This window comes from Mesorhizobium sp. M2E.F.Ca.ET.219.01.1.1 (genome assembly GCF_004016445.2).
Lineage (GTDB): Bacteria > Pseudomonadota > Alphaproteobacteria > Rhizobiales > Rhizobiaceae > Mesorhizobium.
This window is the reverse complement of the sequence record NZ_SADT02000003.1, coordinates 476481-534151: the sequence shown is the minus strand read 5'-3', so window position 1 is coordinate 534151 and position 57671 is coordinate 476481. Positions and strand designations below refer to the sequence as shown.

Annotated in this window: 45 protein-coding genes and 4 pseudogenes (1 of these 49 only partly in view); 16 read left to right on the top strand and 33 right to left on the bottom strand. The window is 58.8% G+C overall.

The genetic code is table 11. The annotated features are described in order from the left end of the window. Window positions 1-137: 137 nt before the first annotated feature. From EN862_RS19825 to EN862_RS19810, 4 genes and pseudogenes are all read right to left on the bottom strand, one after another. Window positions 138-1382, bottom strand: a complete 1245-nt coding sequence (locus EN862_RS19825; protein WP_167506950.1) for a HAMP domain-containing sensor histidine kinase — start codon at window positions 1380-1382, stop codon at window positions 138-140. A gap of 80 nt (window positions 1383-1462) precedes the next feature. After that, the gene (locus tag EN862_RS19820) at window positions 1463-2122 is read right to left on the bottom strand and encodes a response regulator transcription factor (RefSeq protein ID WP_126097376.1); all 660 of its coding nucleotides are present in this window, start codon (window positions 2120-2122) and stop codon (window positions 1463-1465) included. A gap of 619 nt (window positions 2123-2741) precedes the next feature. Further along, window positions 2742-3176, bottom strand: a pseudogene (locus EN862_RS19815) (helix-turn-helix domain-containing protein); the annotation flags it as partial. A 244-nt stretch (window positions 3177-3420) separates the two neighbouring features. Beyond that, window positions 3421-3879, bottom strand: a complete 459-nt coding sequence (locus EN862_RS19810) for a response regulator transcription factor (RefSeq protein ID WP_245458615.1) — start codon at window positions 3877-3879, stop codon at window positions 3421-3423. A gap of 754 nt (window positions 3880-4633) precedes the next feature. On the opposite strand from EN862_RS19810, the gene EN862_RS19805 reads away from it, so the two are divergent. Together EN862_RS19805 and EN862_RS19800 are read left to right on the top strand one after the other, a co-directional pair. Then, window positions 4634-5755: a DUF418 domain-containing protein gene (locus EN862_RS19805; protein ID WP_126097377.1), complete on the top strand. Its 1122-nt coding sequence runs from the start codon at window positions 4634-4636 to the stop codon at window positions 5753-5755. A 1542-nt stretch (window positions 5756-7297) separates the two neighbouring features. Beyond that, window positions 7298-7510 (top strand): cold-shock protein, encoded by a 213-nt coding sequence (locus tag EN862_RS19800; protein WP_127249593.1) that lies wholly within the window; start codon window positions 7298-7300, stop codon window positions 7508-7510. Window positions 7511-7738: 228 nt separating this feature from the next. On the opposite strand, the gene EN862_RS19795 is transcribed toward EN862_RS19800, so the two are convergent. The 6 genes from EN862_RS19795 to EN862_RS19770 all read right to left on the bottom strand — a co-directional run bounded on the left by EN862_RS19795 (window position 7739) and on the right by EN862_RS19770 (window position 13647). Then, on the bottom strand, window positions 7739-8209 hold the full coding sequence (locus EN862_RS19795; RefSeq protein ID WP_127249594.1) for a MucR family transcriptional regulator: 471 nt from the start codon (window positions 8207-8209) through the stop codon (window positions 7739-7741). An 894-nt stretch (window positions 8210-9103) separates the two neighbouring features. Beyond that, window positions 9104-9646, bottom strand: coding sequence for a tetratricopeptide repeat protein (locus EN862_RS19790; protein WP_245458616.1), 543 nt, complete (start codon window positions 9644-9646; stop codon window positions 9104-9106). A 53-nt stretch (window positions 9647-9699) separates the two neighbouring features. Beyond that, window positions 9700-11763: a type III secretion system export apparatus subunit SctV gene (sctV, locus tag EN862_RS19785; protein WP_063169272.1), complete on the bottom strand. Its 2064-nt coding sequence runs from the start codon at window positions 11761-11763 to the stop codon at window positions 9700-9702. Between the two features lie 232 nt (window positions 11764-11995). After that, window positions 11996-12886, bottom strand: a complete 891-nt coding sequence (locus EN862_RS19780; protein ID WP_024505382.1) for a hypothetical protein — start codon at window positions 12884-12886, stop codon at window positions 11996-11998. A 117-nt stretch (window positions 12887-13003) separates the two neighbouring features. Beyond that, complete coding sequence (locus tag EN862_RS36890) at window positions 13004-13246, bottom strand: nodulation protein NopA (protein WP_224570034.1); 243 nt, start codon at window positions 13244-13246, stop codon at window positions 13004-13006. A 71-nt stretch (window positions 13247-13317) separates the two neighbouring features. Continuing rightward, entirely contained in the window at window positions 13318-13647 is a 330-nt protein-coding gene (locus tag EN862_RS19770; protein WP_081714433.1) for a hypothetical protein, read from the bottom strand. A 1348-nt stretch (window positions 13648-14995) separates the two neighbouring features. Here EN862_RS19770 and EN862_RS19765 point away from each other — a divergent pair. Further along, window positions 14996-17110: a hypothetical protein gene (locus EN862_RS19765; RefSeq protein WP_245454733.1), complete on the top strand. Its 2115-nt coding sequence runs from the start codon at window positions 14996-14998 to the stop codon at window positions 17108-17110. A gap of 525 nt (window positions 17111-17635) precedes the next feature. Here the strand turns inward: EN862_RS19765 and EN862_RS19760 are convergent. The 12 genes from EN862_RS19760 to EN862_RS19705 all read right to left on the bottom strand — a co-directional run bounded on the left by EN862_RS19760 (window position 17636) and on the right by EN862_RS19705 (window position 27187). Next, window positions 17636-18439 (bottom strand): hypothetical protein, encoded by an 804-nt coding sequence (locus EN862_RS19760; RefSeq protein WP_024505378.1) that lies wholly within the window; start codon window positions 18437-18439, stop codon window positions 17636-17638. 356 nt (window positions 18440-18795) lie between these two features. Then, a complete protein-coding gene (locus EN862_RS19755; RefSeq protein ID WP_024505377.1) occupies window positions 18796-19833 on the bottom strand; it encodes an EscU/YscU/HrcU family type III secretion system export apparatus switch protein in 1038 nt (345 codons plus the stop codon). Further along, the gene (gene sctT, locus EN862_RS19750) at window positions 19830-20648 is read right to left on the bottom strand and encodes a type III secretion system export apparatus subunit SctT (protein WP_024505376.1); all 819 of its coding nucleotides are present in this window, start codon (window positions 20646-20648) and stop codon (window positions 19830-19832) included. Before sctT ends, EN862_RS19755 begins: the two co-directional genes overlap by 4 nt. Before the next feature lie 8 nt (window positions 20649-20656). Then, window positions 20657-20905, bottom strand: a complete 249-nt coding sequence (locus EN862_RS19745; protein ID WP_081714428.1) for an EscS/YscS/HrcS family type III secretion system export apparatus protein — start codon at window positions 20903-20905, stop codon at window positions 20657-20659. A gap of 29 nt (window positions 20906-20934) precedes the next feature. Next, entirely contained in the window at window positions 20935-21600 is a 666-nt protein-coding gene (gene sctR, locus EN862_RS19740; RefSeq protein WP_029354851.1) for a type III secretion system export apparatus subunit SctR, read from the bottom strand. Beyond that, entirely contained in the window at window positions 21593-22621 is a 1029-nt protein-coding gene (gene sctQ, locus EN862_RS19735) for a type III secretion system cytoplasmic ring protein SctQ (RefSeq protein ID WP_095769044.1), read from the bottom strand. The genes sctR and sctQ overlap by 8 nt, the downstream gene beginning before the upstream one ends. Before the next feature lie 89 nt (window positions 22622-22710). After that, window positions 22711-23223: a hypothetical protein gene (locus EN862_RS19730; RefSeq protein WP_032899688.1), complete on the bottom strand. Its 513-nt coding sequence runs from the start codon at window positions 23221-23223 to the stop codon at window positions 22711-22713. Next, entirely contained in the window at window positions 23199-24557 is a 1359-nt protein-coding gene (gene sctN, locus EN862_RS19725) for a type III secretion system ATPase SctN (protein ID WP_024505372.1), read from the bottom strand. The genes EN862_RS19730 and sctN overlap by 25 nt, the downstream gene beginning before the upstream one ends. Continuing rightward, entirely contained in the window at window positions 24554-25177 is a 624-nt protein-coding gene (gene sctL, locus EN862_RS19720; RefSeq protein WP_024505371.1) for a type III secretion system stator protein SctL, read from the bottom strand. The genes sctN and sctL overlap by 4 nt, the downstream gene beginning before the upstream one ends. Further along, the gene (locus EN862_RS19715) at window positions 25174-25860 is read right to left on the bottom strand and encodes a nodulation protein NolU (RefSeq protein ID WP_269470858.1); all 687 of its coding nucleotides are present in this window, start codon (window positions 25858-25860) and stop codon (window positions 25174-25176) included. The genes sctL and EN862_RS19715 overlap by 4 nt, the downstream gene beginning before the upstream one ends. Continuing rightward, complete coding sequence (gene sctJ, locus EN862_RS19710; protein ID WP_024505369.1) at window positions 25805-26668, bottom strand: type III secretion inner membrane ring lipoprotein SctJ; 864 nt, start codon at window positions 26666-26668, stop codon at window positions 25805-25807. The genes EN862_RS19715 and sctJ overlap by 56 nt, the downstream gene beginning before the upstream one ends. Before the next feature lie 9 nt (window positions 26669-26677). Beyond that, window positions 26678-27187 (bottom strand): nodulation protein NolB, encoded by a 510-nt coding sequence (locus tag EN862_RS19705; protein ID WP_024505368.1) that lies wholly within the window; start codon window positions 27185-27187, stop codon window positions 26678-26680. A 187-nt stretch (window positions 27188-27374) separates the two neighbouring features. On the opposite strand from EN862_RS19705, the gene EN862_RS19700 reads away from it, so the two are divergent. After that, on the top strand, window positions 27375-28073 hold the full coding sequence (locus EN862_RS19700) for a secretin N-terminal domain-containing protein (protein ID WP_024505367.1): 699 nt from the start codon (window positions 27375-27377) through the stop codon (window positions 28071-28073). 301 nt (window positions 28074-28374) lie between these two features. Next, the gene (locus tag EN862_RS19695; RefSeq protein ID WP_024505366.1) at window positions 28375-30309 is read left to right on the top strand and encodes an HrpF/NolX family T3SS translocon protein; all 1935 of its coding nucleotides are present in this window, start codon (window positions 28375-28377) and stop codon (window positions 30307-30309) included. Between the two features lie 1137 nt (window positions 30310-31446). On the opposite strand, the gene EN862_RS36250 is transcribed toward EN862_RS19695, so the two are convergent. After that, window positions 31447-31647 (bottom strand): hypothetical protein, encoded by a 201-nt coding sequence (locus EN862_RS36250; RefSeq protein WP_024505365.1) that lies wholly within the window; start codon window positions 31645-31647, stop codon window positions 31447-31449. A 100-nt stretch (window positions 31648-31747) separates the two neighbouring features. On the opposite strand from EN862_RS36250, the pseudogene glyA reads away from it, so the two are divergent. The 9 genes and pseudogenes from glyA (at window position 31748) to EN862_RS19640 (ending at window position 42918) form a co-directional block, all read left to right on the top strand. Next, window positions 31748-33068, top strand: a pseudogene (glyA, locus tag EN862_RS19680) (serine hydroxymethyltransferase). A 57-nt stretch (window positions 33069-33125) separates the two neighbouring features. Further along, window positions 33126-34301, top strand: coding sequence for a methionine adenosyltransferase (metK, locus tag EN862_RS19675; RefSeq protein ID WP_063169265.1), 1176 nt, complete (start codon window positions 33126-33128; stop codon window positions 34299-34301). 100 nt (window positions 34302-34401) lie between these two features. Beyond that, on the top strand, window positions 34402-35415 hold the full coding sequence (locus tag EN862_RS19670; protein WP_126063919.1) for an adenosine kinase: 1014 nt from the start codon (window positions 34402-34404) through the stop codon (window positions 35413-35415). Between the two features lie 65 nt (window positions 35416-35480). Then, window positions 35481-36515 (top strand): L-threonine 3-dehydrogenase, encoded by a 1035-nt coding sequence (tdh, locus tag EN862_RS19665; protein ID WP_126063920.1) that lies wholly within the window; start codon window positions 35481-35483, stop codon window positions 36513-36515. Between the two features lie 714 nt (window positions 36516-37229). Continuing rightward, a pseudogene (locus EN862_RS36885) lies at window positions 37230-37398 on the top strand (transposase); the annotation flags it as partial. Between the two features lie 812 nt (window positions 37399-38210). After that, on the top strand, window positions 38211-38897 hold the full coding sequence (locus tag EN862_RS19655) for a response regulator transcription factor (RefSeq protein ID WP_024505585.1): 687 nt from the start codon (window positions 38211-38213) through the stop codon (window positions 38895-38897). A 71-nt stretch (window positions 38898-38968) separates the two neighbouring features. After that, window positions 38969-40390: a type II and III secretion system protein family protein gene (locus tag EN862_RS19650; protein WP_050580548.1), complete on the top strand. Its 1422-nt coding sequence runs from the start codon at window positions 38969-38971 to the stop codon at window positions 40388-40390. Window positions 40391-40402: 12 nt separating this feature from the next. Continuing rightward, on the top strand, window positions 40403-40963 hold the full coding sequence (locus EN862_RS19645) for a CpaD family pilus assembly lipoprotein (RefSeq protein WP_063169261.1): 561 nt from the start codon (window positions 40403-40405) through the stop codon (window positions 40961-40963). Between the two features lie 83 nt (window positions 40964-41046). Next, complete coding sequence (locus tag EN862_RS19640) at window positions 41047-42918, top strand: acyltransferase family protein (protein ID WP_126080682.1); 1872 nt, start codon at window positions 41047-41049, stop codon at window positions 42916-42918. Between the two features lie 482 nt (window positions 42919-43400). Here EN862_RS19640 and EN862_RS19635 read toward each other — a convergent pair whose 3' ends face one another. Next, a complete protein-coding gene (locus EN862_RS19635; RefSeq protein ID WP_126063922.1) occupies window positions 43401-44540 on the bottom strand; it encodes a porin in 1140 nt (379 codons plus the stop codon). Between the two features lie 682 nt (window positions 44541-45222). On the opposite strand from EN862_RS19635, the gene EN862_RS19630 reads away from it, so the two are divergent. Both EN862_RS19630 and hemN read left to right on the top strand, forming a co-directional pair. After that, the gene (locus tag EN862_RS19630; protein WP_024505577.1) at window positions 45223-45579 is read left to right on the top strand and encodes a hypothetical protein; all 357 of its coding nucleotides are present in this window, start codon (window positions 45223-45225) and stop codon (window positions 45577-45579) included. Between the two features lie 470 nt (window positions 45580-46049). Then, window positions 46050-47376: pseudogene (gene hemN, locus EN862_RS19625) on the top strand (oxygen-independent coproporphyrinogen III oxidase). Window positions 47377-47610: 234 nt separating this feature from the next. Here the strand turns inward: hemN and EN862_RS19620 are convergent. From EN862_RS19620 to nadA, 9 genes are all read right to left on the bottom strand, one after another. Next, window positions 47611-49254 (bottom strand): MFS transporter, encoded by a 1644-nt coding sequence (locus tag EN862_RS19620; RefSeq protein WP_126063923.1) that lies wholly within the window; start codon window positions 49252-49254, stop codon window positions 47611-47613. A 173-nt stretch (window positions 49255-49427) separates the two neighbouring features. Further along, window positions 49428-50411 carry a beta-ketoacyl-ACP synthase III gene (locus tag EN862_RS19615; RefSeq protein WP_126063924.1) on the bottom strand — a complete coding sequence of 328 codons (984 nt, stop codon included), beginning with the start codon at window positions 50409-50411 and terminating at the stop codon, window positions 49428-49430. Continuing rightward, the gene (locus tag EN862_RS19610; protein WP_126080683.1) at window positions 50408-51673 is read right to left on the bottom strand and encodes an adenosylmethionine--8-amino-7-oxononanoate transaminase; all 1266 of its coding nucleotides are present in this window, start codon (window positions 51671-51673) and stop codon (window positions 50408-50410) included. Before EN862_RS19610 ends, EN862_RS19615 begins: the two co-directional genes overlap by 4 nt. Next, window positions 51673-52308, bottom strand: coding sequence for a dethiobiotin synthase (gene bioD, locus EN862_RS19605; protein ID WP_063169254.1), 636 nt, complete (start codon window positions 52306-52308; stop codon window positions 51673-51675). Before bioD ends, EN862_RS19610 begins: the two co-directional genes overlap by 1 nt. Continuing rightward, a complete protein-coding gene (locus EN862_RS19600; protein ID WP_024505572.1) occupies window positions 52305-53444 on the bottom strand; it encodes an 8-amino-7-oxononanoate synthase in 1140 nt (379 codons plus the stop codon). The genes bioD and EN862_RS19600 overlap by 4 nt, the downstream gene beginning before the upstream one ends. Further along, the gene (bioB, locus tag EN862_RS19595; protein ID WP_245454882.1) at window positions 53441-54409 is read right to left on the bottom strand and encodes a biotin synthase BioB; all 969 of its coding nucleotides are present in this window, start codon (window positions 54407-54409) and stop codon (window positions 53441-53443) included. The genes EN862_RS19600 and bioB overlap by 4 nt, the downstream gene beginning before the upstream one ends. A gap of 174 nt (window positions 54410-54583) precedes the next feature. Then, window positions 54584-55465, bottom strand: a complete 882-nt coding sequence (nadC, locus tag EN862_RS19590; protein ID WP_024505570.1) for a carboxylating nicotinate-nucleotide diphosphorylase — start codon at window positions 55463-55465, stop codon at window positions 54584-54586. Window position 55466: 1 nt separating this feature from the next. Then, the gene (locus EN862_RS19585; protein ID WP_024505569.1) at window positions 55467-57008 is read right to left on the bottom strand and encodes an L-aspartate oxidase; all 1542 of its coding nucleotides are present in this window, start codon (window positions 57006-57008) and stop codon (window positions 55467-55469) included. Beyond that, a protein-coding gene (gene nadA / locus EN862_RS19580; protein ID WP_126063925.1) for a quinolinate synthase NadA crosses the window boundary here: on the bottom strand, window positions 57005-57671 show its 3' portion. Its footprint extends 308 nt past the window's final position; 667 of the gene's 975 nt are visible here — the last part of the coding sequence; its start codon lies off the right edge, out of view; its stop codon occupies window positions 57005-57007. Before nadA ends, EN862_RS19585 begins: the two co-directional genes overlap by 4 nt.

Here is a 57671-nt window from a genome sequence, read left to right as displayed (position 1 = left end):
GGCATTGATTGCCGCGGCCGAAATGCGTTGTGTGAAGTACGATTTCTACGCCGTATACATACTGCCGTACAGTTCGCCATGTCAGCAGCCTTGCCAGCAATCCGCCCTGTGTCCAAATGTCGTCGAATTCACCGGTGTCATTGAGGAATTCGTATGATCGCCTCGAAACCATCATTGCGACCGCGGGCGGGCGACGCAAGCTCTAGACTGCCACCGATCCGCTGGATAACCATGTTAGCGATATGTAGACCAAGGCCTGAGCCCGCAGCAGGAGTAGCACCACGACTAAATCGCTTTGTAAGCCCTTCGAGGTCGGGGAGGGGCACCACCGGTCCGGCGTTTGCAATAGCGATGGTTCCATCAGTTTGGACGGAAACTGTTGTCGGAACAGTGGGCAGTCCATGTATCAGCGCATTCTCGATCAGGTTACGAAGGAGGATCCCAAACGCATCGACATCCACTTTGCGCATCAAAGTGGGGCAGCCGTCGACGTTAAGATGCAGGCGTCCGGCATATTGCGGCTTTTTCCTCAGGTCGTCGATTTCCAGCCGAACCGATCGGACAAGATCGATCGCGTGATCCGCCATGCCAACCCCCGATTCGGCTTGAGCGAGCTGAAGCACTTTTTCGACAAGGCGGCCAAGGCTCGACAGCGCTTGCTCGATGCCGCGCGCACGCATTTTGGCCGACCCATTGGGAAGCTCGGCCACTAATCTCTGCATCTGAGCGATTGAACCTGCGATCGGCGTGCGCAGTTCATGCGCACTGTTTGCGGCGAACTCGCGTTCGGCCTCGAGAGCCGCCCGCAGACGATCGAGAAGCCGATTGACGGATGCCGCGATTGGAGCCAACTCTGCCGGGAAATCGCCCAAGTCCATTGGTGACAGATTGCCGCCGTCGCGCGATCCGATCTGCTGTCGCAGTACCTCGATTGGCCGCAGCGAGCGCCGGATCACGATCCACCAAACAGCTAAGCTAAAGGGCAGGAGCACGAGTGTCGGAAGGAAGACAAAAAGTGCGCCCTTCGCGATTGTGGTACGGCGGCCATGAAGCGGTTCGGCCAACTGATGATACACGCCGTCTTGGATCTCCTCTGTGTAGACGCGGTAATCAGCGTTTCCCCAAAAGCCGTTACTCAGGGGAGCATCAGGGAAGGGCTGCTGACCCTCTTCCGGTTCAGAAATAAGCACTATCCCGTACTTATTAATAACCTGCTCACGATAGGTAAAGTACTTTTCGTAAGTGGGAAAGTTGTTATTGTATTGATCAACGTGTTTTCCATTCAAGACCTTGATCAGCTCTGGTTGTCTGTACTTTGCGCTCCCCTGGAGCAAGTCATCCGAACTTTCGTTTACATAATTGCAAAAAATGAACGCAGCCATGGTTGGGGCGGCGATCCAAACCAGGAGCGTTGCCCCGCCTAACCACGATAGCAGCTTTCTCGTCATGCTGTTCGAGTTCGTCATGTGACCACGAGCCTGTATCCGGAGCCACGCACGGTTGCTATTCTATCCCCGCCGATCTTCTTGCGGAGCCGGCTGACATAAACCTCCACTGTGTTGCTCTCGAACTCCGAATTGAATGAATAAAGCGCGTGCTCGATCCTCCCCTTTGAAACGACCGAACCGGGCTGGCGTAGAAGGCAGTCGAGCACCGCCCATTCGCGTCCAGACAGGTGGACCTCCTGCCCGTCGCGGAAGAGGCGTCGCTCGGCTGCCTGTATGGAAAGCGTCCCAACCGAAAATTGCGGCTCCGGAAAATGCCCTTGGCGACGTGCCACTGCACGGATGCGTGCCGAGAGTTCCCCCAGATCGAACGGCTTGACCAAATAGTCGTCGGCGCCAGCGTTGAGCCCCTCGATGCGATGCGAAATCCGATCGCGGGCTGTCAGAATGATGACCGGCGTTGTATCAAGCCCCTTGATCAGCTCCCGCAGATAGTCGATGCCATTGCCGTCCGGCAGGTGAACGTCGAGCAAAATAACGTCGTAGCCGGCCACAGCTGCATGACCGCGCGCTCCGGACAGGCCCTCGGCCCAGTCGACCGCGTGGCCACCAGCCACCAAATGATCGTGCACAGCACTTCTAAGGTCGTCGTCGTCTTCAATGAGCAGTATTCGCATCAGGCTGCCGAGCTCCGGTATGAGGGCAAGGCTCCTGCCTTATTGATCGAAGCTGACAGTAGGCTGAACCGGCGCCAGCGAATATCTGGGGGCTTTCAGGCTGCTGTCAGCTACAATTGCAAGAAAGGGGTCGTTAACAAAGCCAAACGAAGAGCCCCTATGAAACCCCTCCTGATCTCGGCACTTTTGCTCAATGTGACCACCGGCGGCTGTACACTGGTTGGCGGGCAATTCGACGTGGCGGTCAACGAATGGCAGCCGCGCCACGCGTCAATGTCCAGGCTTGAAACTGACAGGTGTCTTAAATACGAGGGCACCGTAGCGGGTGCCTCCAGTTATCGAACAGTGCCTAGCAGGTCAGAAGTGCACTTTGACCATAGGGGTCGTCCGTATTTTCGGCGCTCGCGAACAGAGTCGACGGTCAATCGATGCGCCACTGCCAGAGTCTGGAACGGTCAAGTGTTTGTTATCCCCCGTCCGGGCCATATTCTCTGCCGAGGACCAAGAAGGCCCTATTTTCGGTGCCCACGAACAGAGCCAACGGTCAATCGATGCGCCACTGCCAGGGTCTGGAACGGTCAAGTGTTTGTGATCCCCTGTCCCGGCCGTGTTCTCTGCCGAACTCGCCCTTGTAGTCGGCACACCAAAGATCGTTAGGGCGACAGCCGTTTGAAAGTGGTGTCCCCGTCGCCCTGTTGCGCCTGCGCTTGCGGCGCTCGACCATGCCGTGGCGGTCGAGCACGGCATGCACGGTCGAGATCGCGGGCCGGTGCACATCCGGATACAGCCGGGCCAGCCGCTCGCGTATCTTCGGCGCACCCCATGTCGGCTTGTCTTGCTTGAGGCGCACAATCAGCTTCTCGATTTGAAACGGAAGCTGATTGGCGTGGCGATAGGGCCGCCGCGATCGGTCCGTCAGCCCCTCCAGGCCGCTGTCGTTGTAGCGCGTGAGGATCTTGTAGCCGGTCTTGCGCGAGATATCGAACTCCCGGCAAAGCACCGCCATCTTCTCGCCGTCCAGCAGCCGGGCGACGAACTTCAGCCGCTCTTCCATGACGTTACACTCCTTCCAAGGCACCTTGCTCTCCTTGCAAAGGGCCGAAAGTTTAACCCATCTATCCGGAATGAACTGTCACCCATCTCTCGGGAAGGGCAGTCATGGCCAAGGCAACTGGAAGCCGAATTTTCTTTTAGAGTATGAATCAGCGCCGTCTGCCGAAAAGCGCGTCCACGATCTTCCCTTTTGAAACGACCGTGCAGGGCTGGGGCAGACGGTAGTCGAGCACCGCCCATCCGCGTCAAGTCAGGTAGACCTCCTGCCCCTCGCGGAAGAGGCGTCGCTCGGCTGCCTGTATGGAAAGCGTCCCAACCGAAAATTGCGGCTCCGGAAAATGCCCATGGCGACGTGCCACTGCATGGATACGCGCTGAGAGTTCCCCCAGATCGAACGGCTTGACCAAATAGTCGTCGGCTCCAGCGTTGAAGCCCTCGATGCGATGCGAAATCCGATCGCAGGCTGTCAGAATGATGACCGGTGCCGATTCAAGTTCCTTGATCAGCTCCCGCAGATAGTCGATCCCATTGCCGTCCGGCAGGTGAACGTCGAGCAAAATAAGGTCGTAGCCGACCACAGCTGCATAATCGCGCGCTTCGGACAGGTTCTTGGCCCAGTCGACCGCGTGGCCACCAGCCACCAAATGATCGTGCATAGCACTTCCAAGGTCCTTATCGTCTTCAGTGAGCAGTATTCGCATCATGCTTCCGAGCTCCGGTATGAGGGCAAGGCTCCCATCTTATTGGTCGAAGCTGACAATAGGCTGAACCGGCGGCAGCGAATTATTTGGGGAGCTTTCAGGCTGCTGTCAGCTACAACTTGCAAGAAAGGGGTCGTTAACAAAGCCAAACGAAGAGCCCCTATGAAACCCGTCCTGACCTCGGCACTTTTGCTCAATGTGACCCCCGGCGGCTGCATCAGCAAATTGATTTGGGAAACAGGCGCGCCGGTTCTAATGACCGACGCAGGCCGAGGTCTGGAACAGCTGGACCAGCGAACGGCGTCTTCGGTTTTTCAGGCAACAGCCACATGGAAGAATATGATTGGCTCGACCATGCGCCGAGCTTTGTCGAACGGATTGGTCGCGGGCGCACCACCACAGATTATGGCAGGTTTACGCCCTGGCCTTGACACCCGGGGTGATCGTCACCGGCGGAGCCGCGGCGTACTGATCGGATATCCAACGTCGCTGAGTCTCTCGTCGGTGCAGTGGATCTCTCGGCTTAGCCATCATGCAAAAAACGACGGTTCCGCGACACCACTTTTCAGGTCCGTGACACAGGCTTTGTGAGCCGATCTGTTGTTCTTACCCCAGGCTAATGGCTGAACAGCTCTGTCGCCGGCTCGATGCGCCAGATGGCGCGATGTTTTGAACCCTTTCACGAGGCGACGGCAGCAGCCGACCGGCTCTCCTATCGCGGCTCCCGCGATCCACACACCCAACAAGGGAATCTACCATGGTAATGAAGGCACCGGTTGCCGACGCTAGGAATGGGTCGGTAGTAGATCGGCTGGTCGGCATCGACCTCGCTCGGGGCCTGGCTGTCTTCGGGATGTATGCCGCCCATCTCGGTCCCGACCCCGGCGAAGGAGGACTAGTCGGGTTTCTGATGGAACTAACCCATGGGCGGCCGTCGGCCCTGTTTGCCGTATTGGCCGGTTTTTCAATCCTCCTGATTACAGGTCGCAAGGCGCCGAAGTCGGGGATAGCCGGTAGACAGGCCATCGCCAGAGTCGCAATTCGTGCCCTTGTTTTGCTCGCGCTTGGCTCAATCCTGGGCTGCCTCGGTACCCAGGTCGAAGTCATCCTAGAATACTACGGAATTTGCTTCTTGTTGGTATTGCCGCTCCATCGGCTCAGCGCATATCAGCTGGGCTTGATCGCTGCCGCTACGGCATTAGTTCTCCCGCAAGTCCGTTCCTCCCTTCTGTCGGTTGCCCCCAACCTCCTCGACCCGGTCTTCAACCTCATGGTCAACGGCTACTATCCCGCGGTGACCTGGGTTCCTTTCCTCATCGCTGGCATGGCCATCGCGCGCCTTAATCTTAATACGCTAGCAGCGCATTGGCGCCTTGGTCTGGCGGGGGTCGCGCTGGCCGTGTTGGGCCATGGGGGATCCTTGCTCGCGCTGAGTTCCCGCGCTTTGACTGAAACCTCCTTGTGGTGGTCTGACGTTGACGGCGCTTTTGAGCCTTCCAAGTCGTCATTTATAGTCAAGTCGTCATGGATAGCCGCACCTCATAGCGAAACGACGCTTTCGATCGTGGGCAGCACCGGTTGCGCAATGATCATCTTGGCGGCTTGCATGCTCGCTGTGGATGCGCTCCCGCGTCTGCGAAAGCTGGTCTGGCCAATAATCGCAGTCGGCTCGATGTCTTTGACGGCCTATGTGCTGCACATTGCGGGAATAGCCTATCTTATGAAGATAAACATTTTCAAAGACGAGAGCCTGTCCACGCTCTTTGGCTTCGTTGTGGTTATCAGCACTTTTGCGGTGCTTTGGCTGCGCGTCTTCCAGCGAGGACCGGTGGAAGTGCTGATGGGTAGGGTCGCAGATCTCGCGCGTCACATCCGCTGAGCACCGCCGCGCCCCGGCCTCCCGATCACATTACGGACAAGGTGGGGCTTTGTCCAAAGCTTGTTCGCGGCAGGGGAGGGTACTTCCTCCCACCCTGCCGCCTTGTTGATGGAAGCTAAAACGGTCGCGCAGGCGCTAGAGTTGCATCGGCATAATCAGCTTAAACTCGCGAAGTTAAACCCGCGGTTGGTCTATCTCGGCCCGCCTCACCTGAAAGGCTAAGGTATCCGTTTCGGTCAAGGGTTTTAGGGGCCATTTTCGCTGCGCCTTGAGGAGAGCGTTTGCTAGGATGAGGAGCTTTCGCAACAAGATGATGACCTTTGCGGGTTTGCCTGCCGCCTTTAGCGCCTGGTATTTTGCCTTGAGGTCGGGGTTGAAGCGCAGGGCGAAGGCCGGGCATGTAGAGGGCCTGGCGAACATTGGCCCGGCCGCCCCGGATGAAGGCGCGGCCGCTCCATTTTGCCGAGGCCGGCGAGGCTTGCGGCCTTTGGTTCCGAGTTCCGGCATGTCGATGGTGAGTGTGCAGGCGGTGGCATCCGATGCGCCATATGCTGGTCAGGATTTCGCGGCGCTGGACAGCGTCGGGATCGGCTTTCATGAGGGTAAGCATCGTCTGATCGATATCGCTGAGTTCACGTGGATCTGCTTCCAGCCACTCGTTGTTGTGGCGCCTGAGCAAGGCAAGCGGTCAAGGTCTGGCTCTGGTGCTGGCTGCGGTGCGATCCCCGCACGGGCCAGGTGCCGATCGTGTCGACGATCCACCTCGCCGCGGCCAGAGAGCTGCTACTCTCTTCCGCTGTTCATTCTGGCCTCTTCGCAATGAATGTCATAAAATCACCTGTCGCAATTAATGGTTTTTGATTTGGCTCCAACAGCTGGCAGATATCGCCGAGAGTTCCGCAGAGAGCGTCGAAAGTTTTGGCCGCCTTCTTCCGCAGCCGCGCCTTGAGTTTTGAGCAGACCTGTCTTGATCGGGTTGAGATCGGGCGAGCATGGCGGCAGGATCAGGAGCCAGTGCCCCTTTGGCCAACCAGTGGGCGGCGCGTACCTTGCCGACAATCTGGGGTTCCGAACCCGACAGTTGGTTTTCAACCCGACAGTGGCCCGCCTCAGAGCAGGCTACCGCCCTTCGGAGCAGGCAGAAGCTAATCGAGGTTCGCGGGTTCCGGTTTGAATGTGCAGGTCGCTGCGCGCCTGATCTTTCGGTCTGGCGGCACATGACAAAAACCCTCATTTTGGCCGACGATACCCGGTCAGGAGCGGGTATCGCAGTCGAGAAGCGACCCGAGCACGTCCACAAGATGTGCCGAGTTTGCAAGGTGTGTCATTGTTTCTGTCAACGTTCGAGCGACAGGGCACGACGAAACGTCTGGCATACGCCTCGTCTGGCACGCGCCTCGCATATGTTGCAGTTGCTGCTGGAGATCAGGCGATCGAGTGGGCCTTGCAATTTTCCGATTTTGATGCGCCTAAAGTCTCGTGTACAAATCAGGCTGGCGTGAATGGCCTGCCTAAGTTGCGACTTATTACAAAGGAATGGATATGGCGACTGGAACGGTGAAGTGGTTCAACAGCACGAAGGGTTTTGGTTTTATTCAGCCTGACAACGGCGGTCAGGATGTCTTTGTCCACATTTCCGCTGTTGAACGAGCGGGCCTGTCGACCCTTAATGAGGGCCAGAAGATCAACTACGAGGTGGAACAGGATCGCCGCACGGGAAAGTCCTCTGCAGGCAGCCTCAGCAAGGTTGGCTAACGGTCCGGGAAAGCCTTGGCAAGGTTCGTCATCGCCGGAACGCATTGACGGCTCGAAACCCGGGCCGGAGCATGCAAGTTAATGCCGCGGCAGGGATTGCTGGAGCCATCATGAATTACTCTGGAAATGAGGCTCTTGGACGGGAAAGGCGGGGCTCATCCCCGCCCTTTGATTCCGCGCAGATTGGGCCAACGGCTGCTGCGCGTCCGAACGACTGTTAATACGGATTTAGGCTGCGACCTTCTTGCGGGTCCGTTTCGCCGGCGCCGTGGCTGGGGCTTCCGGCTCTTTCGGTTTGCGGCCGAGTCCCATGGTCTTGGCCAAGGCGGAGCGCGCAGCGGCGTAATTCGGCGCCACCATGGGATAATCCGACGGCAGACCCCATTTGGCGCGATATTCGTCTGGGGTCAGACCATAGTGCGTCGCCAGATGGCGCTTTAGCGATTTGAATTTCTTGCCGTCTTCAAGGCTAATGATGTAGTCCGGTTCGATCGACTTTTTGATCGGGACAGCAGGTTTTTTTAAAGGCACAGGCTCTTCTGCCGGTATGAGTCCAGCCGTGCCGTTTAGAGCCCCGTGCACTTGGGCGATCAGGGCAGGAAGCTCCCCCGCCGGGACGGGGTTGTTGGAGACGTAGGCTGATACAACATCGGCAGTGAGCTCGATGAGGATGTCGGTCTTGTGGGGTTCTTCTGTCATAAACTTCTCCGGGCAGCTTGAAACACAGTTGGGCGAAGTGTCGCTTCATAGTGGCGGTTGCCGCTGAAAGCAAATGGATCGACGGGTGCGCTGCTCCTCCACCATTGAAGTCTCGGCGACGCATCCCGTCATCGTCCATCGCTAAAGGCAGCGTATTGAATTATGGGAGCGGTCGCGCCCGCCCCACCATAGCGATACAGCAAGACAATCAAAAAAGCCGGTCTTTGCTTGGCCCCAAATCTTTTCTCCTTTCGTGAACGCTGAGCTGCCAAGCTGCTACAGTTCACCTCGCGGGGCAACCGTGCACAACACAGGAGTCGCCCGAGCGATACATTCTTCACTTGCCGCTTATCAGCGCTGGTGATTGCACTTTGCAGCCTGCCTCCGGACCCGCAGCGCTCACGCTGTTGGTTTTGCGCCTGCAGGCGTCGGAAGTCGGATCGCCGCAGCTAATTTCCTCAGGCGGACGAATTCAACAAATCGATTGTTTGGATCGAAGGCATCCACACCATCGATGCCTCTAGAATATGATCCAGCTACAATCACCGTGCTGTAATGGCCGGGACGGCCAGCACAAGCGCGACACGATCCGGCGGGTCCATCGCTGCGTTACGTATTCATGGCTACTGCATCGGGCGCTCGGTCGACCGCCTTAAGCCAGGTCGCCGCATTGCGAGACGGTGACCGGCGAGGGAGAGGGCGCTCTGGCAACGAAGCGAGGCGGGTGGCCTTGCGGGTGGCCGCGTGATGTCATCCGGCTCTCCTGCCGATCTCTGCCGGCCAGATCTGGAGCAACTGTTTTGCATAGATATGGCTCTCTTCAGGGGGCCATCTATGATGGGAGCCGAGCGCGTGTTCGAGCCGGGGAACAGGCTGCGCATGCACTGTGCCCACCTATTGCGATCGTGCTAACCTTGGTTGTTCGGACTTGCCGTTAAAGGCAAGCGACAGATTGAAGTTATGCTGCACCATCTCATTGCCTGGCTCGTTTTCGAGAGCTCGCCGATACAGGGCCTGTGCCGCGTCATGCCGCCCCTCAATGTCCAAAATCACGCCCTTCGCATTCAATGCACGTACGTTTCCTGGGGCTGCAACCAAGACGCTGTCGAGCACCTCAACCGCTTCGTGCGGGCGCTTCTGGCCCACCAAGGCATTTGTAAGTCGTATCGCCGCATCAACATTGTCCGGGTGCTGCTTCACCTCATCCCGCAAAGCCCGCTCTTGAACATCCTGACCAACTTCGCGCAAAATGCGTTCGCGCATAGCCGGATCGATTTGATCGGCGCTGAGCAACTCGGGGGAAGATGTCTCCTGCACGGAAAGAGCCGGCTTTTGCCAGCTGGCGCAACCGCCCAAAGGCAGAATGGCGAGTACGGCAAAAAGAAGTGAGTTCCGGCGCAGAAACATAGGCGATGGAGAAACTGTATTACTATTCATGTTATCTCTCAGTTATCGGGGAGGCGCGTGGCGTTCAGTTAGGAAAGGTGGGACTACTCTAACAATCCGCTGTTCGATCCGTGCGGGAGTGTGACGGATCCTGCGGGGCGAATTGTAAAGTCGGAGGCGAGGTCTTGATACGACAGCACGGCGAGATCAACCCCGTTTCGCGTCAGAAAGCCGCGGACGAAACGTCGGACATCCATCGACGTCAACAGAATAGGGCGGGTTTGACCCGGTTCTGCGTTCGAAAGGACCTGACGTATCTGTGATAGCATCGCTTCGCTTTGCCGATCCTCCAGTGCGAGATAGGGGCCTGCATCCGAATCTCGAACCGCGCCACGCATCACATCCTCGCTCTCGCGCTCGACGACCAGGGCGGACACGATGCCCTCCGTGTTGGCATGGCGGTGGCAGATCTGTCGCTTCAAACCAGAACGGACATATTCCGTCAGCAGGGCAACGTTTTGCTCACGCTCGCTCCATTCGGCCAATGCCTCCAACACGAGACGGGTGTGGCGGATTGGGATACCTTCCTCCAGGAGGCGGCGCAGAACATCGGCAATCCGAGGAATCGGCGTCGTGCGTAGCACCTCTTTCACAAGCTCAGAATATTCCTGCTCCATTCGGCCCAGGAAATGTCGGGTCTCTTGGATGCCCACCAATCGCGGTGCGTAGCGGGTCAACGCTGCATGGACGCGCAAGGCGAGGAGTTCGCCGGGAGCCCTATGCTCCGTGCCGGCGCCCGTAAGGGCCTTTGCAGGGGTATGTTCAACCGGGAGTCTGTCCGTTTTCGGCTCACGTCTAAGGGGGACACCGCTCGAGTCGACGTGCGCTACATCGGCTCGGAGCGCCATCTGGTTTGGATCTAAGGCGTCCTGTTCGACTGGCACGCCCTCGACATCAATTCGGAATTGCGATTCAGGCAGCTGCTCGTCAACCAAGACAGGGATGCGAGGAACGATAATGCCCAGATCGGCTGTGACCAGGAGCGAAACGCGCCCAATATGTTTTTGCAATTCGGCTTGATCGACCGCCTGCATAAGATCTGGCGCTAGAAAAAATGCGATCGGGAATTCCTTCGCAGGCGCGGCTTGCTTAGGCTCCGCTGCAGTTCCACCTTTCGCATCGGCAGTGCCGGCGCCCAGCACATCAGCCTTGACAATGCTTACCGCAGCGAACACTGCGGCCAGCATCAGAAAGACGGGGAGGGGAAACCCAGGAACGAACCCCATTACAACCAGGACGCCGGCCGCCAGTCGCAAGGCTCGAGTGCTGGCCGTGAGCTGACTGACCATTTCTGTACCGAGGTTGATCCTCGCCGTCCCAGTCACACGGGTGACGATGGTCGCCGCAGTAATGGAGAGCAGAAGGGCCGGAATCTGCGATATCAATGCATCGCCTATCGTCAGCAGAGTGTAGTGATGCAGTACCTCGCCGAAGGACATGCCCTTGGAGAGCAGGCCGATCGAAATTCCACCCAGCATGTTGATGCAGATAACCACCAGCCCGGCGATGGAATCGCCCTTCACAAATTTCATCGCGCCGTCCATCGCGCCATATAGTTGGCTTTCCTTCTCCAATTCGGCGCGCCGCCGGCGGGATTCGTTGGCATCGATGTGGCCGTTGCGTAGCTCTGCGTCGACCGCCATTTGCTTGCCCGGCAGAGCATCCAGCGTGAAACGCGCCGCCACTTCTGCCACCCGTTCGGCACCCTTCGCGAGGACCATGAATTGCACCATGGTGACGACCAGAAATATGACGAAACCCACCACGATATTGCCTGAGATGACGAAATCGCCAAAAGTATGAATAATGCTGCCGGCCTCCCCCTCGGCCAGGATCAGTCGCGTCGTTGCGACCGTGAGCGCGAGACGGAATACAGTGGAAATCAAAATAACGCCGGGCAAAGAGGAAAAATCAAGTGGAGTACTGACATACAGGGCAACCATCATCAGCAGTATGGCCAACCCCATATTGAATCCTATCAGGGCGTCGACCACCACGACCGGGATAGGCATGACCATCATCGCGACAGCCAGAAGCAGCATCAACGCAACCATTAAATCCGGGCTGGCCGGCGCACGCTTGATGAAGTCACGCAGGACGTTGGCCATCGAGACACCTTTGCAATCGGTTGAGACTTACTCTGCTGTTACGCCATGAAACGTGGCTTTCGAACTCCGAAGGCGCCTCAGCCTTGGCCAGCGCGTGACCCTGCATGAGAGCCACAAGCAGGCGCGAAATGGCTGGGCAGCAAATGTTTCCAACGCAGCCAGCTTGTCAGCACCGAGCGCGACAGGATGTTTGGCTGGCCATAGAGTGCTGCTTGATGGGGCCTGCGAGCTTTCAATATTGGAGAGCAGCAATGCGGCCATTCCTGCTCAGCAGCACACGGCTGTCCTCAATACGTTCGACCACCCATCCATCAGCCAAAATGGCGCCGACAAAATACTTCTCGCTGTCGATGACAATATATGGTTGGACCCCATGCCACACAGCTTCGACCGCGATTGCGGATGGCGCCTTCTCCTCTTTGATGAGCACTCCGTTCACCAGTGTTAGAGTACCCTTGGTGCGACGATCGAACGATTGCTGAAGCTTCTGCCAGCTGATGACCGATTCAGACGTGACGGTGCCTTCGGCGGTCACAACACCCTTTGCCGACCCAATCTTGACGTCGAGAAGACCCGCTCGATCGACTTCCTCCTGCAGCTCTTGGGCCGCTGCCTCCGTAAGTTCATTGTCAGCGCGGTGACTGATCGTTCTGGACGCGACTTCAGCCCGAAGTGAATTGGGGCTCGATCCACTTGCATTGCCAAGATAGGAGATCGTGCCTGAAAGCGCGCCGATCCCGAGTGAGCTGATTATGACCATGGCGAGCACACCGATCGGTAGGCGCGGTATGCCGGTCGAACCAGGCGGCTCTGCATCCTGCACGGACAAAGCAATGGACATCTCGCCTACGAGCAGGACGACAGGAAGGGGCACAACAACGGACTGGCCTGCGGCGATATTCCGGTTGCCCTCGATACTGAGTCCGGGTGCAAGCGCCTCCAGTTCGATCGACTTGCCAAGAAGAGTTACACGAAGGTGATGCGGTGCCAGTCCCTGCTCGACAAAGACCAAATCGGCATCGAAGCCGCTGCCGATTAAACACTTTTGAAGATCCGTCTTGCCGGTCAGACCGCAATAGTGCCCCGAACGCACTTCGAAACGGAGGGAAACGGCGTCATCCACAGAGCATCTCTCAAACAGGATAGAAGCCGCATGGCAATTGCCATGCGGCTCATTTCGGGACTACGTCGCGTCAATAAGGAGACGCGCTAGGGGGCAGTCTAAAACCCGCTTCCGACATTACGAAACGCGTTCGTCGGCGGCCTTCTTGATGGTCTGGAGATTGGTCGTTAGAGTGCGCAACTGGACACTCCTTTTCGTCGCCTCCAAGCTAACATTGGTTAGTTCCTGCACTTGCGCCTGAAAAGCAGTAGCATCAGCTCCGCTTGTATTGCCGGGAGTGCCACTGTTAGTTTTATCGGTATTGCCGGCGCTACTGGTATTGGTATTGCCTGATTTTTTATTATTATCAACTGCAGCCATGATCATTCCTTTTTCTGTTGGAGTTGTGCCGTCAATAACGGCCTGTATGACCTCACGCCGGATTTCCCGCGTCAGGCATCTTCTGTGTCATCCAAAGCTTCATCGGCCTCAGCCATCGCATCGTTCGCGAATTGGAACGCGAACGATCGCAGGATACTTTGGAAGGCTTCACTTTGTGCTGCAGACTGTGAGTTGTCTTGAAGTTGATCATTTGAAACGGTCCGGTTATCCGCCCGATCGTTCCCGCCAGCTGCCTTGCCATCATTCCCACCAGCTGGCTTGCCATCATTGCCATCAGCCGGCTTGCCATCACCAGAATGCTCGGATTTCGAATCCCCATGGCCCTTTCGGATCAAGGAAGTCCCGAGGTTGCCAACTCCACTCCCAATTGCTGCTATCATCAGGTACTCCGGCATTTGCCATTGGCGGCGACGTGTTAAAGGTTAGCCTCGATCAAGCTAAGGGCGGGAGCTTTCGAGAACCTGACGGCTTTTGACAAAAACCGGCCAGCGCAAAAACGTATGCTCTGCAGGATGTTGCTCTCGCATCGAACAGTCGACCACGATCTCGGCTGTTCGGCCAATCCCGCCGTCCACGCATGCCGCGACCGAATGGCAGCCGCAGCAGCTCGTTTGCATCCTCGATGCTGTGGTGTCGAACAGGAGACACGGTCCACGTGCTGCATGACCGCAATGACCGTATTCTTGCTGGCTCCACGGGCGCACGCAACGAGCAGGAACTCGGTCTTTGCATCACCATTCTCTCGCCTGCACATCACGGCCCGGCGCGGTGAGCTCATTGGCTTCGAGAAGGTCGGCGACCGTACGAACATGGGATGGTCTGCCGGCTTTGGGAGGCCGGTGCGGATCCTCTTCTCACCATATCGAAAGCTTGAAGCGGTCGGATTTTCTTGCCCTGTTCGTGAGAACTCCCATCGTCAGCTAATCGTCAGCCAAGCGGTCTATCTAGGCCGGCCGTGCCTGACCTTCGGATCCAAAGGTCCCGTCTCGACACTTTTTGTAACTATAGATCGAAATGGTCCGCGTGATACGCAACGCACACGCTTCTCTGAAGCAAATGTGTGACTTTGTCGGTGGCGAACGAGAGGAGTGACGCATCAATAAAATCGTCAGGCACGTGTCTAGGAAGGGGAGCTAGCCGAGTTGGTCTGATTTCATTCGCTGTTCCTGGAAATCGGCGGACTGAAGCGCTGATAATCTCAGGACATCGATGGCAACGTTGCGAAAGTCCTGTGAGCTCGGGCCAATCTTGGCCTGCTACTGAGAAGCACTTTGGCGGGAACATTACGCCGTCGCGGGTCTGGCTGACCGTGACGTTAACCGAAAGATGCCGCTGGTCTCGTCAGCCGCCAGCACAATAGCAGCACATTCTCGCCTACTACGGAGACGCAATATGAAGGGCATTGGCCGACCACGGAAATCGCAGGCTGAAACTGGAGCCAGCCGCGCGGGGCGGGCGAGCAGTTCCCTTTCGCAATCAAGTCTTGCTGCGGGAGAAGGTGGACAGTCATTCGATTCCGTTGTGGAGCAGATGCGCTCTGGGGACGCCGATAGGAGGCCCTCCTCCCTTCCAGTTGCGCGCGGTCCAGGCGATGCCCGCGAAAGTCTGCCAGGCGCCTCGATTGGCGAAGATCAAATCCTGAACACACCGCGACGTGGAGCCGCTGCGCCACCACGCGGAACCGTAGCGCCACGTGGCGCAGCCGCAAGGCGGCGCGGTTCTCCCTCCATGTCTGAGGGCGAAGCCATGGCGCCGGTCGGTAGCCAACTATCAACCGCGCAGGTGGAAGGCACCAGCTCATCGTCAAATGAAGATATCAGTCCGACACAGCTCAGAATGAACAGTCTTGTTCAACAACTGACTGATTGCGAGGCTGCGGCCAGGAAAACCGACGTCCCCGAGGAGGCGGTGGAGCTGATCAGTCGGGTCGTCGATGCAGCCTCAGCAATTCTGGAGTACCGCGCTAGCCTGCCTGCGGCTGAGGCGCAGACAATTATGCCAGACGACAAGGTGCGTAGATGTTGCCAGATCGTGTGCGACGCCGCGAATGAAGTAGACAAACTTGGCCTGTCGACGATCACGAAATTGGACAAAAAGACCAAGAAAGCGGCAGGTATGGTCGATAAACTCTACTCCTACTCCCAGGCGGACCGGCAGGAGCTGTTGATTTTAAATGTGGAGAACCACCATACGGCGGCAATTAAGTGGTGGGAAAAAAAGGCATGGCGCTCCGAACGGCAGCGATCCGCCTGCGCTGCCACCGCTAGCCTATCCAGTGGAACGCCCGTGATGCGGGAAGCCGAGCGGTGCGCACTGCGGCTGCGTGCCGGCTCGGTACTGAGTGTCAGGATCTGGCTGGTCCGTGAGCGGATCGGTCTTGCGCGGGCCAAGATTGAACTGCGGGCGAGCAGGTTCGAGCCAGATTTGAAGGAACTCCTCGTCGGTCGAAATGGAGTGGTGCAGCTGATGGCAAGCGCCGCTCAAGAAGCTCTTCGCGCCCTCTCTTTGGCGAAGGGCATAATGGATGATGGCAAAACACTCAACGCTCATGATTGCGCGGTTGTAGAAAAAATCATGGAGCGGCTTTCGGATTTTGGATTGGCGTTGCACGAGGTGCATACCAAGCTAAGCCATACCTACCCAGATGCCGGCCTCCCATTGAAACTGTTCGAACGGATCGTGGACGATGCATGGATCACTGCGCACGATGCCATGCACTTGTTGAACCTGCAGTCTCCGCCGTCAGCCATCATGGCGCCACAGGCCCAGGCGGGCGCTGCGATGCCGGCCAGGGCAGGCGCTGCGATACCGGCTGGCACTGCTGGTACGGCTGCAGTGTCAGAAGGCACTACAGCGCGAAGGAAAGGGAAGTCAAAGCATAAGTCGGCAGCTCGCGCCGGGACTTCTGCCGCCGGGCAGCCATCAACACCAGTCGCTGCGAACGCCGGCACAGTGCCAGCAGCCAAGGTTCTCGCGCGCTCGGATCAAGTTGCGAGTACACAGGTGAGAGCGCAAGAGGTGGCTGCGAGTTCGTCGGGGGCAGGCTCGACAATCGGGGGCGCCGCGTTGTCAATGGAGGTATTGACGGAGCGGCTCAAACGATTGGACGAACTTTTGCAGTTCGATCTGGCCGGTCAGCAAAGCGTCGTCTCCCAAGTGCGCCAGATGAAGCCTGAGGAGGCCGGTAAGGTCGTGGACGATGTGGCCCAGTACCTGCGAGCCCAGGCCATTGAGATGCAAACCTGTCTCGCCGGGTTGCAGGGGCGTAATGTACGCCTGCTACTCACCTCCACCCAGCTACCCAAAGTGCACGAACGCACAGACCAGCTCAAAGGGTTGCTGAACATGGTGCTGGGACAGGCCAACGCATTGAATGAAGGAAAAGCCGGCATTACGACTGATTGCATGAAGACCTACGCATTTCCGGCGCAAAAATACCTGGAACATTTGTGCAATGCCGACGAATTGATGCCGCCGGAGGCACCGGTCGCGCTGCGTGGCGAGCCAGGAAAGCTGTTTGAGATGAAGCTGCAGCCCAAGATGCTGGTCAATGGTGCGATGCCGAGCCCGATGTGGGTGCACATCCACACGAGTCGCCCCGTCATGGCCAGAAACTTGGAAGGGCTGGCTGATTCCGAATTCACCGCTTGCCACGTTAAATCCAACGAACAGCGCGGCTACAATCGAGAGCGAGAGGAAGCCGATGCTAGGTCCGGTCGCGAGAAGGTCATAATTCATCGCGGCAAACTCACCCCCGCTTTCTGTAAGTCCTTGTTGACCTCAGGGCTTGGCCGCCAACCACGCCATTCGCGTGCCGAGCTCCCGTCGGCGCAGGCTGCATGACAGGGCACTCAGAATGCGGCCGGCCACGCTGTGAGTCAGCGAGCATTTCTCCTGGCCAAACCGCGAATGCCGCTGCGCGAGTTGCGGTCCGGCGATTGGAGTCGATCGGCTACCGTCAGGGCCGATTTGCGATGTCGCGTTACCGGCTGTTGACGTGGCGGCGTATCTTGCCTCCCATCCAACTTATCGCCGAGATCGCGCCGCCAAGATCGAGGCGGAAGGTCTTCCTGCGAGCGCGGAGCAGGCATAGCCGATCCGATCGGGATCGGCGCATCGCAACGACCCAACGGTGTGGTGGAGAAAATTGGATTCGGGAGAGCTCGGTTCCAAGAGGCGGAGTTCCGGCCCGAATACAATCCGCTCGCAAGCACCCACGATGCGCATCCGCAGTTTATTGTCTGGGAGATGGGCTGGATTGCTCGGCGGCGCTGGCGCTAAGGCGGGGCTGTCGCCGGACAATTAGCATTCACTGCCAACAGCCTTGCAACCGTCACCAGTTGCAAGGCTCGGCGGCGGGTCGACAAATCACATGAAATCGTCGTCGGACCCGCTATCGCTGCTGTCGCTATCCTCGGTTTTGTGGAGATAGAGTGGAGGTTTGCCTGCACGCTGCCACTCACCGGCACTGTTCTTCGTCCATTTGTCGGGATGCTGCGTAGGGTCAAGCACCAGGTCGCCATGATCCACTTCAACAAACCCCATCGTCTGCGCGCGCGCTTGTGCTTCCGGATTAGCCGCACGCCAATTCAGCAACGGTCGGTCGCCGTCTATCCGAAGTTGATGCTCCAGCAGAATATCGCCCGCATTTTCGACGAGCGGATGGGCGACTTGAAGATCCACTATGGAAGTGACCTCAGTTCGACCAGGAAATTGTTCCCGCCAACTTTCCGATTCGAACTCGTTCATGCTGAATCCGCCTTCCATTCTCAGCAGTCCGGCACTCCGGTCTCCCAATTGGTAACTGAAATATCGCGCGTGCTCCGTATCTCGACGGATGCCATATTGCTGAGCAACGTCCGCGGTGCGCCTGGCTCGTGACGATACGAACTCCGAATACTCTTGAGGATTGTCGGCGATGTGCGTGATTTCATCACCATGAAATTGCCTCACCTGTCTCCTGAAGGAAGTCCTGTTGATCTCCACCACAGGAGGTCGGGAATTGAGGGAGTATGCTTGGGGAGCCGCCGATGATGAGGCGCCGCTACCTTCCGATCCGGATAAGTGCATTCGGGCAAATGTGTCCGCGAACCCTTCGCTTCCTGCATCCGATTGCTCGCCGGCATTATGCGCGCGGTAACTATCGGATGAGCCACCAATTCGACCATACATGACGATTCGTACTCCTATGTTTCGCAACCGAGCTCAAGTTAGCACGGCTGTTCAACATAGGGCGCTTAGTTGACGACTAGCTGACGAGGGCATTCCAACGGCTGCACCAATCAAATCCGCACTGCCGGCCTCAAAACCTCGGACTGCGCCACGCACCGGCCAGCAGAGGCTGCAAGGTCATGCCCGGAGGACTTGCCGTAGTTGCTGGGTGGCAGATCCGAGGGGAGTGATTGCCCCAGGCCCGCGGTTGCGCGGTTGGCCTGACAGAGACACTGGGGCACGGATGGCCAGCCGACATTTGCCACTAGCATGGAGCCAGGTCAGTTTTGAACTGGGCAGTCGTGGACTTCCAATGACTAGGCCAAGCCTGCGGCAAAGAATGCTTTCGCGACAGGCTGGAAATATTGCATAGGAACCGCGTGGCCGAGTTTTGTAGTGCCTATCAGCTGACGCGCTAAGACATGGTCATGGACGATCGTCAGGCGTAGTGCCCGCGCCTCGCTCAACACATGTGAAACGCGCTCACCTTCGGCACGGCAAACTAAGAACGGCACCCCGGTTTCACCGCGAACGTAACGCAGACCGATCAGGACCGCCCTTCCTGTTAAGACCAGCGTGGCGCGATGCACGCCAAGCGCAGGCTCGTCGGCCGCCTCCTCGCGGATGCGACGCTGTTCACCTTTCAACTCTGGCGCTCCTTGCTGATCCTTCGACTCGCGCGTCACTTCGGTATTGGTCATGCGCATTTCGCGCAGATACAACGCGCGCTGGAGCAGAAGATCGATCAGTCCGCCGACCAGCAGTGCGCCGGCGCCAATTCCCATCAGCAATTTTGTCTCCATAAAGATGAGGCCAACACAGCCCATGCCGCAGATCGGCAGAGGGACCATTGTCTTCCACATCCCGAGAAGGACAATGGAAAAGGTTGCGCTGAGAACCAATACCTTGAACATGGTCTTGCAGACTTCGACCATGGAACGAGCAGACCCCAAGCGCTTCAGCCCTTCAAAGGGGTCAATTTTCTTAAAGCTGAGCTTCATCGGCTCCAGAGAGAAGACAAATCCACCATTGGCTAGCAGGCTGGCCAAAATCACCGCGGCGACAAGGGTTCCAAGCAGCGGGCCAACAGCCGCGACTGTGAGTTGGACGAGCACAACCAATGCCTGCGGCACCGCGGTATCGAAAGGTAGGCTCTGCAACTTGGTGGCTAATAGGAGCGCTTCCCGGCATTTGTCCTCGATCACGCTGCCTCTTAGCCAAAGGTAGCCGAGCCCAGCGCAAGTCCCGACCGCGCGGACGAAATCGGAGCTACGTGGCAGCTGTCCTTTTTTGCGCGCTTCACTTAACTTCTTCGGGCTGGCGGCGTGTGTCTTCTCTTCACTTGTGTCGCTCATGGCAGCAATTTGTCGAACCACTCCAGCACGCCGTTGGCACGTGTGACCTCCAGTTTCATGCTCTCCACCAGATAGGCAGCGTAGGTGACCATGAGAACTGGAAAGACAATGTTCTTGATTGCCGGAGACAGTTGGCTCGCCTTAAATTGCGGGGCAAAGCGACGCAGCAGCATCATCGATATATCAATCAGTATCAGGAAGAACACGACAGGCCCCGATACCAATAATGCCGTGCGCATTATGCTGTCGAGAAGCCCCAACAACTCCATTGCTCCTGGCCCACTCAGTGTCGGGTGAAACTGATACACCGGCCAGATCAAGTAGCTGCGGTACAGGACACTGATCAAAGTTTCCAGGCCTCCTGATCCGACGAATATGGCAATCGCAGTGATCCCCAGAAAAACGCCCATCGCGGAAGCCTGACTGTTCGTCGCGGGATCGGCCGAAGCGGTCGGGCTGCTGATGCCGCGTTGGTTGTCGATAAGCTCCCCGGCAGCCTGAAGGCCCCAAAGCGGAATGCCAAGAAAAGTGCCAAGGAGTACACCGACAAAAACTTCCTTGAATCCGAGCAGGGTTAGCTGGATCAGGCGCGTATCAGGATCCAGCGCCGGCAATCCGCCGCTGACGTGTGCCAGGCATGGTAGTGCGAAGCCAACAGCCAAACAGCCCCGGATCAGCCCACTGATCTGCGAGCGTGTGAATACGGGAAAGATCAGCATGATGCCCATCGCGCGGGCTGCCCCAAGACCTGCCGCAACGACGAGTTCGAGAGCCGTCTGGATCAGAATTTGAATATCGGCCGATGGCGCGTCCATGGGGCGGACTAGTAGCTAAGTGTCATTGCGGGAAACTCGGTGAAGATCTGATCGGCTAGCTCTATGAGCGGGGCGCTTAGCACAGGAGCAAACAGCCCAATCACCGCGACAACGACCAGAAGCTTCACGGTGAGCGGCAAGCTTTCATCCTGGATCTGCGTCGCCGCCTGGAGGATGCCGATGACGAGGCCGACAACCACTGATGCAATGAGCGGCGGTAGAATCCAGATCATGAAAACCACCAGTGATTGGCTCATAAGAGTAATGATGCTGGATTCAGTGATGATCAGCCTCCCGGTAACGTATAACTCAGCACAAGCCCATGCATCAATTTTGACCAACCATCAATGGCAACAAACAAGAAGATCTTGAACGGGACAGATATAACAGTTGGTGAGACCATCGACATACCCATTGCCATCAAGATAGTTGTCACTATCAGATCTATAACAATAAAAGGCAGATAAAGTAGAAATCCTATCTCAAATCCGCGCTTCAATTCTGATAGCAAGAAAGATGGTACAAGTATTGCAAAGTCATCAGGCGTGGCTGCAGCGTGCATTTCCTCTGGCCAGACCTTTTCTGTCGAAGATAGGAAAAATCGCCGCTGCTCTTCATTTGTGAATTTCTTGAGATGCTCGCGCAAGGGCTCACTTCCGGCTTTAGCGGCGCTTACCCAGTCGTCGAATGTCTGATAGTGGAGCTTGGGATCCGACATGCGGTCATAGGTCTGCTCAGCAACGGGCGCACTAACGAACATAGTGAGGATCATCGCCGCGGCGTACAGCACCACATTGGGTGGTATGGTCTGGGTCCCGAGCGCATTGCGGACGAGGAAAAGAACAATTGATACCTTTACAAAGGCCGTTGTCGTGGCAACTGCTAAAACCAGCAGACCGAGTCCGGCGGTAACCGCAAGAAGCGCCAGGATTGTCGGCTGAGCTTCACTCATTGCATGCAAACCCGCCACGGAGCCTGATGCCCAGCTCTTCTCCGATGCGGACAATGTCGCCACGCCCGATACGCTGACCATTGGCCACTATGTCGACCGGGCCGTCGATCGGCCATCCAAGTTCAAAAATATGCCCTTCGCCGGCACTTCTTAATTCCCCAAGAGAAATAGGCCAGCGGCCGCATTCAAAGACAAGCACGATCTCGACATCGTCGAGATCCTTAGTAAGCTCCAGTTGCGATCCGGGTTGTGTCATATGCGCACTCTCCAAAGGACACGGTCGCGGGCGGAAAGGCCCCCGCAAGATTAATTCATCGCCGTCAAGATCCGCCTCGGCGCACAACTGGCCGACAGCTAGGGTGATCTGGCCGCGGCCGAACGGCGCAATATCGGGCAACAATGCATCACCGACACATGCGCTTCGAAGAAGCGCCGCAGGAAGGCGAAGCGTGCCGACCTCTCCTGCAACAATGAGCGGGAGCTCTGGAGGCAGCCCGCCCAGCTGCCGCGGCAACTGGGCAAGCAGTTCGCCTAGCGCGCGAAACGCAGGCGGTACTAAGCCGTCAAGTGGCGTGAACAGGAATAGACGGCCCTTGCCCTTGACCGCGCCGAAAATGATGTCGAGTTCAAGATGAGGAGCCAGCATCGTGGCTTCGCATACCCGCACGAGTTGCACGTTCAGACGCGTCGTCTCCTCCAGTCGAGTGACAAGCGGCTCCAGAGCGAGTTCGAGAATTAGCGAAGCAGTTGGCTCGGAAGGGAAGGCCAAGCCGTTCTGCACTGTCGTGATGAACTCCTCTACGAGCGGGCGCGACAGTGACAAGATGACCGTTTCGGCTCCCACTCTCCAGACGCAGTCAAGCATCGGAATGGCAGCAGGTTCCTGCTGCCAGACAAGCCCTGCCGTTCGCACCGATAGCGGCACCTCGTTGATCCGGCTTTGAAACGGCGTGCGCGGCGCTGCTGTATCATTGAGCCACGAGACAACCGTGTGGGACAGTTTCAGAACTGGTTCGAACATGGCGGGTGTGACCGCAGCGCCTATCAAAGACTGCACGGTCGTGTCATTCGGACGACCTCTTGCGACCGTCGGATCCGGTTGCGCGGCATTTAGGCAAGCGACCCCCTCGCATATTTCAGCAGTATCTCATCGTCGGCCTCGATCTCGGCTGCGGCCTCCGAATGAGTCTCGACGGCGCGCCGCACGTCGTCCTCGATTTGTTGCCATTTGTCCCTTGCCGCCGAACATATGACCCATAGCTCCCTCGTCCTGGACGCCGCCATCTCAGCCTCCTCTTGAGCGATTTGGGTATCATCAAGCATCTGCCGTCTGGAATTGATCTCAGCGGCAAGTTGTTCAGTGTGAAGGCGGTGACGGTCGAGCGCTGCGCTAGACAAGTTGTCGAGTGACATCAGATGCTGATAGAGCGCTGCTTCTTTTCTTGAACAATGTTGCTGTATCATTGCAAGCTCCCTAGAGGCATTTTGTACGGCTGAGGCGGCCACATCGCGCTGGGCTTCCTTCTTGGACAGCTCGCCAAGGGCACGACGCTCTTGCATTTCCTTCAGAAGCCGTAACCTCGAAGACTGAATCCAGTTTACGCGGTCAGACGCGACATCCATGCGACCGTCTCCTCGAAATCTGACGCGTCATCTTCGCTCTGGCGCAGAAACTCCCTCAGTTCGTCGATTGACGCGACAGCCCGGTCAGTCAGGGGATCTCCACCTGGCTTGTATTCGCCAACATTGATCAAGAACTCGGTCTCGGCATAGCGCGACAGGAGCTCGCGGAAAATGGATGCTGCCTTGCGATGTGTCCCCGAAACGACTGCATCCATGACGCGGCTGCGACTCTGCAGCACATCAATAGCGGGGAAATGCGATCGCGCCGCAATAGCGCGTGAGAGGATGACATGGCCATCGAGAATACCACGCGATTCCTCGGCGATTGGATCACCCGTGCCATCACCCTCTACAAGCACCGTATAGAAGGCCGTGATTGAGCCCCGCTCACCCATGCCGGCGCGCTCGAGCAGGCCTGGCAGCATGCCAAAAACGGAAGGAGGAAAGCCCCGTCGCGTCGGCGGCTCACCCGCAGCAAGGCCTATTTCGCGCATAGCGCGGCAGAAGCGCGTCAGCGAATCCAGCATGAGAGCAACGCGTAGGCCTTGATCGCGGAAATATTCCGCGAGCGCAGTCGCCATTGGAGCGCATTGCGCACGCTCTACCGCCGAGCGGTCGGATGTTTCAACCACGACGACCGTACGGAGAAGGCCCTCTTCACCAAGATTCCTTTCGATGAATTCACGAACTTCCCGTCCACGTTCGCCTATGAGCGCCACTATGACGACGTCAGCGGCGGCACCCTTTACGATCTGTGACAACAGCGTCGACTTGCCACCACCTGGCTCGCCATAAATCCCGATCCGCTGGCCCTCGCCGCACGTCAGCAGACCATCGAGGACACGGACCCCAAGCGGGAATGGCCGCTCAATCATGCGCCTCGTCATCGGATTGGGGGCTCTGCCATGCAGGGGCCGAGTTTCGACGGTCTTGATTTCGCCTTTGCCGTCCAATGGGCGGCAACGACTGTCGATCACGCGACCGAGCAAATCGCCGCCGACGGGCACCTCACGCATTCGGCCAGTGGCCACGACCTCTGCGCGGCTGGATAGGCCCACCAAGTCCCCGATCGGTGTCAGCAATACACCATCACCCGACAGGCCGATCACCTCGGCCTCGAGCGACAGCCCGGTTCGCGGGTCCTCTAGGAGGCAAAGTTCCCCAATACGAGTGTCTGGCAAGACGGCATGAACCAGTGTGCCGATAGCCCGCGTGATCCGACCGCGCACCGCACGCGTGTCAATTCGCTTGGCCGCAGCCCTCAAAGACGAGATTGCTGGAACGAGAGCTCGAGTGTCGGCGTCAGCGTTATGTTCTGGGACGGGCTTTCTCATAGCTCGCCTTTCTCACAGAGCGTCCCGAAACCAAGGCGCAGCGCGCGCATCTGGGCGTCAAGTCCAAGGTCAACATTGCCGTACTCGCTCCACAGCACGCAGCGTTGCGGCGACAATGTCGGGTCGGGCTCGATCCGCACCCTTGGTCGACCATCCTGGCCGTCGCATCGAGCAAACTCTCGTGCAAGCATGTCGACTTGCATGGGAGAAACATGAAGGCAAACGTCGGCGCCGCTGTATTGACACTCTATGGCGTGACGAACAGCCCTCACCAATAGCTCGCCCGGATCGAAAGCGCCGATAAGATCGCTCAATATTTCCATCACGAGCTGCGGCAATTCCTGCTCCAGAGCCGCCTTTCGTCGCGCGATTTCGGAGATTGTCTCCGCAATCAACCCTGCCATCTCCTCGGTGCCTGCATTCGAGCCCTCCATGTGGCCGCGCGCCCACGCCCGCTGGTAAACCGCGCGTGCCCAGTTTCGAACGCGCTGCCGATGCCGTTCTGCCGCGGCAAGGGCTTGCGCGGCGCTGTGCCAGGTTTCGAGCTCGCTCGCGGGTATCAGTGGTCCGACTGGACGCATCTGCGGCGCTATTGGCCCCTCGGAAAGTTCGACTGTCATTTCACCGGGGTCTCTGTCTCAAAATGAGCTACTACAAGTGAAAGCAATTGGCCGGCGGCGGTCCAATGCTCATGTGCTGGAGTCTCCGCGGCAGTCCCCTCGGGCAATCGAAGAAGCACGCGGTTACGCTCGGTCGCTGAACTGTCCTGGAGCCAAGCTCCAAGACATGCGTGTCCATCGTATTCGATTTGCTGAGCGAGTTTTTCTGGGTCCGAGATCAGTCTTTTGTCAACAGCATGCAGCAGGTGTCGGATTCCGAATGCGTGTGCATCCACGCCGATGCGTTTAACAAGGATGGCAAGCTCAGGCTGAGAGACAAACGCGACCAGCGAACGGGCATGCCAGATACTACCAGCAAGAAGGGCCGCTCGATATGGATCATGCCCGCGTAGAAGGTCCGGCCTGCAGCCGATGTGGTTCAGATCCACGTCATCGTTGCCCAGCAATTCTGCCAGCCTTGGATGCAGTCTGGAACACTTCTGCAACTTCACTAACGTTTCGGCCGATAACGCTGGATCAAGACGCGCCGCAAGACGGGTTGGATGGGCCGAAGCCGCAAGCTCGCTCGCGCCCGGAAAGTGCGGACCATCAGGTCGGGCGGTCTGTATAGGCATTGGCAATGAGATGTCACCCACGTCCAATTGCAGGCATTCTTTTGCGAATGGCCTCGACAGCAGAAGCATCCCGGCGCCCCTCGACCTTGGAAACGCCGGTTGATTGCTTGCGCCGACGCGTAACAACGCCGATCAAGAGATAACAGGCCACGGCGAATACGGCTGCGGCAAAACCTGTTACGGTCGCCAGAAGTGGCGCAGGAAGAGGTAGTGATGCTTGTGGCAAAACAGCAGTCGGATCGGGCCGTTGCTCGTGTGCGGACCGTTCTACCGGCACCAAAACCACTTCCACCTTATCGTAGGACAGGCCTTCGATGCTGTCGGCTACAAGCATCTTTATCTTTGGCAGCAGAGCCGCGACATTTGTTTTTGCGTCGTGCCTGATAAACACCGAGGCCGAGGATGGCGTGGCACCGGCTCGCACAAGGTCGTTATGCGGCAGCACGACGTGAACACGTACAGAAAAAACGCCATCGATATCGCTGATCGTCCGCGACAACTCTTCGCTCAGGGCATACACGTAACGGGCACGCTCTTCGGTCGGCGAGGCAATCAGGCCTGATCCTTGGAATATCTCACCGAGGTTCTTGAAGGATTGGCGCGGCAGCCCCTTGGCGTTCAGAAGGTTGATTGAGAAGGCGAGCAGCTTTTCGTCAACCTGGATCGTGCTGGTTCCATCCTTGGCGACCACCCGGATCGCGGCGACCCCGTTGTCTTCAAGAAGTGCGAGCATTTCATTTGCCTCACGCTCTTGCAATTGCGTGTAGAGGTCGGCTTTGCAAGCAGTGAGGGCGACGAGAACTGGCAGCATGACAAGTCTAACCGACCGCCACCCTGACAGGCCACGCATGATTTCGCCCTCGGCCAAGCCAATCATGCGCGCGGTTCAGCCTTCCTTCAAAAGTTTATTCACGGATGATGTGACGCCGCTGACGCCTTTGGAGATAAGCGCCACCTGGGTGACGCCGTTGTAAACATCCCGAAGACCAGCCATCATCGTTTCGAAGTCTTGCCCTTGTTGGGGAATGCCCGAGATTCCGGTTCCCGCCTCACCTGGAACGGGAAGCTTCTGCGCCGGTCCCGGTAGAGCGCCCTTCGAAAGGGCTATGTCATGGTCGAGCGCGGGGAAGGAAACAGTGTTGTGTGGATATAGGGAGGAAATCGTCTGCAACACGCGATCGCCCATGCCGCTCGTCGGCGCAGCCGCGCGCTGAACATCCATCGCCGCAGCAACTGGCGCCGCACTCGCTGGCCCCGCGGCGGCATCGTTTTTCAGCGAGTCGGCTGCATGCCCTAAGGCGCGCTCAAACTGGGCCTGCTCGACAATCGACGGTGATCCGACCCTGGGGAGGCCAGCCGTTAGAGTGGCAGAGATCGACGTGACAGGCATCATCATGTAAGGACTCGGTTGCTCTCTCTGACCGGGCGAGCCCCGCCCATTCATCACCCGGTGTCGGCGCAACACTCCTAGGGGGGCAAGCTGACAACAAGCTGACTAACGGCGGCGTCATTTCGACAATCTAAAATCTCTTCGGCAATTTAGTCACTTGTGATGATTTCAGCGTTTGGTTTATCAGTGCGACATGCCGAGAACGCTTATCCAACCCGTCACCCTGCATGTTTTGAGACTTCTTTGTGCCGGGTTTTTTCTGTCCACCGGGATTCACCCGGCGCATGCAGTCCCGCTGTCCCTTCCGGCGACACCCTATAGATACACGGTTCTGGATCAGGAGCTCGCTGCAGCGTTGCAGGAATTCGGCAACAACCTGAATATCAGGGTCAACATCAGTCCTGCGGTGAAGGGGCGAATTCGCGGACGTATGCCTGATTTGCCACCGCGCGCGTTCCTCGACCGCTTGACGAACCTTTACGGTCTACAATGGTACTATGACGGCCTTGTGCTCTATGTGTCTGCTGCACAAGAATCGCAAACTCGAATGCTTTTGATGACGTCGATTCGCTTCGATGCGTTCAAGGGGGCTCTCGACAAGCTTGATATCTCCGACGAGCGCTATGTGGTCAAACCCGTGCCAGGCAATGGCCTCGTCTTCGTTTCCGGTCCACCGCGCTTCGTCGCACTCGTGGAGCAGACCTTTAACGGCTTGGTGGCGCAGGCGCAGGCGCAGACTCACATAGCGGCAACGCCAAAGGAATCAGTGCTGATCTTGTTTCGCGGCTCCTCCACTACGGTCGTTCGCGACGGACGACCGGATGCTTCTTATTCTTCTGACATCCCACAACAGGATAGCGTTGGCGGGAAGCCTGAGCTGGGCAAGAAATGAACATTGAGGATTTCCCGCAGCTCTGAAGAACATGACTGCGGCTACCCCTTTGTGAACTCTTCGCAAACTCGTCAGTTTCTCGAAAGCTAATCCGCTCATGATGAGTCCCGGCAGCTCTCGCGGTGACTCCGGCCATTGTGTTGGACCGAACCTTGGAGCCGGCCCGGAACACAGCAATTGAAGGCAGGGCAGGCGCATTCGTGACCTGCCGACGCTTGGAATTGTCGAATTTTGTGAAACGCAAGGGATCTTCTGTCGGGGTCTCTTGTGGGGATTTCAACGTCACGTCTGAGGATGCATAATGTCGGCCAGTAATCTTTCAACTTTCTACCGCTCAAATTCGCTACAGTCCGCAAGGGGTTGGCCGGGCCTGAAAGTTTCCCATTTTGCGACCCAGCATCAGCAAAGTGCATCGTGCTTCGAAGCGATGCTGTCCACTTGTGTGCTGGCAGACAAGCCCGGCTCTTTCGCGCAAGGGGATCTGCCAGCGTCGAATCTTGATTCGACAATGGATAAATTGCGGCAGGACCCTTTGGGCCATCTGGCACCGGATGTCTTGACATTGAATGGCTTGGAGCAACACCCACTGGATCTGCTGCCGCCAAATATGAGGGCGGCTCTCAAGGAGGACCAATCGCAACGCTCCAAGGCGACTGAAGCCCAACATCTGCTCGGCGTCACTCCGAAGATCGAGCCGGCTCCCAGGCCGAGCCCCGGAATCACGTGGAACGGTGGGTCGCTGACCACGGCTGAGTTGCAGATTGTTGCGGTACTCAACCGTCACAAGGACCAATGCCCGCTTACTTGGAAGTCGTTGACCGACAAAGCCAATGATCCCTCTACGCCACCGGATCTGAAAGCGGCGATCCAGGGACTGCAGCAGGATTCGGGACTTTTTTATGCGATTGGCTCGCAGGGCGACGGCCGCTGTGGAGGCAAGATCAACGCCAAGGACTTGGCCGGATTTTCAAACCACCACCCACAAGTTGCTGCATTTCAGGAAGCCCAAGCGCGAAGCTACGAGCAGAACTACATACCATCCGACGGCAGCGGAGGTTTGCAGCCTTCGGTCATGACCTTGAGCGATGCCTTGCGGGAGTTTTACCGGTACTCCGAAAATCTGTCCAAGGACCTGAGTCTGGATGAGTTCAAGAAAATGGTCGGCGGCGAATCGAAAAACGGCAAATTTCCGCCCCAGGTCATTGCGGCGGCGCAATATTTCCTCGATCACCCCGATGCTTGGAACCAGTTGTGCGGTGGCTCGAAAGGGAAGATGCACAAAGAGGATTTCCTGCAAGTCGCCTCATCGTCGATGAGCCTCACGCAAACTGAGCTGAATACGGTCGAGATGATCAAGGACCATCAGGACACGTTCTTTGGAAGCGGTGTTCTGACTCGCGACAAACTGGCGAAAATGAAAGACGACAAGAGCCTTGATCCGAAAGTGCGGGAAGCAGCCTCTCAGCTCCTTTCAGATCCTCTTCTGTTTGGCCTCCTGAACAATTCGATCACGGGCTATAAGACCCATCATAAATTCTTCGACTTTGGCGGCGGGCATACGGTTGATTCCGGCAATATCAGCAAAAAAGACTTTGCCCATTTTTGCACAAACATGTCGTCTGCGAACCGCAACGTTCAGCAGCCAATCACCCACGGCGCCCAAACCGCAGAAGAGCAGAATGCCGTCGCGGACATGAAGATGGGCCTGATGGACCAGCCTGACATTAAGTCAGCCAAAAAGAACGGCGGGGCCGTCATGCACGTCGTCGACTCCGTGCTCAAAATCGAGACGAAAGTGCTCGACTTGGCGGCAACGGCGGTGGGACTGCTCAGCTTCATTCCGGGCCTCGGACAAGTAGCCGATCTTGCCTCGATGGTTCTCGAGGCTGAGTCGCAAGCAGCCAATCTCCTGCGTACGGCCATTAACGGAGGCGATATGAAGCGAGCGCTGGAGGAAGCTGGCCTCAATATGGCCGCGCAGGCGATCGGCCTTATCGCAGGCCCCGAGGTCAAGCTGGCCATTCGAAATGGGCTCGTAAAGCACCTGATGGAAGAGGCCTTGGCGGCAGGCATTGATCTTTCGGTCTCGACGGCGCAGGACTACGCAGAAGGCTATGTGAATAACCTCAAAGCGCGCCTTGCAGGCGGCCCTGAGCAAAGCCTAGGCCTTCCGAGCATGCCATCATTCCAGAGTGTGGCAAGCAATGTGCCCTTCGTCGGCATTGCCTTATCCTAGCCGTCGCCTTGCGCGGAAGCTTTGGCTCGCGCGCTGACATAAGGGTCATTGTGGCACAAGCAGGGGTTCATCCGCATCAACGCAGCGGTGTTCCTGACGCCATCTGGATCGGACTGTGAGGGGGATGTCCGAAGTCTGTGAAGGCTTCGGTATATGACGACTTCAGAGTTACGCTGAGCCCAGCCATCTCGAGCCGGTGCGCCGGGTCGAGGTTTTCACGGGCGCCGGCCGGCAGCGGGAATGGTCTCCGGAAGGCACGGCGCGGATGGTGGCGGAGCGGCGCAGCCGAAGGAACGGCTGTCGCGCGCCCAGGGCGGCCTCCCGAACAGCAGACGATGATCTCCTGCCTTGGGCCTATATCCTTGTGCCCACGCTCAAGGCAGTCGGCTGAAAACAGCGCTGATTTAAAACAGCATTATCCTGCACTGCACCCTCGATCCTTGCGCTCACCGATCGCTCGTCGACACGCACGCGGTCAAGTCGTTATCGGCGCTATGCCGATGGGCTTCGAGAGCAAGGTGGACGCTGAGCGGTGCGTCAGCCTCAGGGCGCGGCTGGCCAGCTTTGGGTCTCACGCTCTATGACGGCAACACCCGGCTGATCAACTTGGCCTGTTCGCGGGCTCCCGGCAGCGGCGCGGAAGCCACGGTCCGCCTTCCTCGGCTTCAGGCCAAAGATACCGCAGCATGCTCCAGAGCTATGTCTGCCGCCTCCGCCCCATCGTCGCTGGTCATGTGGAAAGGACAAGCAGGCTACGCACCCCATAATCCCGTCGGGCAGGATTCGACAGTCGACGGCGAGACATTCGCCAAACCTCACCCTTGATTCTCAGCAACGTTAAAAAAAATTCACATAATGTTCGTGAGTGTAGTCTCCTGTCAGGTGGTACATTAGCCCCAATATCTGGCGTCTTAGTCGTAGAAAGGACTGTGATCCATCTTCCATTAGCATCCATACCAGCGGATTTACAGCAAATGACGAGAGAGGTCTCATGCGGATTGATGGGGATAGAAGGGCTAGCGGCTTGCTGCATCCCGTCCGGGTTGATGCCAACCAATGTTGACACTGGTAAATCGCCTAAGGACGGCAGCGCATCTTGATCGCCTTCGAATCCTGGGCCTTTGCGCGCATGCGGATCTAACCGTCGGCGAGCTGGCCGATATTACCAGTCTGCCTCGCGAGCAGGTTCGACGCCACGTTCGGCGGCTGGGCAGAGCCAACTTTCTTTGCTGCAACGAACAACGTCCGCAGTCTTCGTACCATATGCAAGCAGGAGGCAAGGATGGCGGGCTGGCTCAATTGGTGGTCGATCTCCTGCCCCACGATGATGGCCATCATAAAAGAGACCTACAACGCCTGGAAGCAATACAAGACGCGCGGTTGAAGGGACCGCCTGCTTGATCGTGAAATAGATCAGTCCAAATGGAGCGCGACTACCATGGATAACTCCGCCGGCGGCGCCATCGCGCAGCCCGACACTTACGGGCGGCCTCACTTAGCCGCCGTCGACTCCCGCGTTCACGAACTGCTTCTAAGACAGGAGCGTCAGGAGCGGACAACTCTCAAACTGATCGCCTCCGAGAACTTTGCCTCCTCGGCGGTGTTGGAAGCGACCGGGTCGATTTTCACCAACAAGTATGCCGAGGGATACCCCGGTGCGCGCTACTACGCCGGAAACGAGATCGTCGATGAGCTTGAGACCCTCGCGATCGAGCGCCTGAAAGCGCTATTTGGCAGTGAACACGCCAACGTCCAGCCTTATTCAGGCTCGCCAGCCAACCAGGCTGTCTATCGCGCGCTTTTGAGCCCCCGTGACAAAGTCATGGGCTTGCCTTTACCCGAAGGCGGCCATCTGACTCACGGTTGGTCCGTCAATTTTTCCGGCAGCGATTATCAGCGCGTCCCGTACAGGCTGCACGAAAAGACACAGCAAATTGACTATGACCACTTGCGCGAGACCGCCAAGCGGGAACGCCCGAAGCTAATTTGGGTCGGCGGAACTGCTTATCCGCGTATTTTTGACTACGCGGCAATGGCCGAAATTGCTTCGGAGGTGAACTCGTATCTGGTGGCTGACATCGCCCACATCTGCGGCCTGGTTGTCGCAGGAGTGCATCCGAACCCCGTGTCCCATTGCGATGTGGTCACCAGCACCTCTCACAAGTCGATCCGCGGTCCCCGGGGTGGCTTCATTTTATCAAGGAATGAAGACCGTTATCAGCCCCTCCATCATCCGAAGAGCAAACACAATCTGCGCCGTGTTCCCTCTTCTGCAAGGCGGACCGCATATGAATACTATCGCCGCGCTTGCCGTCGCTTTGCAGGAAGCAGCGAACTCGTCCTTTCGTGTCTACGGTCAGCAGATCGTCCACAACGCCAAGGCTCTGGCCCAGGCGCTTCTGGAGCGAGGTTATGAACTCGTCACTGGGGGCACTGACAATCACATGCTGATCCTTGATCTTCGGGACCGGCCGCTGTCAGGCAAAGCCTATGCGGAGCGCTTATCGCGTGCAGGCATCATTGCGAATTTCAATATGGTCCCGGGCGACCGGCGGCATCCGGCGCTGACAAGCGGCATCCGCTTAGGGACACCAGCGGTGACGTCCATGGGCATGCGCGAAACGGAGATGGTGCAGATCGCCGCTTTCATCGACTCGGTCTGCCGCCAGCCCGATGACCAGGAAGTTCATGCGAGCGTACGAAGAGACGTTGCCGACTTCTGCACTGCGTTCGATGTTCCCGGCATCCGCGACCGATAAGCCACCCCAATCCAGAAACTCCTCACTAACTCCAGCACTTGAAGCGAGGGCATTTTTATGACCAGGCAGTTCGTGTTCTCTTCCGAATCCGTCGGCGCGGGACACCCCGACAAGATGGCAGACAACATCTCCGATGCCATTCTCGATGCGGTCCTGCGCACCGATCCGAAGGCGCGCGTCGCCTGTGAAGTGTTGGTGAAGACGGGGATGGTCGTTGTGGCTGGCGAGATCACCAGCCATGCCCACATCGATTACAGCCAAGTCGCCCGCGATACGATACTCGATATTGGCTACGACGATGATGCGATTGGCTTTGATGGTCGACGTTGCGCCGTCGTTCTGGCCCTCACCGAGCAGTCGCCCGACATAAGCCAGGGCGTTGATGAAGGACGAGGGCAGGATCTCGGGCAAGGGGCAGGGGATCAGGGCATCATGTTTGGATTCGCATGCAACGAGACGGATACATTGATGCCCCTGCCGATCCAACTCGCTCACCATTTGACGAAAAGACAGGCCGAGGTCCGGAAAGCGGGACAGCTTGGCTGGCTGCGTCCGGACGTGAAATCTCAAGTGTCGGTACGCTACGAAGGGCTCCGCCCGGTGGCGCTGGATACCATAGTCCTGTCAACGCAGCATGACGAAGCGGTCTCACAAGCCACGGTCCGCGAAGGCGTCATTGAGGAGATCATAAAACCGGTCCTGCCGGCCCACCTGGATACTTCGGGGATCAGATTTCTGGTCAACCCAACAGGGCGGTTCGTGGTCGGTGGGCCTGCCGGCGACTGCGGCCTCACAGGACGGAAGATCATCGTCGATTCCTACGGTGGGACCGGGCGTCACGGCGGCGGTGCCTTTTCGGGCAAGGACCCATCCAAGGTTGACCGCTCGGCGGCCTATGCCGCCCGGTATGTCGCGAAGAACATCGTTGCCAGCGGCCTTGCAGAGGTCTGCGAGGTTCAGCTTGCCTACGCGATCGGCGTGGCCAGTCCGGTTTCTGTCATGGTCAATACCTTCGGAACCGCAAGGATCGAGGAAAAAAGGATCGAGCGCCTTGTTCTCGAGGTTTTCAATCTCCGACCGAAAGGCATCATCAAGATGCTTGATCTCTTACGGCCGATATACCGCAAGACGGCGACATACGGACACTTCGGGCGTGAAGAGCCTGAGTTCACTTGGGAGAAGACGGACAAAGCTGACGATTTGCTGCGTGAAGCCGGACCGGCAGCTGCGTGAGGGCGGCTGGATCAAGCGCATGCGGCAACCCATTTCAACTCGCGAGACCACGCCCGGCCGGCGTGGCAAGAAGCCGGCTCGGGTTTTGGCGGAGATTTTGATGCCGGATTATGACGTGCTTTGCATCGGCAATGCCATTGTCGACATCATCGCCCAGTGCGACGAGGAATTCCTCGAGACCAACGGCATCATCAAGGGCGCGATGAACCTCATCGACACACAACGCGCCGAACTGCTCTACAGCCGCATGGGTCCGGCGATCGAAGCGTCCGGCGGCAGCGCCGGCAACACGGCGGCCGGCGTCGCCAGCTTTGGCGGCCGCGCGGCCTTCTTCGGCAAGGTCTCCAACGATGCGCTGGGCGAAATCTACGCCCACGACATCCATGCGCAGGGCGTCGCCTTCGGCACCACGCCGCTCAAGGGTGAGCCGCCGACGGCGCGCTCGATGATCTTCGTCACGCCCGACGGCGAGCGCTCGATGAACACCTATCTCGGCGCCTGCGTCGAGCTTGGCCCTGAGGATGTCGAAGCCGACAAGGCGTCCGGCGCCAAGGTCACCTATTTCGAAGGCTATCTGTGGGACCCGCCGCGCGCCAAGGAGGCAATCCGCCAGACGGCGAAGCTGGCGCACGCGGCAGGCCGAGAAGTGTCGATGACGCTATCGGATTCGTTCTGCGTCGACCGCTACCGCGACGAATTCCTCGACCTGATGCGCTCGGGCACGGTCGACATCGTCTTTGCCAACAGCCACGAGATCAAGTCGCTCTACCAGACATCGTCGTTCGACGAGGCGCTGGCCCAGATCCGCAAGGATTGCCGGATCGCCGCCGTCACCCGCTCGGAAAAAGGCTCGGTGATCGTGCGCGGCGACGAGACCGTGGTGATCAAGGCGACCGCCATCAAGGAACTGGTCGACACGACGGGCGCCGGCGATCTCTATGCCGCCGGCTTCCTGCATGGCTACACGCAAGGCCGCGACCTGCAGACTTGCGGCGACCTTGGCTCACTGGCAGCCGGATTGGTGATCCAGCAGATCGGCCCCAGGCCCCGTCAGAATTTGCGCCGCGAGGCCGAGCAGGCGGGGCTGACCATTCCGGACGTTCAAACGAGTTAGTGGCCTACCTTCCCGTTGTGCAGGCTATCTCGCCAGAAGCGCAATCACGGAATAGGGAAATCCTGATGTCGAACATGATGAAGGCGCTTGTGAAGGCCAAGGCCGAACCGGGCATCTGGATGGAAGAGGTGCCGGTGCCGGAAATCGGCCCCAACGACGTGCTGATCAAGATCAAGAAGACGGCGATCTGCGGCACCGACGTGCACATCTACAATTGGGACCAGTGGGCGCAGAAGACGGTGCCGGTGCCGATGGTGACGGGCCATGAGTTCGTCGGCACCGTTGCCGATTTCGGCGCAGCGGTCACCGAATACAAGGTCGGCCAGCGTGTATTGGGCGAAGGCCACATCGTCTGCGGCCATTGCCGCAACTGTCGCGCCGGGCGAGGGCATCTGTGCCGCAACACACTCGGCGTCGGCGTCAACCGTCCAGGCGCCTTCGGCGAGTATCTGGCGATCCCGCAGCACAATGTCGTGCCGATCCCCGACGATGTGCCCGATGAGATTGCCGCGATCTTCGATCCCTTGGGCAATGCCGTCCACACCGCATTGTCCTTCGATCTGGTCGGCGAGGACGTGCTGGTGACTGGCGCCGGGCCGATCGGCATCATGGGCGCGCTCGTCGCCCAATGCGTCGGCGCGCGCAAAGTGGTCATCACTGACATCAACCCGGTGCGGCTGGCGCTAGCCAAGAAACTCGGCGTCCAGCATGTCGTCGACGCCTCGAAGGAGAAGCTGCGCGACGTCATGCCGGTGCTCGGCATGACCGAGGGGTTCGACGTCGGGCTCGAAATGTCAGGCGCCGCCCCCGCTTTCCGCGACATGATCGACACCATGAACAATGGCGGCAAGATCGCCATTCTGGGCATCGCGCCGACCGGCTTCGAGATCGACTGGAACAAGGTCATCTTCAAGATGCTGCATCTCAAAGGCATCTACGGCCGCGAGATGTTCGAAACCTGGTACAAGATGATCGCGCTTGTGCAGGGTCCGCTGGATGTCTCCGGCCTGATCACCCACCGCATCGGCATCGACGATTTTCAGATCGGTTTCGATGCGATGAAGAGCGGCAGTTCCGGCAAGGTGGTGATGGACTGGTAGGGATTGCCTTGGCCGCTATTCAGGAAAAGCTGACGACAGCACCTCTGGTCCGCCGGACATTTTCCAACTAGGGGAACATGGCTGGGTGGAGAGCTATGGCTCCGCTACGTGCGCTCGCTAATCATACACGGCGACGTATCGCGGCCCACCCGGTGACGGTCGATGGGGCAATTCGCTTCAGTCGATGACGGAAACCCGGTGAACCGATGCTGAGGCCCCGACGCGATCGTCTATTTCCTATGATCTGCGATTGAGGTCGAGGTGTTGCCGCTTTCAGCGGGTAAAATGCGATAGACGACTTCCGGTACCCTTCCGGTCAGCGAAAAGGAAGGCAACGAGCCGCATTGCCTCAAGCAAAATGTTACCAATAGTGTCCTGTTCCAAAGGGGATGGACAGGTCGTGCCATTCCGGTTCGGGGGAAGGATGGCGCGGCTCAGCATGGCGACACGGTGAAGCGGCGATCGTGGAGCTTTATTGCGGCGTTGACAAGCGGCGCATTCTGGATGAGTTCGAGGCGGTAACCGGCTATTATTCGCAAGCGCGCGATCCGTCTTATGAACCGTCGTGAGCAGAGGCCGTCTGCGGGCAAGAGCCGCAGCCGCTGTTACGGCAGCGATGTCCGCGACGCGCTCATCGTGTTGTGGGAGGATTCGGAGCGGCTGGGTCCGCATCGACGCTCGCGGCGGCCAGCGCCGCCGGGCAGGAATGAGTTCGCAGTTCGCCGCTCGGTGCCAGCCCGCACCTTCGGCGATTGGAAAGATCCGCCGCCCGGCTTTGTTGAGCGCATTCGGGCACGTCTTCGTCAGGGAGCTTCGTGCAGACGATGGTGCTGACCGGATTGCCGCCGGCTGGACCGATTGCATTCCGCTCCGCACGCGCGACAGCGGCAATGTGATCATGGCGATCAAGCAGGCCCGCTCCCGGTTTCGCTGACCCTGTGCTGCTGTTTGCCGGCATCCGCCCGCACAGGAAGAGCTTGTAAAAGCGGTCGGTGCGGAAATCGAGGAGCCGTTGGTCGTCGATCTTCAGCCTGAACGCGGTCGTTTGCTGGTGCCGCAAATCGGCTGTTGCATGTACATCCCTGTCAGACGTCAGTTTTCCTCGCCTATTTTGGTGTCGAGCGCGAAGTGCTCCAACCAGATTGCAAGGCTTTTTGGAAATGAGAGCGGCTTTGCGCAGGGCGCTCCGTTGTTGAGCATTCAAGCTACCAAGCCAATGACGCGCAGGTTCCACCAGGCTCGCCAGCCTTGAAGGACAGCGAAAAAAGCAGAGCACGACAGACACAACAGTGCATCAGGACGCCGCAGTCGTTGAAGATGGTGCGCTGCATCCATACCGTGGATGCATTCGATCCAAATAATCGATTTGTTCAATCAGTTTCTCGAAAGCTAACCCTACCCTCTGTGGGAATCGGGCTCTGAGCCGCGACGCTGCCTTGCGAGCGCAGGGGCTGCACGTAGGAGAGATGATGCAACGAGAAATCGCACGCGGGTTGCTGGCCTCGTGGGTTCGCCGACCGGCGTATTTGAGCCCGTCAGTTGGTCCTCACCCGCGCCTATTGCCACCGAGCGACTTGCATGTCCCTCCGACTCGGACCAGTTCCGAGAGCTGCGACGAGTTGCGCGCCGTGTGCTCCGATCAGATGGCCGCCGGTGACGCGTTCGATGGGCCGTCCCTCTTCGAGAGGAGATGAAATGCGAACGCTGCTCGTGGATCATCATGCGGATCTTGCGCGCGCCATGCGACTTGCGCTCGGGGATGGCGGCTTCGTCGTTGATGTCGTTGGTACTCTGGAACTGGCTTCGAGTGCATTTTCTTGCGCCAGCTATGAAATTCTCCTGCTGGAATTGGCTCTGCCAGATGGCGATGGCTTGGGTTGGCTGAGGCAGTTGAGGACCCACGGGCATTCAGTTCCTGCCGTCATTATGAGCAGCCTTAACGATCTCGATAAGCGAATTGCGATCTTCAACGGTGGTGCGGACGACTTTCTGCTCAAACCCATCTCTACCGATGAGCTTATTGCCAGAATGAGAGCCATTCTGCGCCGGGCGACACAGATGACCGACCTGAGGCTCGTATTTGGCAATCTCGACTTTGATCCGGTCGCCCGCCAGGTTTTCGTTGATGGGCACCCAATGATGATCGCACGTCGCGAACTCTGTATTCTAGAGCACCTGCTTAACCGGGCAGGCCGCATCGTGCCCCGTGCGCAATTGGAAGATCACCTCTATTCATTCAACGACGACGTGTCTGCCAACGCGCTTGAAGTCGGAATTTATCGTTTACGGGGACATCTGACCAGATCAGGTGCAACGCCACGGATCAAGACCATCCGAGGCATTGGTTACATCCTAGAATTGACTGACGCCTCGTCCGCATAGTTTGTCGAATCGAAAGAAGATCTATTTTGCTGATCCTTCAACATCCTTGCCATGCGCTCAATTGGCGGGCGATCGCCAACAAGGTTACAAGACCTGCAGTTCCCCGTTACCTGGGCCATCTCCTCTGCGCGCTTATTGTGACTTTCCCACTTGGTGTCGCGGCGCAAAACAAGCAGGACAAAGGCCCGCCGCATGCGGCTTCGAATAGCATCAACGCCACGCTGACCCTTTCCTCTTCGCTCGGGGAGACCGTTCATCTGCCCGCGCCAGCCACGACCATCTTTGTTGCTGACCCCACGATCGCGGATTTTCAGGCGCCATCGAGCAAAACAATCTTCGTCTTTGGCAAGAAATCGGGGCGGACCAGCCTATTCGCCTTGGATGGCAATGGCGAGCCTCTCGCCGAATTGCGTATCGTTGTCACGCAACCGATCGGGGATTTACGCGCCATGTTGCGGGAGCAGGTCGGCGACTATCCCATCCGCGTCAACTATACGCCGCGCGGCGCAATCCTTAGCGGGACGGCGCCCGACGCAGAGGTCGCCGACACCGCAAAAAGAGTCACTGAGCAATATCTGGGCGACGGAGCGCAAGTCGTCAACAACATCAAGGTCGCTGGATCCCTGCAAGTTAACCTCAGCGTGCGCGTAGCCGAAGTCTCACGCAGCGCCATGAAGTCACTCGGCGTCAACTTGTCCGCCTTCGGTCAAATCGGCAATTTCAAAGTGGGCGTTCTAAGCGGAAGCGCTGCAAGCGCTGGGTCTGGTTCAACCCAGGGTGGCGGTACAGCAGAAATCGGATTCGACAACGGTGCCGTCAACGTCAGCGCGGTTCTCGACGCGCTCGCCAAGGAGCATATAGCTTCCGTCCTGGCTGAGCCGAACCTCACCGCTATGTCGGGTGAAAAGGCCAGCTTTCTCGCGGGCGGCGAATTTCCCATTCCTGTCCTGCAGGAAAACAGGCAGGTATCGGTTGAATTCCGTCACTTCGGCGTCAGTCTGGAATTTGTGCCGACAGTTCTCAGCAACAATCAAATCAACATTCACGTAACGCCCGAAGTCAGTGAACTGTCGACGCAAGGTGCCGTGCAAATCAACGGAATTTCCGTGCCGGCAGTTTCCACGCGCCGAGCCGATACGGTCGTCGAACTCGCCAGCGGCCAGAGCTTCGCAATCGGCGGTCTAATCAGGCGGAACGTCAACAATGATGTCAGGGCCTTTCCCTGGCTCGGAGAACTGCCGATCCTGGGACCGCTTTTTCGCTCGACCTCGTTTCAAAAAGAGGAGTCAGAACTGGTCATTCTAGTTACGCCTTACATTGTAAGACCAGGCTCCAACCCAAACCAGATGAGCGCACCGACCGAGCGGGCGGCACCGGCTTTGAACGGAGGGGGCGCTCCGACGAATTCCGTGACAAGTCCCCCGCGAGACCGCGCTGCTATCCGTGCGGGCGCGCCAAGCGCCCAGGGCGGTCTCGGCTTCATCATCGAATAGTGTCATCCAAAGATGTTGCGTTTTATAATCCTCTTTGTCGCTCTGGCACCAAGCGTAAGTGGCTGCACAAGCACTACGCCAGTTGATGTCGAACCATCGGCACCAATGCTTGTCCGAGAGGAGACCACCGTCCTGACGTTGCAAAGCCTGCGCGCTTCCGAACGGCAGCGTTTGCGTGTTTTCCTAGACAAGGCCAGTCGCGGCCGGTTCGATGCCATCCACCTCCTCATCAGCGGTTCGCCCCAGCTCAGCGCAGGGGTAGCCCATCAGGCCAGGCAGTTGGCAATCGAAGAAGACAACATTCAATTGCGCGATCAACACGACGCCGGCTCAGTGCGAATTGAGGCGATTGTCTATCACGCCCGTCCGCCGGTCTGTCCCTCATATGGTGCCTTACCCAATGAAGAATCCTTCAAACAGCCGCTTGGTTGTTCGACAGGACATAACCTGGCCGTGATGGTCAACGATCCGCGCGATCTGCTCGACAATCAGGCCGTCAAGGCCGGCGATGGCGATCGTGCTTCTGTACCAGTTGCAACTTACAGAACATTCGGGACGGATAAAGGTGGCTGATACCGCCCTTATCTCGGCAGCACTCCTACCGGAGATTGAAAGCTTCCAATCGCGTCCTGATCTAAAATAAAAGGAACCGCTGGATGCAATATAGGCGCTATATCGAGGGCCTTAGGGCCGTTGCTGTACTTCCGGTCGTACTCTTTCATTTCGGAATTTCGGCGATCCCGGGTGGCTTTAGCGGGGTCGATATCTTCTTCGTCATCTCCGGCTACCTAACCAGCGGAAGCCTCCTGGATGACCTTGAACGCGGCCAATTTTCCATCGTCAACTTCTACTGGCGCCGTGCCCGGCGCATTCTGCCGGCGCTCGTCTTTGTGATGCTTCTCACCTGCATTGCAGCATTGTTCATTCTTCTGCCACCGGATCTGCGCGGATTCAGTCTTAGCATCATAGCTACCTCGACCTTCTGGTCGAACGTTTTCTTCTGGAAAACGTCAAGTTACTTCTCTATCGATGCCGCGCTTCTACCACTGTTGCACACTTGGCCGCTTTCCGTAGCGGAGCAGTACTACATCTTCGCACCAATCCTGATGTTCCTAATCTATCGCTACATCGGGAAGCGCTGGCTGACGACACTTCTTCCGATAATTCTCTGCAGCTTCGTAGTGGCGGTGATGGCGACATCGCTGGCACCCACCGCCGGATTCTATCTGCTGCCGACCCGAATCTGGGAACTCATGTTGGGCGCCCTGCTCATGCTCAAATGCCCCTCGCCGCTGGGCAACCGATTCCTGATGGAGTCGGTGGGGGTGGCCGGATTTGGCCTTCTCGCCATCGGGTTCTTCGCGATTTCGGCGAGTGATCCGTTCCCAGGCTACAACGCCTTGTATCCATGCATCGGAACGGCCCTTCTGATCTATGTTGGCCAAAATACCCCCTCGACGGTCGCCACCCGCATGCTCGAAGTCCGGCCGCTGGTCTGGATTGGGCTCATCTCGTATTCGTTGTATCTTGTTCACTGGCCTCTCAATGCGTTCGCGCACTATCTTTCGTTCCAAAAACTCGATCCGTTGATGACCGGTGCGATGTTGGTGGCAAGCCTCGCATTGGCTGCATTCTCCTGGAAGTTTGTAGAGCAGCCGTTTCGACAGAAGAGGGCCTTCACCTCCCCGGGGCCTATCTTCGCCTTTTCAGCGCTCGCGATCGTTGTCCTTTGTGCCGGCGGAGCGGCGGGGGCGCTCGGCAATGGCTTTCCGCAACGGTTTCCGGACTATGTCCAGCGGCGCATTTCCGTCGGGGACTGGAGGAATGGCATCTGTTTCAACGAGGGCACCAGCCGGATCGAAAGCTGGAATATGGAGGATTGCACGCGCACCAGCGGTTTTCCAACAACGGTTTTTTTGTGGGGCGACTCCTTCGCCGCGCACTATGTTTCCGGCTTGGGTGCTAACATAAATCGATTGCAGGCGAACATCGTTGAATATACGTACGCCAGCTGCGCGCCGATACTCTATTACTACCCTTACGATCGTCTTGATTGTGTCCGGTTCAATCGCAAGGCCTTGGACGTCATCTTGGAAGCGGACATCAAGACGGTTATCCTCAGCGGTAGATGGAGTGACTATGAGGTCAGAGGTTTCGACGGTCTTCAGCAAACAATCGCTACGCTTCGTGCCCTGGGCGTGCGCGTGTTTGTCATCGGCCAGTCTCCGCAGTTCCCAACTGACGTCCGGAAAATTGCGTTCTTCGCCAAGCGCCAAAATCTGGACGATACGTCCTGGCCGATCGCGATGGACCCCGACATCAACGAACGTGTGCGCTCATTTACCAAAGGCGCCACATTCATCGATCCGCTGAAATTCCTGTGCAGCGCAGGACGCTGCGCCTATTCCGATAGAGGAGAGTTTTTATATTTCGACTATGGTCATTTCTCTTCAGCCGGCGCCACACTGGCAATCTCGAAATACTGGCCGGCTTTTGGCAAGGACAATGCTCTTCCTAAGACGAAGTAGCGGCTCAGCGGCTGACAAGCACCAGTACGGGTCCCAGTGATAGCTCCTGCTTCCGCAGCAGCCGCGACGATGGAGCTGTTCAGGTTTAAGGCCCCCCGATAGTGACCTAGGATGGGTGCTGCCACGCGGCTCGGACTCAGCGTGCATTATCACGTAAATGTTGAGAGAATGAATGGCGCCGCGAAGGGCAATTCCAGCCGTCCAAAGCGACAGGCGTGTCGCGGCCTCGACATTGCAGTGGCGCTTACCTAACACGGCCTCACACTGCCCTCTAAGCGGCCCCGAATTTGAACTGACGGCCCCTGGCCGGTTCATCGGGCAGGTCAAGGGCTAGGTGTAGTACACAGGGCTCATAACTTTCAGTTTCTAGTTGGTACGATGGGCCGTGGACGGTCGATGCAGACTTCAAGATGGCGAACGAAGCTCTCCATGCGTGCGTTGTCGAGGCAAGTGCCTTTGCCATGCTCGCGACTGGAGAGATTTCAAAATGAGCCTTGTAAGCGGAGAATGCCGCCGACGCTGTTCGGCTTGCTCGTGCCCTTGACGGCGGTAGGCTCGGCAGGGCCGAGGCCAGAGTTGCCGTAGTGGTCGTAATCGACCTCGGCTGTGACCGTGAAGCCGGGAACGACCATGTAGGCGACGTTTGCAGCCACACCAGCATCCTTGAGCTGATCACCCGAGACCTGAAGGTTGAACGAAGTTTTCTCGTCAAACTCGTAGGTGGCGCCCGCCCAGAAAGCCCACTGGCCGTTCCAGATTTTGTACGAGCCGCGCCCATGATTGGCAATTGCGCCGTTTGAGTCCTCGTTGAGACTGGCATTGGAACCGTAGCCGAAGAGTCCAAACAGCGACAGCTGGTTTGTGACAGCGACGTCGACGCGGATCTTGCCGGCAAAAGCTTCGTAATTGCTGTCATAAGCCGCGACGCCGGTGATCGAGCCCCAGCCTTGCGTGTATTTCAAGCCGGCGACAACGTGCGGAATATAGCTGTCGATAGTACCGGCTGAGCCCGATCCTTGTTCGAGCGAAATCACAGTCGAAATGCCGTTGCCGGCGTCGAAGTGGTACTGAGCCACGTTGGTGTCGAAGCCGGCCGACGGAACGAGCATACTATCGAGAACGTCGCCAGCGTAGCTTACAAACGTATCGAAGGCCGACCCCTCCTTGCCAACTCGCAGGCCTCCCAGCTCGACCCAGGCAGAAGCCAGTGCGAGGCCGCTGTTGAAATCATAGTTCTGAGGACTGTCATGCGAGTTAGCGCTGTTGCCAAAATTCACGTGGGTTTCGGTATAGGTCGTCAACGCGCCGAGCTCGGTCTGCTGGCCGGTCCAAGTTTTGAACGTGAAGCGTGTGCTGTTTCGCCAAGTGCCTTGGTCCTCGCCAGTTCTCACGTCCGAGGTTCTTGCGCTGTCATACGATCGGACGTCACCCAGGCCGATATCGTAACGGACATAGCCGCCGATGCGCAGGCAGGTCTCGGTGTTGGGAATATAGGAATATCCCGAGCCGAGGACGTCGCAGATCTTGATGTACTCGGCCGGTTCCCGCTCGGCGCCAGCTGCTCGACCGACGGAAACGGTCATCAGAGCAGTTAAGCCGAGAAGAGGACTCTTGATGTACATGTCTAGATCTCCATGAAGGAATAAAAAGGATAGAGGCGAAAGAGCAAGCTTTTCCTCTAAATTTTATGCGTGTTGTCTCCAATATGTGGACGCCAAAGCGCTTGACACGAGAGGTGAGCCAGCGTAAAAGCCACATGTACTTATAATAGTGTTTTCTGTTAGGAGATTCATTATCGTTTACATGTGAAACACTCCGGTCGGACCGCTGCAGCTCTCCGAAATAGAGCAGCAAGCGACATGCCAACCTGAAGCGTAAATGCGGCCGACACCAAAATCGGGCCGACGCGCCTTCGTCTCGCTGGAATCACTTTTTTTGAGGGTCACTGCGAAAAGCAATGTGCGACACGGTTCGCCATGTTCGATATGTGACAGTCTCGTTTAACAGCGACGGCTTCCCGTCTGACCGCAACGGAGGCCGCGCCATGCGCTACCGAGAAGGATCACTGCGCGTACGCTCCGCAAGGGCTGCGCCAGGAACAGAGGGCGTGCGCGTCCGAGGCGTCGCATGGTGGCCGCAGCACCTTTTCGCCGCTGTAAGTTCGCCGTGCAGGTACATTGCGCGGCCGGAAGCGAGAGGGAGCGCACCCTGAAACGGCTGCCTACGGCTCGCCTCGAGTAATTGGCGATGAACAGCATTCTCGAGAACTTAGTCTCGACGGAAAGAGCAACGAAAGGAAGCCGCTTGGACGAGCACGATCCGAAGGAAGAACCGATCGAGACCATTTTCCGCAACGGCACAATCACTGCCGTGGGTATCCTGCTTGCCTTTTCGCTCGGCTTCCTCACTCATTGGGCCGCGAACCCCTTGCCATGGCAACTCTACGATCTGTTCGCCGTAGTGCCGATCCTGCTCGGCATCGCACTGCAGATGAGAGCGCTGTCCATGCTGCTCGACATGAGTTCCTTGCGGCGCCCCATCTACGAACGCGCCAATCGCATTTTCATGGTCGGCCTCATCCAGACCGCGTGTGGCGTCGGCATGGCCATCTTGGTCGATCTTTTCGGGATATCGGTAGGGGGCACGCTGCCCGGCGCTTGACGACAAGCCACACCGCCGCTCTTCGCTCGAAGCGACGTCAAGCCGGGGAACCTTGTGCACCCCCTAGCGGCGTCCTCCTTTCATCAAATGAGCCGACGTCAGCTTTAGAGCGTCTCGGTGGCTAAAGCCGGTATGGTTTTTCGGCCGGCAGGGAAGGCCGCTGGCTGGACCTGGATGGCGTCTGAACGAGGCTTGACAGGTCCGTTGCGTCGGACATGAATTTCGCATTGCAAAGTTCTTCCGCAGACGCCTCAAGCACACTGCACTGGCGTCACGTACTACTCAGACGTTGAATGCGGCACCGCACCATCACCTCAGGCGCAACCATGGCACGCGCGCTCCCCGGCGTGGTTGACCCCATCCTGTCCAAACGAGACTGCGACATAAGCGGGACGCACTGACTTAGGTCAGAGACCAGGACGAGCGCGCAACGAAAGAATGATGGATCAGCGACGTGGGATGACAGCTCCTTGCACACCTCAATCCTGACAAAGTACCGGGACCCCCGGCCGCCTTGGTATACCATCTATCCGACTGTGCCAGACTTCTCTGCGGCAGTTGGTGCTGACGATTATGAGGAATGGCTGGGGGGCCTCCCGGCCGACGAATCGGTGTCGCTCTATTTCCACATTCCGTTTTGCCGATCCATGTGCTGGTATTGCGGCTTCCCTACCGCGGTCATCCGTCGCAACGGCCCGATCCTTAATTATTTAGCGGTGCTGCGTCAGGAGATCAGTTTGGTGTCGGAGCAAGTGCGGCAAGGGCTGCCGGTGAGCGATGTGCATTTCGGCGCGGAACGCCTCACCTTATCGGGCCAGCCGAGCACTTGGCGCTGATGGAATTTCTACGCCGCCACTTCGCTTTCAGCAAAACTGCTGCGATCACCGTGGAGATCGATCCCCGAACGTTCACACCGGAAATGGCCGAAGCCTTGGCAGCTAACGGTGTCAACCGCGCGAGCATCGGCGTGCAGAGCTTTGATCCCGATGTGCAAAGGCGATCAATCGGATCCAGAGTAAGGTGCAGACGGCCGCTGCAGTCCAAAATCTCCGCCGGCATGGCGTTGGCCATATCAACTTCGACCTCATCTTCGGTCTACCGAAACAGACTGTGCAGTCCTGCATCCAGACCGCGATGGCTGCGGTCGCCATGCGCCCCAACCGGCTTGCGGTGTTCGGATACGCGCATATTCCTTCCGTGATAAAGAACCAGCGCCTATCGAGCAGGCAGGTCTACCGGACGGCGATCTTCGCGCCGAACAGGCTGCAGCTGTCGCCGAGACACTGGTTGGCGCTGGCTACCGGGAGATCGGGCTCGATCATTTCGCTCCGCCGGACGACGAACTCGCGCTAGCGCAGAAGACCGGGCGCGCCTACGGCGTAATTCGCTGGGATACTCGGCCGATACTTGCAAAACGTGATCGGCTTAGGCGCGTCGGCTATTGGCCGAGTCCGCGAGGGGTATGTTCAGAACGAAGTAACACGGGATTCTTACGCCCGGCACATCGCAAGTGGACGTCTGGCGACATCAAAGGGTCACCGTCTGACCGACGATGACCGGGTGCGCGCAGCGATCATCGAGCGACTGATGTGCGATTTGGAGGCCGACGTGCCGACCATCTGTGCCGCCCACGAAATCGAACCAGCTCGTTTTCTCGATTCAGTTGAGAGTTTGGTGACGCTGGCTGAGGAGGGGATCCTGGACGTCGAAAACGGCTTCATCCGCGTGCGGCCGGAGCACCGCTTTGTTGTTCGCGCCGTTGCTGCTGCATTCGATGCTTTTCTCGCGAATCGATGAGTTGAGGCCACGACGCCGAAAGGCATCAAACCTTGTTTGGCGCTCGTCGGCATGGGCTCTCGCAGAAGACTCCGCAAGCGTATGCAGGGGACTTCCACTTGACGCCGCGTTCACCATCATCTCGCCTGGGTGCGCGCGAAAGCGCACAACCCGGAGCACGCTGCTCTCGGTGTGAGGCTGTGCTCTGCAAAGCACCGGTGATCCACCCTGTCCCTGGACAGCAGCTTGATGGCGTCATCTTGGAGGACGAGAAAAGATTGTCGAGGTACGGGTACGAATTGCCTCGGTCGTCCGTTCAATCGAAAGCACTGTCTGCGGAGGCACCTCTCCTTCATGCAGTGACAGGAGATGCTGGGCGACTTCCTTATCTGCTGCGGTGAGTCGATGATTTAGGCGGAGAAAGTCCATCCAGGTGGGGGTGCGGAATGTCTCCGTCCAAAGTGACGGTGTTTGCAGATTTCGCTGGAGCGTCCAGTTTCGTGCACCGGCACGGCTCTGGACGTGTCGCCGCGTGCGCATGGAGCCCAGAAAGGCCTCGATATTTTCCTCCGATATCAAATACTCGACCTTGGCCACGATAGGGCCACTTCTGGGTTTCAGATCGAGAGCCACGTCCGGCGGATGAAAAACTGAACTTTCTTGATCGGTTTCTTCCCAGGGACGGACCGGCAACACGATCCCCGCTGCTGCAACCAGCAACAGAGCGCCTGCGGCGCCCTCCAATGCTAAGGTCAAGGAATAGTTTTGCGCGACAGAACCCCAGATCCAGCTGCCAGCAGCCATACCGCCTGCGCTCAAGGCGTAGTAAATGGAGAGCGTGCGGCCTACAACCCACCTTGGGCTTGCCAACTGCACCGACACGTCAATGCCCGTCCAGGTGATAAGCCAACCCGCTCCGCCGAGCGCCAGCGAAATGGCCGCCACAGGAATCGACGATGTAAGGGCAAGGGAGAGGCAACAGACTGCACAAGCCACAGAGGCGAAGGCCACCAGCCTGTTTTGAGACGTGACCTTCCTCAAGAAGCCGTTGCCCATGCCCGCGATGAAAGCACCCATGCCGAAGCCGGCCAATAAGATACCGTAGACAATTGGCCCACTCTTCAACTGATCCCGGACGACGAGGGGGAGCAACGCCAGAATGGAGATGCTTGCCAATCCGAAAAGAGCGGCTCGGGCGGTCGCTGCCCTGATCTCCAAAGACATCGCAGTAAAGCGCACTCCGTCATGAATTGCCGTCGTCATTCTCTCACGAGGGAGAGGCGAAGAGCGGACCTCCCATTTGGTGCGCCATATCGCGCTTATGGGCGCCAGATCACTCACCGCAGCCAAGGCGAAAGCGGCCAGCGGCCCAAAGACGGCCAGGATCACGCCCCCCAAGGCCGGACCAACGCTGCGCACAATGTTGTATCCGACGGACATAAGCGTCACTGCGGCCGGAATGTCGCGTTTGTGAAGGATATCGCCGACCGAAGCGTGCCAAGCCGGATCATTCAAGGCAAAGCCGCAGCCGGCCAGGAAACCTAACCCGAGAATCAGCCAAGGACTGACAAATCCCAGACCCACAGAAATCATCAGCGTCGTCGACGCCGATGCTATCAGGCAGTGTCCCGCAAACATCACCCACCGGCGGCTGAAGTTGTCGGCAATGGCTCCGGCGAAAACTGAGAGGAAGAACACCGGCAATGTGGATGCGGCCTGGACGAGTGCCACCATGAGGTCGGACGCTGAAATCGTTGCCATAAGCCAACTGATGGCGACCGTTTGCACTAGCCAACCGAGGCTGGAAATCTGGGTGGCCGCCCAAATTGAGCGAAACACCTTGTTTCGAAATGGGGCGAGCGTCTTTGAAACGGGCGGTTGAGGATTTTCGCTCTGCATGAGGTATTGCTGGCCTTCGATGAGCGCTGCGATTTGAGCAAGCGGGTCGATACTTAGACATCGCGGAGCACCGCACGGAACCCAGCTCTATGGAGCTTGCCGGCGACTATTTACGTATTGAGCCATTCTCATAGTCTCATTCATGAGCAGTCCTGTGCGCAAGCATTGCTTTGCTAAATTCCCACCACAAGCGCGCCGCCGCTGAGACCCGCACCCGCTGCCGCCAAGAGGACTTTCTCGCCAGGCCGAAACGGCTGCGCCCGATGGGCCAGCGACAATGAGAGCGGGATCGTCGCGGCGGAAGAGTTGCCATATTCGGCGATCGTCTTGACGATCGAGTGATCAGCGATGCCGAGGTTCCTGCCGACCGCGTCGAAAATGCGCGCATTGGCCTGATGCGGCACGAAACGATCGAGGTCTTGCGGCCTCAGTCGGGCAGCAGTGAGCGCATCTCTCGAGCAGGCGGTCATCATCTCCACGGCCTTGCTGAATACTTCACGGCCGTCAGTGATCGTCATCCGTGTCTGCGCGAGGTCGAGGTCGGCATGGAACGGAGTGTTGCTTCCCCCGGCGGGAATCTGGATTAGCCCGTAGCGCGAGCCGTCGGAATCCACCGAAGCGCCGAGAATGCCTCGATCCGGGTCATCGCAAGGACTGATCACCATGGCGCCGGCGGCATCGGCAAACAGCACGGCGCTGGCGCGCTCGGCCAAATTGATGCGGTGGCTGAGGATGTTGGCGGCGATGACAAGGCTCGCTTTGCCGTGCAGGCGGGTGAACCCGTCGGCGAACATCAGCGCATAGATGAAGCCGGCGCAGGCGCCGGTCAGGTCGATCGCTCCGGCGCGGCCTAGCCCCAGCCGATGTGCGACCAGCGGCGCGCTTGGCGGCAGAAGGTGATCGGGCGTCGACGTGGCGAGCAAGAGTAGACCGACGTCGCCGCGGTCGATACCGGCATTGGTCAGCGCCATGTCGCCGGCAGAGGCGGCAAGGCCCGACAGCGTGTCTTCGTCTGTTGCCCAGAAGCGCGAGCGAATTCCGGTGCGCCGCTCGATCCAGCCGGGCTCAAGCCCGAGCCGGTCTTCGATTTCCGGGTTCTCGACCTTGCGCGCCGGCGCATGATGGCCGAAGCCGAGAACGCGCGACGATAGGTTCATGGCCGCGAGCCGAAGCGTTCGCCGGCCTCCTCTATCGCGTCATAGAGCCCGCCCAATTCGTCGCTGGTGATGCAATAGGGCGGTAGAAGATAGAGGACATTGCCGAGCGGGCGCACAAGTAGCCCCCGCTCAAGGAAAAAAGCGCGCAGTTTTGGCCCGATCTCGGCCAGATAACCGGCTGAGCCGGTGCGTAGGTCGAGTGCCGCGATGGTGCCGGTTGTCCGGCAGTCGGTGAAATATGGATTGACCCGGAAGCGTTGCAGCCCGGCGGCCTGCCTCGCGCTCAAGACCGCGATCCGCTCGGCCACCGGCTCGTCACGCCAGATCTCGACATTGGCAAGTGCTGCCGCGCAGGCGATCGGATTGGCGGTGTAGGAGCTCGAATGGAAAAACGTCTTCTTGCGATCCTCCGAAAAGTGAGCGTGGAAGATGGCATCGGTGGCGATCGTGGCGGCCAGCGGGATGGTACCACCGGTCAGACCTTTCGAGGTGCACAAGATGTCGGGCGAGACGGACGCCTGTTCGCAGGCAAACATGGTTCCGGTGCGCCCCCAGCCGGTCATCACTTCATCGGCGATCAGCAGCGTGCCGGAGGCTTCGGCGATCCTCTTCAATTCGGCAAGAACCCAGGCCGGATACATCAGCATGCCGCCGGCGCCAAGCACCAGCGGCTCGACGATCAGCGCGGCTGCGCGCCGGTCGCGGCTAACGGCCTCGAACCGATCCAGCGTTTCCTGCTCGCGCCCGGCGGCCGGGAAGGGGATGGCGTCGACCTCGAACAGCAAAGGATCATAGGCGGCGTTGAAGACGCCGCGGGCGCCGACGCTCATCGCCCCGATCGTGTCGCCATGATAGCTGTGCTCCATGACGGCGATGCGCGAACGCGGCGCGCCGATGTTGCGGAAATAGCCGAGCGCCATCTTCAGCGCGACTTCGACTGAGGTGGAGCCACTGTCGGAATAGAACACCCGGTCGAGGCCGGCGGGTGCGATGCCGATAAGCGCCTCGGCCAGCCGTTCGGCCGGCTCGTGGGTGAAGCCCGCGAAGATGATCTGGTCGAGGCTCGACGCGGTCGTCTCGATGGCCTTCATGATGCGGGGGTGGCGATGGCCATGGGTGACGACCCACCAGGAAGAAATCGCATCGAGGATGCGGAAGCCGTCGGCCTTGTGGAGATAGGCGCCTTCAGTCAGCACGATTTCAGGGACCGAGGGCTCTAGCGCGTGCTGCGTGAACGGATGCCAGACTCGAGACTCCGCCATCAGTCGCCTCCGGCAATCATGGCCAGGTCGAAGCCGGAAATCATTGCATCTCTCAACGTTTCACCCGTCAGCGGACCGAGGTGCGGCAGCCTGCCCAGCTGCGGCACGCCGCCGAATTCCACGATTGTCCTTTGTGTATCGGCCACCTCTTCGCCAATGAAGGCAATGCCGATGAGCGGGATGGAGCGGGCTCTCAGGGCCTCGATCGACAACAGCGTATGATTGATGGTGCCAAGCGCGGTGCGGGCGCACAGTATGACCGGCAGCCGCCATTGTTCGAATATGTCAATGAACCTTGTCTGTCGATTGAGCGGCACCATCAGCCCGCCGGCGCCTTCGATGACGAGCGGTGTCGGCAGGACCGGAAATGAAAGATCGTCGGCCTCGATCGCGACGCCGTCGATTTCGGCTGATCGATGCGGCGACAGCGGCATCGTCAGTCGATAGACTTCGGGCAGCACGCGTCCGTCGGGCAAGCCGGAAAGCCGGGCGACGACCTCGCTGTCGGTCTCCTCGTTGAGGCCCGATTGCACCGGCTTCCAGTAGAAGCCGTCGAGCAGCCCGGCAAGTCCGGCCGAAAACACTGTCTTGCCAATTCCAGTGTCTGTTCCGGTGACGACGATGCGTTTGGTCATGCTGTGGCCAACACTCCGACGAGAGCCTCGACCATGGCGGAAATGTCGGCTTCGTCGACGTTGAGAGTCAGCGAAATGCGCAGGCGCGACGTACCCTCAGGCACTGTCGGCGGGCGAATGCCGCGTATGTCGAAGCCGCGTGCCTGCAGTCCTGCCGCCACCGCCATGGTGCGGCTGTTATCGCCGATCACAAGCGGCTGGATCTGCGAACCGCTGGGCATCACGCCGCAGCGTTCGGCCAATTGCCGGCTCGCGAAAGCGACACGCTCGTGCAACTGAGCACGACGCATAGGCTCGTCAGACAGAATAGTCAGCGCCTCACGTGCCGCGACTGCCATCAGCGGCGATGGTGCGGTCGCATAGATGAATGGCCGGCACCGGTTGATAAGATAGTCGCACAGTGTTCGCGGTCCGGTAACGAGCGCGCCGGATGCGCCAAGCGCCTTGCCGCATGTGTGGAGCGTGACGATGTTGTCGCGGCCTTCATACGCGGCGGCCAGTCCCCGGCCGTCCGGTCCCCAGACGCCGGTGGCATGCGCTTCATCGACGACGATGAATGCCTGGTACCGATCAGCCAGCGCGACCAGGCTCTCCATCGGCGCACGGTCGCCATCCATGCTGTAAAGGCTTTCGAAGGCGATCCACACCCGCCCCATGCCGCCTTCGGCGCGCCAGCGGGTGATTGCGTCCTCGACAGCGTCGACGTCGTTGTGCGCGGCCAGCTTGAACTCAGCGCGCCCGGCCTGGGCACCCTCATGCATGCTGGCATGAGCGAGCTCGTCGAGGACCAGCAGGTCGCCTTTCTGCGGCAGGGCCGTCAGCAGAGCGAAGTTGGCGATATAGCCGCTGCCGAAGAACAGTGCACGCTCGGCTCCGAAAAATGCCGCTGCGTCCGCCTCCAGTTGCTCATGTTCCGGTGCATTGCCGCGCAACAGCCGCGATCCGGTGGCGCCCACTGGCGTGCCCCGCGCAATCGCCGTCGAAACCGCATCGCCCAGTCTTTTGGAGGCGGCAAGTCCGATATAGTCGTTCGACGAGAAGTCGAGCCCGGCGCGCGGTGCGAGCGTCCGCAACCGGTCCTTGCGCCCCAGTCCCCGCAAGGTTGCGTCATAGCGGGCAAGAATTGCCTCCTTCATTGCGTGGCGAGTTCCATAGGCTCAATGCCGAGGCGCCGGAACAGAAGGGTATCCTTGTCCTCGCCGGGATTTCCCGCCGTCAGCAGCGTGTCGCCGACAAAGATCGAATTGGCCCCGGCAAAGAAGCACAGCGCCTGCGTTTCGTCGCTCATCGCCGTCCTGCCGGCGGACAGCCTTACATAGGATTTCGGCATCATCACCCGCGCGAGCGCAACGATGCGGACGAAATCGATCGGATCGATGGCGTCGGCCGCGGCAAGCGGCGTGCCTTCGATGGGAATAAGCATGTTGATCGGCACGCTTTCCGGCGGCTCGGGCAGGTTCGCGAGCGTGACCAGCATGTCGATGCGATCGGTCTTTTCTTCTCCCATCCCGACAATGCCGCCGCAGCAGACTTTCATCCCAACCGCGCGCACGTGCCCAAGCGTTTCCAGCCGGTCGGCAAAAGTCCTGGTTGAAATAACCTCGCCATAGTAGCGCTCAGAGGTATCGATGTTGTGGTTATAGTAGTCGAGACCGGCCTGCTTCAGGCGAGCAGCTTGCTCAAGATCGAGCATGCCGAGCGTCATGCAGGTCTCCATGCCGAGGGCCTTGACGCCCTCAATCATGGCGACCACAACCTCCATGTCGCGCTCCTTGGGACTTCGCCACGCCGCGCCCATGCAATAGCGCGTTGCGCCGCCATCACGCGCCATGGCCGCTTCGTCGATGACATGCTTGACGTCCACCAGCTTCGACGCCTTCACACCGGTTTCGTAATGCGCAGACTGGCTGCAATAGCCGCAATCTTCGGGGCACCCGCCGGTCTTGATGCTAAGGAGCCGCGACAGCTGCACTCGGTTTCGATCGAAGTTCTGGCGGTGGATCGTCTGAGCTAGGAACAGCAGATCGTTGAATGGCATGCCGTAGATGGCCTCGGCCTCTTTGCGGTTCCATCGCGGAGGCGTTCCATCGACCGATTGCATGGTCTGGTTCACGTCGAACTCCGAGTTCATTCCAATCGTCATCGTCAAACCTTTGTTTGCTAGTCCGGTACGCCTTCTTGGCTTTGGGGCGCACTCGCTAAAGGCGAGCTGCGGCACGTCTTTCCAGCACCTCCTACGCCTGCCGAGCTGATGTTGCTCCTCACGCCGTAATCCTCAGTTCAAGTGCTTGCAGATGTTCTGGTGGTCCGGCATGTCCAGGCCGATGTCGAGGATCGGGGCGCTGTGCGTCAGCCAACCCATGGAGATGAGATCGACACCGGTCGCCGCAATCGCCGCCGCCGTTTTCGGCATCACCCGACCGGACGCCTCGGTGATCGTACGGCCATCCACTATAGAAACCGCGCGGGCAAGATCCTCGACCGACATATTGTCGAGCAGCACCGCGTCAACACCAATCGCGAGCGCTGCATCGAGCTGCTTCAGCGTGTCGACCTCGACCTCGACCTTCACCATATGCCCTGCTGCGGCGCGCGCCCGCTCTATTGCTGTGCGGATATCGCCGGCGATCGCGATGTGGTTGTCCTTTATGAGCACGCCGTCATCGAGGCCGAACCGGTGATTGGCACCGCCGCCGACGCGCACGGCGTATTTCTCCAATGCCCGCAGCCCGGGCGTCGTCTTTCGCGTCGATACAATCCTCGCCTTGTGACCGCGCACGGCCTCAACCATGGCCGCTGTGGCAGTGGCAATGCCGCTCAGCCGGCATAAGAAATTGAGGGCCGTGCGTTCGGCCGTGAGCAGGCCTCGTGCGGGTCCGGACAATCTTGCAATGGTTTCCCCGGCCCCAACCTCGCTGCCATCAGGGCGCCAGATCTGGATGTTGATCGCCGGTTCCACGAGAAGGAAGGCATACGAGACCAGATCGAGCCCGGCAACGACGCCCGCCTGCCTCGCTTTGAGCACCAACGTGGCAGTGCAATCATACGGGATAACCGCATCGGTGGTCAGGTCGCCGGATCTGCCCAGGTCTTCGAGGAGCGCAACGCGCACAATCGGTTCGATCAGGGTCGCGGGGAGGGGGGAGAATGAAGTCATATCAAGTGCTCCGTATGGTAGCCCGGCAATCGAGTGCGGCCGCGGCCCGCATTGCGCTGTGCAGTGTCAGCCGTGATGGGCGCACGTTGGCATCGTGGAGCGGGAAATCGGACCGACAGTGCGCGCCTCGACTCTCTTCCCGCCTCAGGGCCGCCGCGGCGATCATCAGTGAGACCAAAGCCGGACCAGAGGCAGCGACACTATTGGCTGCGATCGGCAGCAGGGTCGCCACCGCTTCGCGCATTGCCTCGCCGTCGCGGATGATACCCAGGGCGGCGGAGACAATCGGGCGGACCACGGAAGCGTCTGGTCGTGGAGGGACGAATGTGGAGCATCTGCGCGGTCGCCGGGTATACGACGTGCCGGCAACGCTTTCGGCAACCCAGCTCGCGGTGACCGCCGCTTCGGTGAGCGAGTTGCTGGCCAGGCGGTTGGCGCCGTGCAGGCCGGTACAGGCCACCTCACCGCAGGCCCACAATCCCTCGATGGAGCTGCGGCCGGCGCTGTCTACGGCGACGCCGCCCATGTGATAATGTGCCGCCGGGCGCACCGGGATCAGGTCGGTCGCGGGGTCGATTCCTGCGCTCCGGCACAATTCGGCGATGCCTGGAAAACGCTTGCCAAATCTCGGGCCGAGACTTTGCCGTGCGTCCAGGAATACGCGGCGTCCAACGGCAAGCTGGTGCCAAATGGCGCGCGCTACGACGTCGCGAGGCGCAAGTTCACCGCCAGGTGTGTCGGCGAGGAAGCGCTCTCCTCGCTCATCGATGAGCACCGCGCCTTCGCCACGCACGGCTTCGCTCACCAGCGGCATCGGCCGGCGCGGACCGTCGAGCGCAGTTGGATGGAACTGTATGAATTCCAAGTCGGCGAGTTCCGCCCCCGCCCATGCGGCGAGCGCCAGCCCGTGACCCCATGAGCCAGCGGGGTTTGTCGTGTCGCAAAACAGCCCGCCGACGCCGCCGGTCGCCAGCACCGCGCGACGCGTGGGCAGAGCGAGCGCGCCGGCTCGTCCTGCTGCGACCACGGCGATGACCGACCCGTCCTGCACGACCAGCCGGCGGACCTCCACATTTTCGATAATGGTGATCGAGGCTGTACGCCGAACCGCGGCGACGAGCGCGCGCACCAACTCGCGACCGGTGGCGTCGCCGGCTGCATGCACAATTCGCCGTCGCGAGTGTGCCGCCTCGAGCCCAAGTCGCAACGCGCGGTCAGGGTGCTGGTCGAAGTCGACGCCGAACCTTTGGATCGTCCTAATCGCTTCGGGTGCAGCTCGTACCACTCGCCGCACCGTGGCCTCATCGCAGAGTCCGTCGCCGGCAGCTATCGTGTCGCAAAGGTGAAAATCTGGGCCGTCGTCGCCCCCGAGACTTGCCGCAAGACCGCCCTGGGCAAGTTCACTGCAGGCTCCGGTTCCAAGCGGCGCGTTGGTCAAAAGCACGACCGGTTCCGGCGCCAGATGAAGCGCCGTCATCAGGCCGGCAATGCCGCCGCCGATGACGACCGGCGCCCCGGCGATGTCGCGAACCTCCAGACTCATAGGGAAAGCATGCGCTCGACCGCGCGGCGGGCGGGGCCGGCAATTTCGGGATCAATCCGGACCTCATGCCGGTTCTGCTCGAGTGCGGCGCGAATGTTGGCCAGGTTGATGCGCTTCATGTGCGGGCACAGATTGCATGGGCGAACGAACTCGACGTCGGGATGCGCGACCGCGACGTTGTCGCTCATCGAACATTCGGTCAGAAGGACGACACGCGTCGGTTTCTCACGCTCGACATAATCCGACATCGCCGCGGTCGAGCCGGAGAACTCCGCCTCCGCGACAACGTCTGGTGGGCATTCTGGATGGGCCAGCACGATGACGCCTGGATGGGCATCGCGCAGTTCCCGGATGTCTGCTGCGGTGAAGCGCTCATGCACCTCGCAATGGCCTTTCCAGGCGATGATCTCGACGTCTGTATCGGCTGCCACGTTCCTCGCCAGATATTCGTCCGGGAGCATCAGCACACGCGCCACGCCAAGCGATTCCACCACCGCCTTGGCGTTGCCGGACGTGCAGCAGATGTCGGACTCCGCTTTTACGGCGGCGGAAGTGTTGACGTAAGTAACAACGGGGACCCCCGGATACCGCAGCCGCATTAGCCGCACGTCGTTTGCCGTGATCGATTCGGCCAGCGAGCAGCCGGCGCGGAGATCCGGGATG

What these genes read in the sequence shown, in the direction of transcription:
- EN862_RS19755 (WP_024505377.1), bottom strand. Translation starts at nt 19,833, where the DNA reads ATGAGCGACACAAGTGAAGAGAAGACACACGCCGCCAGCCCGAAGAAG.
- EN862_RS19770 (WP_081714433.1), bottom strand. Translation starts at nt 13,647, where the DNA reads ATGATAGCAGCAATTGGGAGTGGAGTTGGCAACCTCGGGACTTCCTTG.
- EN862_RS19610 (WP_126080683.1), bottom strand. Translation starts at nt 51,673, where the DNA reads ATGGCGGAGTCTCGAGTCTGGCATCCGTTCACGCAGCACGCGCTAGAG.
- sctQ (WP_095769044.1), bottom strand. Translation starts at nt 22,621, where the DNA reads ATGTTCGAACCAGTTCTGAAACTGTCCCACACGGTTGTCTCGTGGCTC.
- sctV (WP_063169272.1), bottom strand. Translation starts at nt 11,763, where the DNA reads ATGGCCAACGTCCTGCGTGACTTCATCAAGCGTGCGCCGGCCAGCCCG.
- EN862_RS19825 (WP_167506950.1), bottom strand. Translation starts at nt 1,382, where the DNA reads ATGGCTGCGTTCATTTTTTGCAATTATGTAAACGAAAGTTCGGATGAC.
- EN862_RS19715 (WP_269470858.1), bottom strand. Translation starts at nt 25,860, where the DNA reads ATGCTTCTGCTGTCGAGGCCATTCGCAAAAGAATGCCTGCAATTGGAC.
- EN862_RS19620 (WP_126063923.1), bottom strand. Translation starts at nt 49,254, where the DNA reads ATGCAGAGCGAAAATCCTCAACCGCCCGTTTCAAAGACGCTCGCCCCA.
- EN862_RS19765 (WP_245454733.1), top strand. Translation starts at nt 14,996, where the DNA reads ATGTCTGAGGGCGAAGCCATGGCGCCGGTCGGTAGCCAACTATCAACC.
- sctT (WP_024505376.1), bottom strand. Translation starts at nt 20,648, where the DNA reads ATGGACGCGCCATCGGCCGATATTCAAATTCTGATCCAGACGGCTCTC.
- metK (WP_063169265.1), top strand. Translation starts at nt 33,126, where the DNA reads ATGACCAGGCAGTTCGTGTTCTCTTCCGAATCCGTCGGCGCGGGACAC.
- EN862_RS19760 (WP_024505378.1), bottom strand. Translation starts at nt 18,439, where the DNA reads ATGTATGGTCGAATTGGTGGCTCATCCGATAGTTACCGCGCGCATAAT.
- EN862_RS19795 (WP_127249594.1), bottom strand. Translation starts at nt 8,209, where the DNA reads ATGACAGAAGAACCCCACAAGACCGACATCCTCATCGAGCTCACTGCC.
- EN862_RS19730 (WP_032899688.1), bottom strand. Translation starts at nt 23,223, where the DNA reads ATGGATGTCGCGTCTGACCGCGTAAACTGGATTCAGTCTTCGAGGTTA.
- EN862_RS19745 (WP_081714428.1), bottom strand. Translation starts at nt 20,905, where the DNA reads ATGAGCCAATCACTGGTGGTTTTCATGATCTGGATTCTACCGCCGCTC.
- EN862_RS19700 (WP_024505367.1), top strand. Translation starts at nt 27,375, where the DNA reads ATGCCGAGAACGCTTATCCAACCCGTCACCCTGCATGTTTTGAGACTT.
- EN862_RS19670 (WP_126063919.1), top strand. Translation starts at nt 34,402, where the DNA reads ATGCCGGATTATGACGTGCTTTGCATCGGCAATGCCATTGTCGACATC.
- sctJ (WP_024505369.1), bottom strand. Translation starts at nt 26,668, where the DNA reads ATGATTGGCTTGGCCGAGGGCGAAATCATGCGTGGCCTGTCAGGGTGG.
- EN862_RS19600 (WP_024505572.1), bottom strand. Translation starts at nt 53,444, where the DNA reads ATGAAGGAGGCAATTCTTGCCCGCTATGACGCAACCTTGCGGGGACTG.
- EN862_RS19810 (WP_245458615.1), bottom strand. Translation starts at nt 3,879, where the DNA reads ATGATGCGAATACTGCTCACTGAAGACGATAAGGACCTTGGAAGTGCT.
- EN862_RS19805 (WP_126097377.1), top strand. Translation starts at nt 4,634, where the DNA reads ATGGTAATGAAGGCACCGGTTGCCGACGCTAGGAATGGGTCGGTAGTA.
- EN862_RS19820 (WP_126097376.1), bottom strand. Translation starts at nt 2,122, where the DNA reads ATGCGAATACTGCTCATTGAAGACGACGACGACCTTAGAAGTGCTGTG.
- EN862_RS19645 (WP_063169261.1), top strand. Translation starts at nt 40,403, where the DNA reads ATGTTGCGTTTTATAATCCTCTTTGTCGCTCTGGCACCAAGCGTAAGT.
- EN862_RS19695 (WP_024505366.1), top strand. Translation starts at nt 28,375, where the DNA reads ATGTCGGCCAGTAATCTTTCAACTTTCTACCGCTCAAATTCGCTACAG.
- EN862_RS19800 (WP_127249593.1), top strand. Translation starts at nt 7,298, where the DNA reads ATGGCGACTGGAACGGTGAAGTGGTTCAACAGCACGAAGGGTTTTGGT.
- EN862_RS19705 (WP_024505368.1), bottom strand. Translation starts at nt 27,187, where the DNA reads ATGATGATGCCTGTCACGTCGATCTCTGCCACTCTAACGGCTGGCCTC.
- EN862_RS19635 (WP_126063922.1), bottom strand. Translation starts at nt 44,540, where the DNA reads ATGTACATCAAGAGTCCTCTTCTCGGCTTAACTGCTCTGATGACCGTT.
- EN862_RS19640 (WP_126080682.1), top strand. Translation starts at nt 41,047, where the DNA reads ATGCAATATAGGCGCTATATCGAGGGCCTTAGGGCCGTTGCTGTACTT.
- EN862_RS36250 (WP_024505365.1), bottom strand. Translation starts at nt 31,647, where the DNA reads ATGATGGCCATCATCGTGGGGCAGGAGATCGACCACCAATTGAGCCAG.
- EN862_RS36890 (WP_224570034.1), bottom strand. Translation starts at nt 13,246, where the DNA reads ATGGCTGCAGTTGATAATAATAAAAAATCAGGCAATACCAATACCAGT.
- tdh (WP_126063920.1), top strand. Translation starts at nt 35,481, where the DNA reads ATGTCGAACATGATGAAGGCGCTTGTGAAGGCCAAGGCCGAACCGGGC.
- EN862_RS19615 (WP_126063924.1), bottom strand. Translation starts at nt 50,411, where the DNA reads ATGAACCTATCGTCGCGCGTTCTCGGCTTCGGCCATCATGCGCCGGCG.
- sctL (WP_024505371.1), bottom strand. Translation starts at nt 25,177, where the DNA reads ATGACAGTCGAACTTTCCGAGGGGCCAATAGCGCCGCAGATGCGTCCA.
- bioD (WP_063169254.1), bottom strand. Translation starts at nt 52,308, where the DNA reads ATGACCAAACGCATCGTCGTCACCGGAACAGACACTGGAATTGGCAAG.
- nadC (WP_024505570.1), bottom strand. Translation starts at nt 55,465, where the DNA reads ATGACTTCATTCTCCCCCCTCCCCGCGACCCTGATCGAACCGATTGTG.
- sctR (WP_029354851.1), bottom strand. Translation starts at nt 21,600, where the DNA reads ATGAGTGAAGCTCAGCCGACAATCCTGGCGCTTCTTGCGGTTACCGCC.
- EN862_RS19585 (WP_024505569.1), bottom strand. Translation starts at nt 57,008, where the DNA reads ATGAGTCTGGAGGTTCGCGACATCGCCGGGGCGCCGGTCGTCATCGGC.
- sctN (WP_024505372.1), bottom strand. Translation starts at nt 24,557, where the DNA reads ATGAGAAAGCCCGTCCCAGAACATAACGCTGACGCCGACACTCGAGCT.
- EN862_RS19790 (WP_245458616.1), bottom strand. Translation starts at nt 9,646, where the DNA reads ATGAATAGTAATACAGTTTCTCCATCGCCTATGTTTCTGCGCCGGAAC.
- bioB (WP_245454882.1), bottom strand. Translation starts at nt 54,409, where the DNA reads ATGCAATCGGTCGATGGAACGCCTCCGCGATGGAACCGCAAAGAGGCC.
- EN862_RS19655 (WP_024505585.1), top strand. Translation starts at nt 38,211, where the DNA reads ATGCGAACGCTGCTCGTGGATCATCATGCGGATCTTGCGCGCGCCATG.